The organism is Fibrobacter sp. UWB1 (genome assembly GCF_002210325.1).
Classification (GTDB): domain Bacteria; phylum Fibrobacterota; class Fibrobacteria; order Fibrobacterales; family Fibrobacteraceae; genus Fibrobacter.
On record NZ_MWQL01000009.1, the window covers coordinates 1 to 57,671 of the forward strand.

General features: G+C 51.8%; 43 protein-coding genes, 2 tRNA genes and 1 pseudogene (1 of these 46 running past the window's edge). 22 read left to right on the forward strand and 24 right to left on the reverse strand.

Translation table 11 applies throughout. From position 1 onward, the window contains the following. Nucleotides 1-186: hypothetical protein (locus tag B7988_RS15170; RefSeq protein WP_212668305.1), on the forward strand; the 186-nt coding region annotated here is incomplete at its 5' end. Between the two features lie 99 nt (nt 187-285). Here the strand turns inward: B7988_RS15170 and B7988_RS08300 are convergent. Then, the gene (locus B7988_RS08300) at nt 286-888 is read right to left on the reverse strand and encodes a 3-isopropylmalate dehydratase small subunit (RefSeq protein ID WP_088657546.1); all 603 of its coding nucleotides are present in this window, start codon (nt 886-888) and stop codon (nt 286-288) included. 19 nt (nt 889-907) lie between these two features. Continuing rightward, complete coding sequence (gene leuC, locus B7988_RS08305; protein WP_088657547.1) at nt 908-2,317, reverse strand: 3-isopropylmalate dehydratase large subunit; 1,410 nt, start codon at nt 2,315-2,317, stop codon at nt 908-910. 243 nt (nt 2,318-2,560) lie between these two features. Between leuC and B7988_RS08310 the strand changes: the two genes are divergently transcribed. Next, entirely contained in the window at nt 2,561-4,963 is a 2,403-nt protein-coding gene (locus tag B7988_RS08310) for a cellulase family glycosylhydrolase (protein WP_170930587.1), read from the forward strand. Nucleotides 4,964-5,055: 92 nt separating this feature from the next. Here B7988_RS08310 and B7988_RS08315 read toward each other — a convergent pair whose 3' ends face one another. From B7988_RS08315 to B7988_RS08325, 3 genes are all read right to left on the reverse strand, one after another. Then, complete coding sequence (locus B7988_RS08315) at nt 5,056-5,505, reverse strand: hypothetical protein (RefSeq protein ID WP_073322688.1); 450 nt, start codon at nt 5,503-5,505, stop codon at nt 5,056-5,058. Nucleotides 5,506-5,708: 203 nt separating this feature from the next. Then, complete coding sequence (locus B7988_RS08320; protein ID WP_088657549.1) at nt 5,709-7,241, reverse strand: M23 family metallopeptidase; 1,533 nt, start codon at nt 7,239-7,241, stop codon at nt 5,709-5,711. Nucleotides 7,242-7,251: 10 nt separating this feature from the next. Next, nucleotides 7,252-7,662, reverse strand: a complete 411-nt coding sequence (locus B7988_RS08325) for a hypothetical protein (protein WP_073322692.1) — start codon at nt 7,660-7,662, stop codon at nt 7,252-7,254. Between the two features lie 443 nt (nt 7,663-8,105). On the opposite strand from B7988_RS08325, the gene B7988_RS08330 reads away from it, so the two are divergent. Together B7988_RS08330 and B7988_RS08335 are read left to right on the forward strand one after the other, a co-directional pair. Beyond that, complete coding sequence (locus B7988_RS08330) at nt 8,106-15,386, forward strand: tandem-95 repeat protein (RefSeq protein ID WP_088657550.1); 7,281 nt, start codon at nt 8,106-8,108, stop codon at nt 15,384-15,386. 216 nt (nt 15,387-15,602) lie between these two features. Beyond that, nucleotides 15,603-18,476, forward strand: coding sequence for a T9SS type A sorting domain-containing protein (locus B7988_RS08335; RefSeq protein WP_088657551.1), 2,874 nt, complete (start codon nt 15,603-15,605; stop codon nt 18,474-18,476). A 116-nt stretch (nt 18,477-18,592) separates the two neighbouring features. On the opposite strand, the gene B7988_RS08340 is transcribed toward B7988_RS08335, so the two are convergent. Then, complete coding sequence (locus tag B7988_RS08340; protein WP_088657552.1) at nt 18,593-20,188, reverse strand: ATP-binding cassette domain-containing protein; 1,596 nt, start codon at nt 20,186-20,188, stop codon at nt 18,593-18,595. 111 nt (nt 20,189-20,299) lie between these two features. Further along, a complete protein-coding gene (locus B7988_RS08345) occupies nt 20,300-24,736 on the reverse strand; it encodes an acyl-CoA dehydratase activase (protein WP_088657553.1) in 4,437 nt (1,478 codons plus the stop codon). 159 nt (nt 24,737-24,895) lie between these two features. Here B7988_RS08345 and ruvX point away from each other — a divergent pair, with 159 nt between their 5' ends. Continuing rightward, a complete protein-coding gene (gene ruvX / locus B7988_RS08350) occupies nt 24,896-25,306 on the forward strand; it encodes a Holliday junction resolvase RuvX (protein ID WP_141225604.1) in 411 nt (136 codons plus the stop codon). Between the two features lie 175 nt (nt 25,307-25,481). Here the strand turns inward: ruvX and fabF are convergent, their stop codons facing one another. The 6 genes from fabF to B7988_RS08380 form a co-directional block, all read right to left on the reverse strand. Beyond that, the gene (gene fabF, locus B7988_RS08355; RefSeq protein ID WP_088657555.1) at nt 25,482-26,732 is read right to left on the reverse strand and encodes a beta-ketoacyl-ACP synthase II; all 1,251 of its coding nucleotides are present in this window, start codon (nt 26,730-26,732) and stop codon (nt 25,482-25,484) included. 21 nt (nt 26,733-26,753) lie between these two features. After that, the gene (locus B7988_RS08360) at nt 26,754-28,475 is read right to left on the reverse strand and encodes an AMP-binding protein (RefSeq protein WP_088657556.1); all 1,722 of its coding nucleotides are present in this window, start codon (nt 28,473-28,475) and stop codon (nt 26,754-26,756) included. Between the two features lie 18 nt (nt 28,476-28,493). After that, entirely contained in the window at nt 28,494-29,264 is a 771-nt protein-coding gene (locus B7988_RS08365) for a DUF2334 domain-containing protein (protein ID WP_088657557.1), read from the reverse strand. A gap of 52 nt (nt 29,265-29,316) precedes the next feature. Next, complete coding sequence (gene ligA, locus B7988_RS08370) at nt 29,317-31,500, reverse strand: NAD-dependent DNA ligase LigA (RefSeq protein ID WP_249268919.1); 2,184 nt, start codon at nt 31,498-31,500, stop codon at nt 29,317-29,319. A 95-nt stretch (nt 31,501-31,595) separates the two neighbouring features. After that, nucleotides 31,596-32,159, reverse strand: coding sequence for a manganese efflux pump (locus tag B7988_RS08375; protein WP_088657558.1), 564 nt, complete (start codon nt 32,157-32,159; stop codon nt 31,596-31,598). A gap of 1 nt (nt 32,160) precedes the next feature. Then, entirely contained in the window at nt 32,161-32,991 is an 831-nt protein-coding gene (locus tag B7988_RS08380; protein WP_141225605.1) for a hypothetical protein, read from the reverse strand. A 75-nt stretch (nt 32,992-33,066) separates the two neighbouring features. On the opposite strand from B7988_RS08380, the gene B7988_RS08385 reads away from it, so the two are divergent. From B7988_RS08385 to B7988_RS08405, 5 genes are read left to right on the forward strand one after another with little or no spacing between them, the layout of a single operon-like run. Then, the gene (locus B7988_RS08385; protein WP_141225606.1) at nt 33,067-33,444 is read left to right on the forward strand and encodes a c-type cytochrome; all 378 of its coding nucleotides are present in this window, start codon (nt 33,067-33,069) and stop codon (nt 33,442-33,444) included. A 36-nt stretch (nt 33,445-33,480) separates the two neighbouring features. Next, nucleotides 33,481-34,044, forward strand: a complete 564-nt coding sequence (locus B7988_RS08390; protein ID WP_141225607.1) for a cytochrome c3 family protein — start codon at nt 33,481-33,483, stop codon at nt 34,042-34,044. A 22-nt stretch (nt 34,045-34,066) separates the two neighbouring features. After that, the gene (locus tag B7988_RS08395) at nt 34,067-34,957 is read left to right on the forward strand and encodes a 4Fe-4S dicluster domain-containing protein (RefSeq protein WP_170930589.1); all 891 of its coding nucleotides are present in this window, start codon (nt 34,067-34,069) and stop codon (nt 34,955-34,957) included. Then, nucleotides 34,957-36,747 carry an NrfD/PsrC family molybdoenzyme membrane anchor subunit gene (gene nrfD / locus B7988_RS08400; RefSeq protein WP_170930591.1) on the forward strand — a complete coding sequence of 597 codons (1,791 nt, stop codon included), beginning with the start codon at nt 34,957-34,959 and terminating at the stop codon, nt 36,745-36,747. Before B7988_RS08395 ends, nrfD begins: the two co-directional genes overlap by 1 nt. Continuing rightward, nucleotides 36,747-37,193: a hypothetical protein gene (locus B7988_RS08405; protein ID WP_073054267.1), complete on the forward strand. Its 447-nt coding sequence runs from the start codon at nt 36,747-36,749 to the stop codon at nt 37,191-37,193. The genes nrfD and B7988_RS08405 overlap by 1 nt, the downstream gene beginning before the upstream one ends. Nucleotides 37,194-37,223: 30 nt before the next feature. Here the strand turns inward: B7988_RS08405 and B7988_RS08410 are convergent, their stop codons facing one another. After that, nucleotides 37,224-37,982, reverse strand: a complete 759-nt coding sequence (locus B7988_RS08410; protein ID WP_088657564.1) for a hypothetical protein — start codon at nt 37,980-37,982, stop codon at nt 37,224-37,226. Between the two features lie 12 nt (nt 37,983-37,994). Beyond that, complete coding sequence (locus B7988_RS08415) at nt 37,995-39,005, reverse strand: hypothetical protein (RefSeq protein WP_088657565.1); 1,011 nt, start codon at nt 39,003-39,005, stop codon at nt 37,995-37,997. Nucleotides 39,006-39,131: 126 nt separating this feature from the next. Here B7988_RS08415 and B7988_RS08420 point away from each other — a divergent pair. After that, nucleotides 39,132-39,204: transfer RNA gene (locus B7988_RS08420), tRNA-Lys, on the forward strand. Nucleotides 39,205-39,484: 280 nt separating this feature from the next. Beyond that, nucleotides 39,485-39,558: transfer RNA gene (locus B7988_RS08425), tRNA-Pro, on the forward strand. 351 nt (nt 39,559-39,909) lie between these two features. Here B7988_RS08425 and B7988_RS14890 read toward each other — a convergent pair. From B7988_RS14890 to B7988_RS08455, 5 genes and pseudogenes are all read right to left on the reverse strand, one after another. Continuing rightward, nucleotides 39,910-40,842 (reverse strand): hypothetical protein, encoded by a 933-nt coding sequence (locus B7988_RS14890; protein WP_141225608.1) that lies wholly within the window; start codon nt 40,840-40,842, stop codon nt 39,910-39,912. 99 nt (nt 40,843-40,941) lie between these two features. Further along, entirely contained in the window at nt 40,942-42,315 is a 1,374-nt protein-coding gene (trmFO, locus tag B7988_RS08440) for a methylenetetrahydrofolate--tRNA-(uracil(54)-C(5))-methyltransferase (FADH(2)-oxidizing) TrmFO (protein ID WP_088657568.1), read from the reverse strand. 157 nt (nt 42,316-42,472) lie between these two features. Beyond that, nucleotides 42,473-42,928, reverse strand: a complete 456-nt coding sequence (locus B7988_RS08445; RefSeq protein ID WP_073054274.1) for a hypothetical protein — start codon at nt 42,926-42,928, stop codon at nt 42,473-42,475. A 9-nt stretch (nt 42,929-42,937) separates the two neighbouring features. Further along, nucleotides 42,938-44,047, reverse strand: a pseudogene (locus B7988_RS08450) (bifunctional phosphoribosylaminoimidazolecarboxamide formyltransferase/IMP cyclohydrolase PurH); the annotation flags it as partial. 52 nt (nt 44,048-44,099) lie between these two features. Further along, entirely contained in the window at nt 44,100-44,915 is an 816-nt protein-coding gene (locus B7988_RS08455; protein WP_088657636.1) for a NifU family protein, read from the reverse strand. A gap of 217 nt (nt 44,916-45,132) precedes the next feature. Between B7988_RS08455 and B7988_RS08460 the strand changes: the two genes are divergently transcribed. After that, on the forward strand, nt 45,133-45,870 hold the full coding sequence (locus B7988_RS08460) for a hypothetical protein (RefSeq protein ID WP_141225609.1): 738 nt from the start codon (nt 45,133-45,135) through the stop codon (nt 45,868-45,870). A gap of 163 nt (nt 45,871-46,033) precedes the next feature. Next, a complete protein-coding gene (locus tag B7988_RS08470) occupies nt 46,034-46,996 on the forward strand; it encodes a hypothetical protein (RefSeq protein ID WP_170930592.1) in 963 nt (320 codons plus the stop codon). A gap of 71 nt (nt 46,997-47,067) precedes the next feature. On the opposite strand, the gene glgC is transcribed toward B7988_RS08470, so the two are convergent. Further along, nucleotides 47,068-48,318: a glucose-1-phosphate adenylyltransferase gene (gene glgC / locus B7988_RS08475; RefSeq protein ID WP_073054276.1), complete on the reverse strand. Its 1,251-nt coding sequence runs from the start codon at nt 48,316-48,318 to the stop codon at nt 47,068-47,070. A gap of 269 nt (nt 48,319-48,587) precedes the next feature. Between glgC and B7988_RS08480 the strand changes: the two genes are divergently transcribed. Continuing rightward, entirely contained in the window at nt 48,588-50,450 is a 1,863-nt protein-coding gene (locus B7988_RS08480; RefSeq protein ID WP_088657573.1) for a phosphoenolpyruvate carboxykinase (GTP), read from the forward strand. 120 nt (nt 50,451-50,570) lie between these two features. Here B7988_RS08480 and B7988_RS08485 read toward each other — a convergent pair whose 3' ends face one another. Beyond that, complete coding sequence (locus B7988_RS08485) at nt 50,571-51,230, reverse strand: DUF4143 domain-containing protein (protein ID WP_088657574.1); 660 nt, start codon at nt 51,228-51,230, stop codon at nt 50,571-50,573. A gap of 681 nt (nt 51,231-51,911) precedes the next feature. Here B7988_RS08485 and B7988_RS14895 point away from each other — a divergent pair. The 5 genes from B7988_RS14895 to B7988_RS08510 all read left to right on the forward strand — a co-directional run bounded on the left by B7988_RS14895 (nt 51,912) and on the right by B7988_RS08510 (nt 54,914). Beyond that, nucleotides 51,912-52,091: a hypothetical protein gene (locus B7988_RS14895; protein ID WP_073116648.1), complete on the forward strand. Its 180-nt coding sequence runs from the start codon at nt 51,912-51,914 to the stop codon at nt 52,089-52,091. A gap of 96 nt (nt 52,092-52,187) precedes the next feature. Next, nucleotides 52,188-52,637 carry an ATPase gene (locus B7988_RS08495; RefSeq protein ID WP_212668306.1) on the forward strand — a complete coding sequence of 150 codons (450 nt, stop codon included), beginning with the start codon at nt 52,188-52,190 and terminating at the stop codon, nt 52,635-52,637. Between the two features lie 32 nt (nt 52,638-52,669). Further along, complete coding sequence (locus B7988_RS08500; protein ID WP_088657577.1) at nt 52,670-53,890, forward strand: RHS repeat-associated core domain-containing protein; 1,221 nt, start codon at nt 52,670-52,672, stop codon at nt 53,888-53,890. Next, complete coding sequence (locus B7988_RS08505) at nt 53,887-54,294, forward strand: hypothetical protein (protein ID WP_088657578.1); 408 nt, start codon at nt 53,887-53,889, stop codon at nt 54,292-54,294. The genes B7988_RS08500 and B7988_RS08505 overlap by 4 nt, the downstream gene beginning before the upstream one ends. Nucleotides 54,295-54,431: 137 nt before the next feature. After that, complete coding sequence (locus tag B7988_RS08510; RefSeq protein ID WP_141225611.1) at nt 54,432-54,914, forward strand: hypothetical protein; 483 nt, start codon at nt 54,432-54,434, stop codon at nt 54,912-54,914. A gap of 139 nt (nt 54,915-55,053) precedes the next feature. On the opposite strand, the gene B7988_RS08515 is transcribed toward B7988_RS08510, so the two are convergent. Both B7988_RS08515 and B7988_RS08520 read right to left on the reverse strand, forming a co-directional pair. After that, nucleotides 55,054-55,395: a type II secretion system protein gene (locus B7988_RS08515; protein WP_088657580.1), complete on the reverse strand. Its 342-nt coding sequence runs from the start codon at nt 55,393-55,395 to the stop codon at nt 55,054-55,056. Next, on the reverse strand, nt 55,392-55,658 hold the full coding sequence (locus B7988_RS08520) for a hypothetical protein (protein WP_249268921.1): 267 nt from the start codon (nt 55,656-55,658) through the stop codon (nt 55,392-55,394). Before B7988_RS08520 ends, B7988_RS08515 begins: the two co-directional genes overlap by 4 nt. A gap of 494 nt (nt 55,659-56,152) precedes the next feature. On the opposite strand from B7988_RS08520, the gene B7988_RS08525 reads away from it, so the two are divergent. Both B7988_RS08525 and B7988_RS08530 read left to right on the forward strand, forming a co-directional pair. Continuing rightward, a complete protein-coding gene (locus B7988_RS08525) occupies nt 56,153-56,761 on the forward strand; it encodes a PadR family transcriptional regulator (protein ID WP_088657582.1) in 609 nt (202 codons plus the stop codon). 179 nt (nt 56,762-56,940) lie between these two features. Next, nucleotides 56,941-57,671: the beginning of a glycosyl transferase gene (locus tag B7988_RS08530; RefSeq protein WP_088657583.1), read on the forward strand. The gene runs 1,792 nt beyond the window's last position; only the first 731 of its 2,523 coding nucleotides appear in the window; its start codon is at nt 56,941-56,943; the stop codon falls past the right edge of the window.

Consider the following 57,671-nt stretch of genomic DNA (forward strand, 5'->3'; position numbering starts at 1 on the left):
CGGAAGCCCAGTAGGGCAAAAAACAGGTGGCTCCGTCAGGCCGGACTAGTGGCTCACACTTCTCCGGACTGGCGGCTCCGCCGCTCCGGAATAATCAATATAAACGAAAAAAATGGTTTTTTGTTGTTTGCTGAAAAAATGTCTCAAGATATTGAACTTTTATTTAATTCAAATGTAAACTTGTAACAGAAACAAAAACGCCCAGGGTTTTAACCTGGACGTTTTTGAATTCTTTATGGATCCTCTCCCGCGCTTCGCTTGGTCGAGGATGACTGCGGGTGAAGATTACTTCAGAAAGTTCATATACGGCAGCTTCTTGGCAAGTTCCTGCACCTTGTCGGCGTTGGCCATAAGGGCGGAACGTGCGTGCCAGGAGCCGTCGAGGAACTGACCGCGGGGGCCGTCGGCAAGCGTGAGCTCGATGGTTTCGTCACCCATCTTGAGCGTGCGGCTTTCGGTGCTGGTGACGAGTTCTTCGCTCGGGTGTGCTTCGATCCAAGCGAGAATCTTGTCGGCCACTTCGTGGCTCACCTTGTAGCAAGGCACGCCAATGGCCACGCAGTTACCGAAGAAGATTTCGGAGTAGCTTTCGGCGATGATGGCGCGGATGCCCCAGCGCTTGAGTGCCTGCGGAGCGTGTTCACGGCTGGAACCGCAACCGAAGTTCTGGTTCGAGACGAGGATGGAGCCATTCTTGTAGGCTGGATCGCGGAAGGGGTGGACCTTGCCTTGAGCGGCGAGGCCTGCGATATCGTCGGCAAAGGCGTTGTCGCCGAGGCCTTCGAACGTGACGCACTTGAGGAAGCGTGCCGGGATGATACGGTCAGTGTCGATGTCGTTGCCGCGTACAGGAACGCCGGAACCTTTAACAATGTCGATAGAATTCATTTTTTAAATCTCCTTAGCGTTACTTGATGTACTTGCGGACGTCGGTGACACAGCCTTCGATGGCGGCTGCGGCCACCATGGCGGGGCTCATGAGGATGGTGCGGCCCGTGGGGCTGCCCTGACGGCCCTTGAAGTTTCGGTTGCTGGAGCTTGCGCTCACCTGGCGGCCCTTGAGCTTGTCCGGGTTCATGGCGAGGCAGAGCGAGCAGCCCGCTTCGCGCCATTCGGCACCGGCTTCCTTAAAGATCTTGTCGAGACCGAGCTGTTCGGCTTCCACCTTGATCTTCATGGAACCGGGCACAACCCACATCTTGACGGTCGGAGCGACCTTGTGGCCCTTGATGATTTCGGCGGCGGCCTGCAAGTCGCTGAGGCGGCCGTTGGTGCAGCTACCCACGAAGGCGATGTCGATGGGGCGGCCAATCATCTTGGAACCTTCTTCCCAGCCCATGTATTCGTAGGCTTCGGAGATGACCTTCTTTTCGCTGCCGGTAAATTCGTCGATCTTCGGCATGTTGCCGTTCAGCGGGATGGCCTGGGCAGGCGTAATGCCCCAGGTGACCATCGGTTCGAGGTTGTCGCAGTTGATTTCGACTTCGTCGTCAAACTGGGCGTCGGCGTCGGTAGCCACGGACTTCCAGTAAGCAACGGCCTCGTCCCACTTGTCGGCCTTCGGGGCGTACGGACGGCCCTTGAGGTATTCGAAAGTCTTTTCGTCGGGGTTGCAGTAACCGACGCGGGCGCCGCCTTCGATAGCCATGTTGCAGACCGTCATACGGCCTTCCATGCCCATTTCTTCGATGACCGGGCCTGCAAATTCGTAAGCGTAGCCAACGCCACCGTTCACGCCGAGCTTCGCGATGTAGGCAAGGGCAACGTCCTTGGCGGTCACACCCGGCTTCAGCTTGCCGGTGAACTTGATGCGGCGAGTCTTGAGCGGGCTCATGGCGAGCGTCTGGGTGGCCAAAACGTCTGCCACCTGGCTTGTGCCGATACCGAAGGCGATTGCACCGAATGCGCCGTGCGTAGCCGTGTGGGAGTCACCGCAGGCAACAGTCATGCCCGGCTGGGTCACGCCTTCTTCGGGGCCCACGATGTGGATAACGCCCTGTTCGGCGGTAGCGGGGCCAAAGAACTTGATGCCGTTGTTTTTGGTGTTGTTTTCAATGTGGGAGAACATCTCTTCGGAAATGCCGTCCTTGAGCGGGCGGTTACGTTCCGGGAACGTGGTCGGAATAATGTGGTCCACCGTGGCGAACGTGCGTTCCGGGAACAGAACCTTCTGGCCTTCTTCGCGGAGCTGCGCAAAAGCCTGCGGGCTCGTGACTTCGTGGCAGAGGTGGAGCCCGATAAAGAGCTGGCACTGGCCGCTCGGGAGCTTTGCTACCGTGTGGCTTTCAAAAATCTTCTGATAGAGTGATTTTCCCATGATTTTGTCTCTTTTTATTCCCGTTGTCATTCTGGAGGGCCGAAGGCCCGATAGAATCCATCGGGATTGTTTTTGGCGATTTATTGCGGGCACAAATATAGAAAAATGTGTGATTCCTATCAATATGGATTTTGCTTTGGTGTCCACTGTAAACACTTATTGCTGTCTGGAGGATACCTAGAGAGGGACTTGCAATCTATTTTTCAAAATAGGGAAGTGTGTCGTTTTATTTTGAGGTTGGATATGAAAAAGAAATATTTAGGAGCACGCTTACTTGCGCCTACTCTTGCTTTAATCATGCTGGCATCTTGCTCGGATGACAACTCTTCGGGCTCTAACAATGGCGACGATGTTCTCCCGGTTCCGTCGACCGATATTCCGACAAATCCTGAAAATCCGGTAGGAAACGACTCTACTGTTGACTCCGGCAGTGAAGTCCTTACTCCGGAAGAGGTGGCGAATGAACCGATTACCGAAGAAGATTTGAAGGACGACGGTACGGCTTCTGTGACGACGCTCACAGTCGATGTGTCGGGTGTTGCTGAACTTGGCCTTTTTGCTGAAGGTGCAACTGTTTCTTTGAATGGAGTCGATGCTAAAACCATGGCTTTGTCGGGGGCTCCCTTGAGCGCGACAGTGTCTTCTAATTTGGGCGCTTACAAGGTTTCGGGCGATATCGGCACTGCTGTGGCAAGTGTCGAAGTCAAGGGCAAGTACCTGAATTATACTCTGGACGAACCTGCGGCAACATCTGGCATCAAGGCTCTTTCGGACCTTCGCGAACGTACCAAGCTCAATGTGAACGTCTTGACCCGCCTTGAATACGACCGCGTTCAGTACTTGGTCTCAGAAATGGGGCTCAGCTTTACGGCGGCCAAGACCCGTGCCGAAAAAGAAGTGCTTGCCGCTCTCGGTTTAAAGCAAGACTCCACCTTGTTCGAAGACATTTCGCTCTACGACCGCAACCAAGCTGCAGCCAACTTGCTTGCCGCAACGACAATCTTCCTTTCGGATCGCACCGCAGAAGAAATTGACGCTTCCTTGGCGGCTGTCGCTGCTGATATCGCTTCGGACGGAACATGGGATGACCTTACCATGAAGGCTACGTTAGGCGATATCGCCTATTCCATCAATGTGGCTTATGCGAATTCCGTTCTTTCCGAGAAGAATGGCAATGCCGATATCGAATACTATTCTGTCTGGGTAGACCGTTTCTGGGCAACTCAATATGGCCTTGGAAACTGTGGCAAGAGCAACCAGAACGAAATCAAGACAAATGCGAACCCCTCTAGCGACAAGGCAGCATCGAAATTCGTGTGCCAGGATTCCATGTGGGCCGTGGCAACCGATATTCTCTTGGCTCACATTGCCGCAACCGCTCTCTTCGGCGAATGCAACAGCGCAAACGAAGGTGCCGTGAAGGCAAATGCCGAAGGCCAGTATTTCACTTGTAGAAGGTCTGTTTGGAAGTCTTCTACCGAAGCCGATTTGCTTAACTTGAAGGTGGGCGAAGCAAAGGGTGCTTGCTCTTCTTCCAATCAAGGGTCCATTGAACAGTTTGAATCGAATTATTATATCTGCATGTCTAATTCCTGGCAAAAGACGAAGAACGTTCCTGTCGATTACTCCAAGGGCCGTGCCATGAACAAGCGCCTCGGTCGCGGAATCAACATGGGTAACGCTTGGGAATCTACGGGTAACGGCGCCACGGCTGATTGTGGTTGGAACAACTGCATTCAGGACAATTATTTCAAGGTTGTCAGGGAGGCGGGTTTCAACTCGGTACGAATTCCCGTGCGCTGGAATCAGGATGCTTCCAACAGTTCTCCGTACACGTTAAATTCTGGCCGCCTCTCCGGTGTCAAGGCCGACATCGATTTAGCTCTCGCTCAGGGTCTTGCTGTTATCGTGAACTTCCATCACTATACCACGCTCAACGATGCCGCAGCAAAGTATGCGTCGAACAAAAGCGCCTACGAAGAAGAAAAGAAGCGCTTTTTGGGCATGTGGGAACAGGTGGCCAAAGAAATGAACGCCTATCCCGACAGCTTGCTCGTACTCGAAATTTTCAACGAACCGCACGACATGAAACAAGACCAGGTAAACGACATCATGATGTCTGCCTACGAAGTTATCCGCAAGAATGCTCCGGGCAAGACAATCATGTTTGAATCTGCCGGTTATTCCAAGTTTGCCCAAATCAAGAACCTGGAACTGCCTGCAGACGGAAATATCATTGTGAGCGGGCACTACTACGAATCCTACGCATTTACGCACCAGGGCCATGGTTACGATTGCAATAATAATTTGTCCCAAAACGTCCTAAATGCGATTCCGAACGATTTCAAGAGTTATGTTGATTCGACCTCCGCTTACTTCCCGGATATCAATAATGGTCATGTGCCGATGAACATGGGTGAATTCGGCGTATCGGGCCAGCACGGATCTTCTTGCGGTGGCAGCGGCGTGTCGGACGAACTGCGAGCCAAGTGGACCGATGCCGCTATCGCTGCGGCCGAAAAGTATGACATGTCCTGGCACTACTGGGGCTTTGTGGGCGTAGGCGGTTTCGAAGCCTACGACAAGGGTGCCGGCCAGTGGTATCCGGAACTCCTCCAGGTGTTCAGCAAATACATTTCCAAATAGATTCTCGTTCAACAAACCATGCAAAAGTCCTGCGGAAAATTCCGCAGGACTTTTTTTCGTTACCGAGAAAACTGATAAATTCTATTTCGATATTAGTACTGTTCGACCTGGGTGTCAAACTGGTACTTTTCGTGGTAGTAGCTGAGCATTTCGCTTGTGCTTGTAAATGCTGCTGCGCGAATTGCATTGCGAACTTCAGGATCGTTGCGGGACATTTCGATAATCTTTGCATCTATGTCTTTGAACAGCAACTTGTTAGAGGCCATTGCAACGTGATTCTGGTTGTAGTCCAGGTGATAGCTGCGTTCCAACATCTGGAAGAGTTCGGACTGACACTGGTTTTCAGGCGGATGCTTCTTGGCGACCGGGATGTAGCATTTGTTGATGTAGTCCGTCTTGTAGGCGACGATCATTTCGTCAATGGCAGGGATGTTGTGGTCAGAATCGTGATTGGCGACTTCTACAGTGGGTTTAACGACACCGGAGCATCCGGTAAGGAGGGCGGCGGTCATGGTAGCGAATGCCAACACACGTAATTTCATTTTTTTATTCCTTTTTTCTTTGTTTGAACCTTATCCCTAATTCCAGAATAAAAGTTATTTAAAACGGGGTGTTTTGGCGACCCCCAATATGTAACAAATAGCTTACATCGGGGCTAAAAAAACGCTTAGAGAACACTTTTTGGAGTGCTTTGTGACCGCTATCACTTTTGCGGCTATGTTGTTTGTTTTACAACGAGTGAGTGTTAACGGTTTCTCACAGCATCGGCAGTCGGCTTGAACATGTAGAACCACTTGATCGGGTCTATTACTTTGTACCTAACATTGCCGATTCGCTTGTCGCCGTTCTTGTCGATGAGCCCAGTAACGACGTGGGCGTGCGGGCCGGTGGTGTGTCCCGTAAGACCGACTGTTGCGATGGGGTCGCCTGCCATAACTTCTTGTCCGTCAAGGTATAGCAACTGGTCGCAATGCATAAAGATGACGACATCTTTTTTGCGCACGAGCCCGATCACGATGCCGCCGCGTTCGTCGCGTGCGGTCCAGGCTTTTGCTGCGAACGGGGCGAGTATTCGGGCGCCCTGTCGGCTGGCCACGTCGATGCCGTTATGTTGCCTGAAAGAGGCGGTGGCTTGGGCGTGGTAAAATTCTGTCAAGTAGGCGACGCTATCCGATACAATCGATGTCCAGTATTTCCAGGCGGCGCCGATAGAATCCGAAGCCGACTTCGCGAAGAAATCGGGACGCGAGAACTTGATAACGGTTCCTGCCGGCGGAATATTCTTTCCGTTGTTCTCCCACGAATTGGTGGGGTAGCCGTTTTCTTCGAGAGTGACCTTGAGATACTGCTGGATCATCTTGTCGTTTGTAATCAAGGCGTTGAATCGGCCGATAGCGTAGCGCGAAATGCGCTGCATGTTTTCTTTGCCGTCGAAGGTGTATTCAAACGACGGCGCAATCGAAAGCTTGTCGCGTTCGTGAATGCGGTCGCGGGTGTTCGAAATGCCTGGTTCCGTTTTGGTCACAAAGAAGAACGGCAATGCAACCGCGAACAGAAACAACATCGGGAACAGTGTTCTGAATACTTTCGAAGAACCGTCTAGCGGGTTCTTTTCCAGAATCGAGAACTTGTGCAAGTACTCGATAATTTTTGCGAATTTTTCAGGATCCTTTTTCCAGTCGCAGGTGCGGATTTCCTTGTAAAAAGAATGGCTCCGGCGCACCGCCCTGTAGGCGTGGTAAAATTTCTTTTTGTCGGGCTTTTGCGGGAACAGCCAAAGTAGATTCGACTTGTTGAAGTGCGGCAAGTCTTCCAGATAGGCAGACGCTTCTGCGGCGCTTTCGCCGTCAATGACGATGAGCCTTGAAACCAGTTTTGCGTAATAGGCTTCTTGGTCGTTTATTTCCAACGGCAGGACAGCTACGATTTGCGCAATCGATTTCTTGATTTGTTGCAGGTTGTGGTACAGGCTCCTGAATTGGTCGTCGTCTTGCGGAAAGCACCTGGTTCCGGTAATGGTCCAGCTGTTTGTATCGGAACCGAGCTCGTTGAGAGTTTCTTGCGTAAGTCGCTTTTCGATCAAGTCGCTTGCCGAAATAGGGGCATTCCCTTTCAGGCTGTTTTTTCCCGAAAAGTCAATAACCAAAAAACGAGCGCCGGCGTTTAGCGCCAGCGCAAGGTTCTGTAAGGGTTCAAGCGGAATTTCGGTTTCGCCCGGAAAAGCAAAAAAGGTGATTCCGCCTTGCCTGTACAGGTCATTTAAGACCTTGTGCTGCATTGTCCCCTAATTAGGCCTTCTGTGTGCCACGCGGGTAGGTGAAACCTGCAGGCGGCGCGGCCACGAACTTGTCGACCTGAAGATAGAGTTCTTCGGCAGAGGCGCTTGGGTTAAAATAGATTTCCTGGTTACGGTTCTGGGTGCGGCCCTTCAGAGGTTCGCTGCGGCGAGAACGGCTTACGATACCGAGCGGAAGCACTTCCAGAAGCGGGAGCAGGCCAAAGTAGCGGAACAGGCTGAAGTTCTTCTGCCAAGTGGTACGTTCGGCGAGCACGGCGAAGGTGCCTTCGAAAATGGACTTGGTCTGGAGCAGTTCGTCGCTCGTCATGGTTACCAGTTCATGGTTGGTGGGGAAGTTGTTTACGAAGTTGACCATGTCGCCCTTGAGGTAGTTGGCGTCGCAAAGGAATACGAATTTCATTGTTTTACCTGTTTTTGATTGTTGTTTGCAGCAAAAATACTTTTTTGGTAATACACTGTCAGCCGACAAAGGCGTGAAAACAGCTGCTTTCGGAACTTTTTGTTCCGTTTGAATGTAAATTCTTTGTAAAATCGTGAAAATTCGTATAAACTGCGAAAAAAAGTTTTTTCGGCCCGTTCGATGTTTTTTTTGAGGGGGCTTTTCGTAAGTCGTTGAGTATCAATGAGTTACGAAGCATAAACCCTTAAATTTGCTCAAAAAAAAGCAATTTAATGGTTATTCAAAATTTACTTTTTAGCGTTTTTTTTTGAAAATGTGCGTTTTATCACGTTTAAAAACGTTATATTTGACCTCGTAAAATCGCGCTCGGACTAGCGGGGGCGGTACGTTTTTTGTGAAAGCAAAAGGTGTAATTGGAAGAAGAAATTTATGGGAGATCATAAATGAAACGAAAAAATTGGTCTGTAGCAGCCCTATTGGCGTCAGTCAGTATTTTGGCTTCTGTAGGTATTGCACAGGAGGAAAATAGTGCTCCTTCTGTTATGGGGATTCCTGGGGAATCGATCAACGAAGGTGGCAAGTTCGCCCCGATTAAGTTGGATAAGTATGTATCCGATGATATGGACAAACCCGAAAAGCTGAAATGGTCGGTTTCCGGCAACAAGCAGCTCAAGGTTTCTATCTCTCCCGAACGTGTTGCAACGATTGAAATTCCGAGCAAGTATTGGAACGGTTCCGAAGACATCACCTTCATGGCTACCGACACCAAGGGTGCCGTCGGTTCTGAAACGGTGAACTTCAACGTTGAATCCGTGAACAACCCGCCCGAAGTTAAGCAGATTCCGGACCAAACCATCGATGAAGGTAAGACCTTTACCAAGATCAAGCTCGATGATTTCGTGTCTGACCCGGACCACCCGAAGAACCAGATTTTGTGGGAATTCGACATCCAACCGGTGGGCAAGGATCAAGCTGATGGCGACCTGAATGTGGAAATCGATCCGAACCGCGTCGCCTCCGTGATTATCCCGGACCAGAACTGGTACGGCTCTGCAAAGATCAAGTTTACGGCTACCGACGGCGAATACGCTAGCGCCTCTACGACCGCAAACTTCGTGGTCAAGCCGATCAACGACGCTCCGGTCATCAAGAAGATTCCTGACCAGACCATCGAAGAAAAGAACGAATTCGAATCCATTAGCCTTTCTGACTTCGTGACCGACGTCGATGACGATGTCATGAAGCTCAAGTGGACTATTTCGGGCAACAAGGACCTCAAGTTCGATATCGACAAGTACGGTTCTGCCAATATCAAGATCCCGAATGAATTCTGGAACGGCACTGAAACCGTGACCTTCACGGTGACCGACCCTGCCGGTGCGTCTGCCAAGACGACCGCCAAGTTCACGGTCAAGTCGGTGAACGATCCTCCTGAATTTGTTCAGGAAGTCCAGGACCAGACCATCGATGAAAAGCAGGACTTCAAGCCTATCGAACTGGATAAGCTGGTTAAGGATCCTGACCACTCTTTCGAACAACTTAAGTGGACCGTTTCGGGCAACAAGGATCTCGCCGTTAATATCGCCGGCAAGACCGCTACCATTAAGATTCCGAACAAACTCTGGAACGGTTCTGAATCGATCAAGTTCAAGGTCTGTGACCCGGCCGGTGCCTGCGCCGAATCCGAGAACAGCTTTACGGTGAACTCCGTGAACGATGTGCCTCAGTTCGTGAAGCAGATTCCGAACCAGACCATCGACGAAAAGAAGACCTTCGCGAAGATCAAGCTCGACGAATACGTGAAGGACGCCGACCACAAGAATTCCGAACTCTCCTGGGAAGCCGACGTGAAGCACCAGGGCAAGGAACCGCAGTCCGGTACTTTGTCTGTAAATATCGGTGACGACCACGTGGCATCCGTTGAAATTCCGGATCCCTACTGGAACGGCTCCGCTGTCGTGACATTTACGGTCTCTGACCCGGAAGGCGCAACCGCAAAGCAGCAGGTCACTTACACCGTCAAGTCTATCAACGATATTCCTGTGTTCAAGAAGATCCCGGACCAGACTATCGAAGAAAAGAACGAATTTGCTTCCGTGATGCTCGACGATTACCTCTCCGATGCCGATCACGATCTCTCCCAGTTGAAGATCGACATCGCAGGTAACAAGGACATCAAGGTTAACCTGAATAACAAGACTCGCGAAATTTCTTTCAAGACTCCGTCCGAACTCTGGAACGGTTCCGAAACCATTACCCTGACTGCTACCGACCCTGAAGGCGGCAAGGCTTCTACTCAGTTCAAGCTCACTATCAAGTCTATCAACGACCCGCCGGTCATGAAGGATATCGCTGAACAGACCATCAAGGAAAAGGGTTCCTTCAAGCCGGTTGAACTCGACAAGTATGTTGAAGACCTCGACCACGCCAAGGATAAGCTCAAGTGGACTGTTACGGGTAACCGCGAACTCAAGGTGTCCCTTGAAGGCCGCGTGATGAAGGTGACGCCGCCCAGCCCGCAGTGGAACGGTTCTGAAACTCTTACCATTAAGGTGACTGACCCAGAAGGCGCTACTGACGAACGTTCTGTTGCCTACACCGTTGAATCTGTGAACGATGTTCCTGAATTTGTGAAGCAGGTCGCTCCGCAGACCATCAAGGAAAAGGAACAGTTCAAGCCTATCAAGCTTGGCGAAATGGTCCGCGATCTCGACAACAAGCTTTCTGACCTCCAGTTCACGGTTGACGTGAAGCCGGTATCCAAGGGCAACAAGGATGGCGAACTCTCTGTAGAAATCGATGCCCAGCATGTGGCTAACATCAAGATTCCGAGCAAGTATTGGAACGGTGCTGCCGAAATTACCTTCACGGTGACAGACCCCGAAGGAGCGAAGGCTTCTTCCAAGGCTCTCTTCACCGTGCAGTCCGTGAACGACGTGCCGGTGCTCAAGAAGATTCCGGACCAGATGATCGAAGAAAAGCATGAATTTGCTCCGATTAACCTCGCCGAACTCGCTTCTGACCCCGACCACGCCTTCAAGGATCTCAAGTGGACGGTGACGGGCAACAAGCAGCTCAAGATTGACATTGACAAGAATGGTGTCGCAACGATTAAGATGCCTTCCAAGAACTGGAACGGTTCTGAAAAGGTGACTTTCACGGTGACAGACCCCGAGGGCGCTTCTGCCAAGTCTGATGCTGTGTTCACGGTCAAGTCCATCAACGACCCGCCGGTCATGAAGGATATTGCTAACCAGACCATCAAGGAAAAGGGCGAATTCAAGCCAGTCGAACTTGACAAGTTTGTGAGCGACGAAGACCATGACAATTCCAAGCTCAAGTGGACTGTGTCCGGCAACAAGGACCTGAAGGTCGTGATTGACCCGAAGCATGTCGCTACGGTTACTGCTCCGAACAAGTACTGGAATGGTTCCGAAGACATTACCTTCACGGTGACGGACCCGGAAGGTGCCTCTGACAAGCGCACGGTGAAGTTTACTGTGGAATCCGTGAACGACCTGCCCGAATTCGTGAAGCCCATCAAGGACCAGGCGATTCCGGAAAAGCGTGAATTTGCGATTATCAACCTGAACGACATCGTGAAGGATGCAGACCACAAGCCTGAACAGCTCTCATGGAGCTTTGACGTGAAGCCGGCGAAGGGCGCCCCGAAGGGTTACACTCCGCAGCTTAAGGTTTCTGTCGATGCCCAGCGTATGGCAAAGATTGTGATTCCGAACAAGTACTGGAATGGCTCCGAAGAAATCACCTTCAAGGTGGAAGACCCCGAAGGTGGCAAGGCCAGCTGCACGGCTCTCTTCACTGTGACTTCTGTGAACGACGCCCCGACCATCGGCAAGATTGAAGACCAGACCATCGAAGAAAAGCAGGAATTCAAGCCGATTGACCTCGCTTCCATTATCAAGGATCCGGACCATCCGTTCGAGAAACTGAAAATTGAAGTCAACGGCAACAAGGACCTCAAGGTCGATATCAGCAAGGACGGCAAGGCCACCATCAAGACCCCGAACAAGTTGTGGAACGGCTCCGAGAAGCTCACGTTCACCGTGACCGACCCGGAAGGCGCTTCTGCCAAGGCTACGGCTTCCTTCACCGTGAAGTCCATCAACGACCCGCCGGTCATGAAGGACATTGCCGACCAGACCATCAAGGAAAAGGGCAGCTTCAAGTCTATCGCTCTCGACAACTTTGTTGAAGACCTTGACCACCCGAAGAACAAGCTCAAGTGGAAGATTGAAGGTGCCAAGGAACTCAAGGTTGCCATGGATGCAAGTCACAATGTGTCCGTGATGACTCCGAACCCGTATTGGCATGGTGCCGAAACCATCAAGTTCACAGTGACCGACCCGGAAGGCGCTTCTGATAGCCGCTCCGTGACCTTCACTGTTGAATCGGTGAACGATGCTCCGCAGTTCGTGCGCGAACTCAAGGACCAGTCCATCGACGAGAAGAAACAGTTCCAGCAGATCAAGCTTGACGATCTCGTGAAGGACCCGGATCACAAGAACAGCGAACTCAAGTGGAGCTTCGATGTGAAGCCTGCCAAGGTTGGGGCTGCTGCTCCTGCCAAGGGCAAGAAGGGTAAGGCCGAAGAAAAGGCTCCGGCTGGCGAAACGCTCAGCGTGAAGGTTGACAACAACCATGTTGCTACGATCGTGATTCCGAACAAGTACTGGAACGGTGCCGCCGACATTACCTTTACGGTAACCGACCCCGAAGGCGCCAAGGTCTCCAAGACCGCCCATTACGAAGTTCGTTCTATTAACGACCCGCCGGTTATCGCTGCTAACGCCCCGAAGGGTGAAACCATCCGTGAAAACGGCGTGTTCAAGACCATCGATCTTTCTAACCTCGCTTCTGACCCGGATCACAAGACCGCTCAGCTGAAGTGGACTGTCTCTGGCAACAAGTTCCTCAAGGTGAATATGCGTAAGGACAACACTGTCCAGATCGCAGTGCCGGATCCGCAGTGGAACGGCAAGGAAACCGTGACCTTCACGGTGACCGACCCCGAAGGCGCTTCTGCTCACCACAAGATGATTTTCGAAGTGACTCGCGTGAACGATCCTCCGGTGCTCACCAAGAAGATTCCTGACCAGAAGATTAAGGAAAAGGAACTCTTCAAGCAGATTAAGCTTGATGAATACGTGAAGGACCCGGATAACAAGCCGAGTGAACTCAAGTGGACCGTTTCTGGCAACAAGCTCTTGAAGGCTGAAATCTCTCCGAGCCGCGTGTTGACCGTGACTGCCCCGGACAAGTATTTCTGGTGCGCTCCGGAAACCATGGTTCTCGAAGTGAAGGACCCGGAAGGCGCTTCGACTTCTCAGACGGTGACCTTCGAAATCACCTCTGTGAACGATGCTCCGGTGCTCAAGAACATTCCTGACCAGAAGATCAAGGAAAAGGGTACGTTCAAGGAAATCGACCTGAACAAGTTCGTGCACGATCCTGACCACAAGCTCTCTGAACTGGTGTGGTCTGTGAAGGTTGACAAGGTGAATGCCGCTCCGGCTGCAAAGCCTGCCAAGAAGCCCGCAAAGAAGCCTGCCAAGAAGGGCAAGAAGGGCGCCAAGGAAGAAGCTGCCGAAGAGAGCGCCCCGGCTCCGGTTGACGACTTCCAGGTTGAAATCGACAGCAGGAACATTGCCCGCGTGAAGATTGCTAACAAGTACTGGAATGGTGAACGCAACGTGACCTTCACGGTGAAGGACCCCGAAGGCGCCTCTGACTCCAAGACGGTGAACTTCAAGGTTGAATCCGTGAACGACGCTCCGGAAATCAAGCCGATTCCTATCCAGAGCATCCAGGAAAAGGAACACTTCAAGCCGCTCGACCTCGCTCAGTTCATCTCTGATCCTGATCATCCGCTTTCTGCTTTGAAGATTGAAGTGGCTCCGACTCGCGCTCTTAAGGCTTCTATCAATTCTAAGAAGGAACTCGTTGTTTCCACTCCGGACAAGTTCTGGAACGGCTCCGAGAAGATCAAGCTTGACGTGACCGACCCCGAAGGTGCTCGCGCAACCCAGCAGATTACCTACGAAGTGGTGCCTGTGAACGATCCTCCGGTCATCAAGCACATTGCTGGCCAGAAGATCAAGGAAAAAGAAAAGTTCGAAATCGTCGACCTCTCCAAGGCTGCCGAGGACCCGGATAACAAGCCCAATGAACTCCACTGGACTGTGACCGGCAATAAGGACTTGAAGGTTGATATCAAGGGTAGCCGTGCGCAGATCCTGACTCCGAACCCGTACTGGTTCGGTAAGGAAACCCTCACCTTTACGGTGAAGGATATTGCCGGTGCCTCTGCTTCCGCTAAGGCGACCTTCGAAGTGACTCCGGTGAACGACCCGCCGACCCTCAAGCCGGTGCAGCCGTTCGTGATTGACGAAAAGAAGGCCTTCGCTCCGGTTGACTTCGGTAAGATGGTCTCTGATCCGGACAACAAGCTCGAAGAATTGACCTGGACGCTCGACAACGATGTGCCGAACGTGAAGGGCAAGAAGGGCAAGGGTGGCCCGGCTGTGAAGCACGAAATCAACTTCACGATCAACGAGAAGGGTGTGCTCCAGGCTGAAACTCCGAGCCCGTACTGGAACGGTACTGAAGTTGTGACGGTGAACGTGTTCGACCCGGCTGGTGAAAAGGCTTCTGTGCCTGTGAAGTTCACGGTGAAGCCGGTGAACGACCCGCCGGTCGTGAAGAAGATTCCTGACCAGGAAACGTTGCAGGGTTCTACCTTCAAGCCGATCAAACTTGATAACTATGTGTCTGACCCTGACCACAAGAATTCTGAAATCCGTTGGGGCGTGACTGGCGCCAAGAACCTTGCCGTGCAGATTAACGGTAACCGCGAAGCTATCGTGAAGCCGAAGAAACCGGATTGGTTCGGTGAAGAAACTCTGATCTTTACCGCTAAGGACCCGGCCGGTGCTTCTGACAAGGCTATGGTGAAGTTCACCGTCAAGCATGTGAATGCTGCTCCGATTATGCGCGATATTCCTGACTTTACCATCAAGGAAGACGACAACAATGGTGTAGTGGCTGTCATTAAGCTTGACCAGTATGCTCGCGATAAGGATCACCGTTTCGATGAACTCAAGTGGAGCTTTACCGGTAACAAGTTCCTTGAAGTGAAGTACGACAAGTACAAGAAGACTGCAACGGTTGCTCAGCCGCACCCGAACTGGAACGGCAAGCCGGAACGTATTACCTTTACGGTGACCGACCCGGATGGCGCCAAGGCCTCCAAGTCTGCTCTCTTCACTGTGATTGCCGTGAACGATCCGCCGGTTGCTACCGCACAGACCTACATGACCCAGGAAGGCGAAGAACTCAAGGTGAGCGCCTCTGAAGGTCTGATGGCCGGTGTGACGGATGCCGATGGTGAAAAGCCGGTGTCTGTGCAGCTGGTGCAGAAGCCGCGCAACGGTAAGATCAACTTGAACGAACGTGATGGTTCCTTCACTTACATGCCGAACAAGGGCTTCAGTGGCCTCGATGAATTCAGCTTCAAGGTGAAGGATCCGGGTGGACTCGCCTCTCAGGTGACGACTGCCGAAATCAACGTTTCCTTCAAGATGAAGGATCTCCGCGGTGGCGACACCAAGAAGAAGGCTGAACCGAGGGAAGAGGCCAATGAACCGAAGGAAGACGCTGCCCCGGCTAAGGGAAAGCGTAAGAAAAGAGCAAAAAGAAGATAATTAGCTCGATTCTTTCGAAATTTCGATTCATTCTCGAAATCTGAGTATAAAATCCCGCCTAAAAGGGCGGGATTTTTTGTTGTAAAAGAAGGGTGTTGAAACGTTAAAAACGAAATTTTACCGTAACGAGTCGTTTTTTAGCTTTTTTTACCCCTGAATTATATTTTTGAATTGGATGCAATGGCCTGTTGCCTATTGTAGTTTAGGGATGAATTTATGAAAAAAGGATTGTTTGGTGCTTTTGGACTTAGCCTGGCCGCTGTCGTCGGCATGCAGGCGACTGCCGCATACTCTGCCGAAAAGGCGGCAGATTTCAGCTGGAGCAACGTGAGCATGGGCGGGGGCGGATTCGTCTCCGCCGTGATAGCCTCTCCGGTAGACAAGGGGCTGTTCTATGCCCGCACGGACGTGGGCGGCGCGTACCGCTGGAACGAATCGACGGCCCGCTGGGAATCGATGATGGACTGGGTCGATGTTTCCGAGCGCGGCCTTTTGGGCATTGAAGCCATTGCCGTTGACCCGCAGGAATCGGGCGTTGTGTATATGGTGGCGGGAACCAGTTACTGGAACAACGGCCGTACGGCGTTCCTCCGCAGTAGCGACAAGGGCGAATCCTGGGAAGTGATTTACACCTGGGACGAAGACGGTACCAAGGGCGCGAAAGTGGCGCGCTTCGGTGCACACGGTAACGGCATGGGCCGCGGAAACGGCGAAGCCTTGGCGGTCGACCCGAACGATTCCAAGATTATGTTCTATGGCTCCAAGAACAAGGGCCTCTGGAAATCGACGGATAACGGAACGAGCTGGAGCCATGTGGATGCTTGGACCAAGGCGGCTGGGAGCGATACGACCTGGAATGGTTCGGGATTCAGCTTTGTGCAGTATGCGCCGGGCAGCTCCAAGGTGCTTTACGCCGGATTCCTGCGCGAAGGGACGACGGCCAAGGGCTCGTTCGAAAACGTGTTCACCTCGACCGACGGCGGTGCAAGCTGGCAGGCGCTCCCGATTCCGGATTCATTGCGCAGCACGGCCGGCGGAAGCATTGTGCGCCTGATGCCGCAGCGTGCGGTGATTTCGGGCGACGGAAAAACGATGACGGTGACCTTTGCCGATGGCGCAGGCCCGCATTCCATGATGTGGGACGAAGGCTGGGGCATGATATACGACGGCTTTGGTCGCGGTGCGGTGCTGCAGCTTGATGTGGCTTCGGCGACTTGGTCCGACGTTTCTCCGGAAAACTTCCTGGACGAAGGCGGTGACGCCAAGTACGACAAGGTGGACGTGAAAGGCATGGTCGACTGCGAAGCCGCTGGCGGCACCGGCAAGACTTGCGAAGAATATTACCCCTACATTGCCCCTTATGGTGGCATAGCCATCAATCCGAAAAATGCAAACGAAATGGTGGTGACCACTGAAGGTTACCGCGGTCCGCAGTTCTGGTACACGGCCACGAGCGATACCAGCGGCAAGTGGAGCGACCAGTGGGGTACTAACATTTACCACACGACCGATGGCGGCAAAACCTGGATTGCAAGCTTCAAGTATTACTGGATGGAAGGCGGTGTGTATCCGACGACCAAGCAGATGGATGCCAATGGAATTGGCTGGATGCATAACGGTTCTATTCACTGGTCCGGTAGCGTTGCCATGGATCCGTTCGACAACAACCGCGTCTTTGTGACTTCGGGTAACGGCATTTTCCGCTGCGACAACCTGAGCGATTATGTGTACAAGGAAGCGGAGAATTCTTGGGAAGAACCGCAACTCACCATGAACCAGGTGTGGCATTTCTCGGCACATGGTGTTGAAGAAACGGTGCCCTTTGAAGTGGTGAGCATTCCGGGGGGCCCGATGATTTCAATCATTGGAGACTACGACGGATTCCGTCACGATGACATCGCAAAATATCCCGCCTTTAGGCACAAGACGAATGTTGGCGGCGAATATGTTTCGTTGGGCACGACGCAGGGCCTTGCTTATGCTCCCAAGAGCGGTAAATTGGCCAAGGTGGCTGACAAGCGTGCCTACGAAGGCCTGTACAATGACATACCCATTGCTCCGGTGCAGTATTCCCTTGACTCGGGTAAGACTTGGACGGTGGAAACTTATACAGGACCTGACAAGAACGCAGCCAAGGGTACTGTGGCTCTTTCGGCAAAAGGTACGTACACCATTTGGGTTCCGATGGAAGGAACGACCGATGTCTACCGCAATTATAACGGCACGACTTGGGAAAAGGTGACGGGAATCGATAACACCGCGTATGTGGTGGGCGATCCTGAAAATGACGATGTGTTCTATGCCTATACCAAGGCGGACGGCAAGTTCTATAAGAGCTCCGATGCGGGCGCAAGTTTCAAGGCCGTGAGTACGCCTGGTGAAAGTGCGTTCAAGAAGTTCCGTGCCATTCCGGGCTTTGAGGGCGATTTGTGGCTGCCTGTCGCTATTCAGGATTCGTCGAATGGTACGCCCGCTAGAGGAAAGCTGTTGCATTCAACCGATGGCGGTGCCACTTGGGCTGCGGTTGAAGGTGTCGGTTACTGCGAAGCGGTGGGCTTTGGCGCTCCCAAGGAAAAGGGCGGTTATCCGGCAATTTATGTCTTTGCAACGGTCGGTAAGGTAACGGGCGTGTTCGGCTCCGATGACAAGGGTGAAACCTGGACTCGCGTGAATGACGATGGTCACGAATACGGCGGCCTTGCCAACGGTGAATTCGTGATGGGCGACATGAATACCTACGGTGTGGTGTACATGAGTACGGCGGGCCGCGGCATTGCTGCCCGCGTGCCGAGCAATTGGGAAATGGGGACATCCAATTCCGATGGCACGACAAAGGTTGCTCCGTCTGCAAAGGTCATGGCTTCCGCTTCAGTAACTTATGCAAACGGCAATCTGGAGCTTCGCCTGAATGCAACCGTTGCTCGCGTGAGCGTGTTCGACATGCGTGGCAAGAAGATTTCTAGCCGCTATTACAGCAGCTCTGCCTCGGTGCCGCTCAAGGAACTGGTGCGCGCCAAGGGTAACTACTTTGTACGTGTCGATAACGGCAAGAAGGTGCTGTTTGCAAACCGCGTGATTGTGACGCGATAATGAATTTCAGAATGAAAATGAAAGAAACCCTGCCGACGGCAGGGTTTCTTGTTTAAAGTTGTAAATCTTCGTATCTTGTAGAATAGCAGATTCTATAACTGTCTACTTCCTACTGTCTACTTCTTACTCTTCTTCTTGCTTTCAAGCCATTCGTCGAAGGTAATGCTACGGTCGAGAACGCCGTTCGGTGTGAGTTCCAAGACTCGGTTCGCGATCGTCTGTACGAATTCGTGGTCCTGAGAGCAGAAGATAATCGGGCCCTGGAAGGCGGTGAGGCCGTTGTTGAGGGCGGTGATGGCTTCCAAGTCCAGGTGAGCGGTCGGTTCGTCGAGAAGCAGGCAGTTGGCGTTTGCAAGCATCATCTTGGAGAGCATGCAGCGCACCTTTTCACCACCGGAAAGAACGTTGGCACTCTTGAGGGCTTCTTCGCCGGTAAAGAGCATTCGGCCGAGGAATCCGCGGATGAAAGTTTCGTCCTGTTCCTTGCTGTACTGGCGCAGCCAATCCACGAGGGAGAGGTCCGTGCCGAAGTAGGCATCGTTGTTCTTGGGGAAGTAGCTGTAGCTGATGGTGTTGCCCCACTTGAGTACGCCATCGGGTGCCTTGGTTTCTTCGGCGATGAGCTGGAAGAAGGCGGTCTTGAGCGTGTCGTATTCACCGACGAGGGCGACCTTGTCGCCGCTGTTCAGGCTAAAGTCGACGCCCTTGCAGATGATGCCGTCGCCGCCGTCAATCGTCGCGTTCTTGACTTCGAGCACGATCTTGCCCGGTTCGCGGTCCATCTTGAAGTTGACCCACGGGAATTTACGGCTGGAGGCCGGCATTTCTTCGACGGTCATCTTATCCAAAAGCTTCTTACGGCTGGTGGCCTGCTTGGCCTTGGCGGCGTTAGAGGCGAAACGGCGGATGAACGCCTTGAGTTCTTCGATCTTTTCTTCGGCGCGGCGGTTCTGGTCCTTGCGCTGCTTCTGGGCGAGCTGGCTTGCTGCGTACCAGAATTCGTAGTTACCGCCGTAGATATTGATCTTGCCGTAGTCGATGTCGCAAGTGTGAGTGCAGACTGCGTTAAGGAAGTGACGGTCATGGCTCACGACGATGACGATGTTTTCGAAGCGTTCCAGGTAGTCTTCGAGCCAGCCGACGGTTTCCAAATCCAAGTGGTTCGTCGGTTCGTCGAGCAGCAGAATGTCCGGGTTGCCGAACAATGCCTGGGCGAGGAGCACGCGCACCTTGAGGCCGGCGTCCAAGTCGGCCATGAGGCTGTGGTGGAATTCTTCGGGAATGCCGAGGCCCTTGAGGAGCACAGCTGCGTTGGAGTCGGCTTCGTAGCCGCCGATTTCGCCAAAGCGGGTCTCGATTTCCATGGCCTGCATGCCCTGTTCTTCCGTCATTTCGGGGAGCGCATAGAGTTCGTCGCGCTTCTTGCCCAGCTCGTAGAGTTCGGGGAAGCCCATCATGACGGTTTCGAGAACGGTGTTCTGTTCGTAGGCGAAGTGGTCCTGCTTGAGGACGGCGATACGTTCGCCCGGGTCCTTGGTGACCTCGCCGGTGTTGGGTTCGAGTTCGCCCGAAAGGATTTTCAGGAAGGTAGATTTTCCGGCGCCGTTCGCACCGATGACTCCGTAGCAGTTGCCGCGCTTGAAGGAAAGGTTCACTTCCTTGAAGAGGACGCGGCTACCGTATTGAAGACTGACATTAGAAACGTTGAGCATGTTTAGTAGGAAGTTTGAAGTAGGAAGTAGACAGGTTTGTTGGAAGTAGGTAGTAGGAAGTTAGAAGTTACTGTCTACTGTCTACTTCCTACTGTCTACTCTCCGCCGAAGCTATGCTTCGGCGTTCGCTTTTTCTAGTTCGCGGGCGTTGATGATGAGCATCTGCAGGCGGTTTTCGATGTTCGCGAAGCTCGTATCCGGGTCGTAGTCGAGGCTCAAAACCTGGATATGCGGGCAACGTTCCTTCACAGCCTTGGTGAGGCCGCGGCCAGAGATGTGGTTGGCAAGGCATGCGAACGGCTGCAAAATGATGTAGCTGTTGATGCCGTGCTTTGCGTTGTACAGGATTTCGCCCGGAATCATCCAACCTTCACCCGTGTTGTAGGTGGGGTCGATAATGTCGGACACGTAATCCTTGAGTTCCACACAGTCTGCATGATGTTCGTACAGCTTGAACTTGTGCATGGACTTGCGAGCGGTCTCTACAGCGTGGGTATAGACCTTGCTGGTCACGCCGCCTTCGAGACGGTCCATCATCGGGTTTGCGGAGAATCCGCGCTTGATCTTTTCTTCGCGAACCACTTCGTCGACGCGGAAGAAGTCTGTCATGCCCGGCAGGTAGACTTCCATACCGTTGTTCATCAGGTAGTTTTCCACAAATCCGTTTGCACTCGGGTGGTAGTTCATCAAGATTTCGCCAAGCACGGCAACGCGCGGCTTGCGGATGCCCTTCTTGCGTTCTTCGGTGATTTCGATACCGTTGAATGCTTCGATGCACTGTTCAAAGACTTCGATCAGCTTGGAGGGGCGCACGAGTTGCATGGTGGAGAGGTGACCTGCAACGCCAATCACCTTCGGCATCCATTCGTCGTAAACCTTCTGGGTGTCGCCGGCGTTCACTTCGTACGGGCGAACGGCGCGGTACATGGTTTCGATAGCGTCCATGGTCACGAGGCCCCACAGCATGTGGAGTCTAAAGTCCAGACCCAGCTGGAAGCCCGGGTGCATGCCCTTGTAGTCGACACCGGTCGTAATGATGGTCACGTCCTTGAAACCGGCTTCGTCGAGCGCCTTACGGGCGAGTACCGCGTACTGCACGGCGCGGCAGTTTTCGCAGTTCTTCGCCAAGCACATGGAAACTTGGTTCTGCGGAACTTCGGGGTGATCGACGAGCCAGTGGAGCGCTTCGCCGATGTTCACCTGGCAGGGGAAGCAGATATCGTTATGCACGTACTTCTTGCCGAGTTCGATTGCCTTCTTGTCTGCCACGGGCAGGTATTCGGCGATGAATCCTTCGCGCTTCATGTATTCGCTGGCGAGCACGGAGAAGGCGGGGGAGAGGTTCGGCGTCAGAATGCGACGGCGCTTCTTGTCTTCGGGCAAGAACGGCGTATGGAACAGCGGTTCGTTGCTTTCTGGCTTGTCGGGCAGGTTCGCTGCGCGGCGGGCCTTTACGGTTTCGATAAAGCTCTTGACGCGGATTCCCACGGGGCCGCGGGCATCGCCTTCGTCGAGCTTGAGCATGAGCATTTCCTTATTGGAATCAAGGTGCAGCATGCGCATCATTTCGTCGGTCAAAATCGAGTCGTGTCCGCAACCGAAGCTTACAATCTGGGCAAGTTCGATGTTCGGGTCCTTCGCTGCAATCATGGTGGCACCAATCATGCGCAAGTGGAAGGTGTTCTTGATTTCGATACGGGTGTGGCTCGGCACATCTTGGTCGAAAACGCCGGGGAGCGATTCGGTGGTGAGCACCGGAATGCCCATGGCGGTAAAGTGGCTTGCGATGTTGTGGTTGATGAGCGTGTCCGCATGGTAGGGGCGGCCTGCAATCACCACGGCAAAGGAGTTCTTCGCGCGTACATCGTCGAGGATCTTCTGGCCTTCTTCCAAAAGCGTGGTGCGGTAGTTGTTGAGTGCCTTCTCGCCTTCGGTAACGGCCTTGTCCAAAAGTTTCTTGTCGAGCTTCCAGTTTTCGTGGAACCAGTCGATGGTCTGGCTTCTGCGGAGCTTGGCGTTGAACCAGTGGAATATGGGCTGGTCCATGGGCACGCCGTAATTCTTTTCGGGCTCGTCGGTGTTCTTGCACACGTTCGGGTAGGCCTGCACCACCGGGCAAACAGATGTTGCCGTGAACTTGGTGTGGTCGCTGGGGACTGCAACCATCATGGGGAAGAAGATACGGTCCACCTTCTTTTCAATGAGGCTGAGCACGTGGCCATGTACAAGCTTTGCTGGGAAGCACACGGTGTCGGAGGGCACGCTGTGGAGACCCGCTTCGAACATCTTGTAGTCGCTCTGGCGGCTTACCACGACGGTGTAGCCGAGGCTCGTAAAGAAGGCCTTCCAGAACGGGAGCGATGCCCAGAATTCGAGCACGCGCGGAATACCGATGGTCTTGCCGTTGTTTTCGACGAGCTTTGCCGGAGCGTAGTCCTTGACCAACAGCTGGTTCGTGCGCTTGATCATGTCGGGCACGGATTGCATCTTCTTGTTGATTTCGGCGATGAGTGCCTTGGTCTTCGGATCGTTCGGGTCGGCGGTGACTTCGCCGCGTTCGCAGCGGTTACCCGTCACGAAGCTTTGGCCGTCGCTGAAGGTCACGATGGTACGCGAGCAATGGTTGGTGCAGTACTGGCAGAGCTGACCCGGCTGGTTGTGCCAGCTGAAGGTCTTCATGGCGTCAAGCCCGATAAAGCGGCTCTTGAGTTCCGGTTCGGTCTTGCGCTTTTCTTCCATGAATTTCTTGGTGAGGAGAGCGATACCGATAGCACCCATTTCGCCCGGACGTTCCGGACGGATCGGCTTTAAGCCGGTGTACTGTTCGAAGGCGCGGAGAACGGCGTTGTTCTTGAACGTACCGCCCTGCACCACGACCTTCTTGCCGAGCGTGTTCAGGTTGCGGATACGGATGACCTTCGTAAACACGTTGTTGATGATGGAGCGGCAGATGCCCGCGATAATGTCTTCGGGCTGCTTGCCGTCGCGCTGTTCCGTGATGATGGAACTGTTCATGAACACGGTGCAGCGGCTGCCTAACTGGGAAGGACTCTTTGCGTTGAACGCGAGTTCTGCAATCTTTTCCATCGGAATGCCGAGGCTGCGGGCATAGGTTTCGATAAACGAACCGCAGCCGGAAGAGCAGGCTTCGTTCAGAATGATCCCCGTGACCACGCCGTCCTGCACGGAGATGGCCTTCATGTCCTGGCCACCGATGTCGAGGATAAAGCTTACGTCGGGGCAAATCTTCTGGGCGGCGTTGGCGTGGGCGACCGTTTCCACCGTGTGAAAGTCGGCATGCACGGCCTTCGCAAAGAGCTGTTCGCCGTAACCCGTGGTACCGACACCCAAGATGTTGAGCTTGCAGCCGTATTCTTCGTAACGGTCGCTGAGTTCGTTCAAGGCGTTCTTGAGCACCTGCAGCGGTTCGCCGTTGTTGCTCGCGTAGAAACCATCCACGATGTTTTCTTGTTCGTCCATGAGCACGAACTTCGTGGTGGTAGAACCTGCGTCGATACCCAGGTAAACGTTGAGCGTAGAGCCCGATACGGGCTGCGGGTAGTGGTTGCCGGCCATCTTGTGTTCTTCGAGGAACATCTTGTATTCGGCTTCGTTCTTGAAGAACAAGTCGGCGGCAGCCTTGGCCTTGTTTTCGGCCTGGCGCGTTTCGTTAAAGTGGATGAGCGCGTCCAGGGAGCCTTCCTTGCGGTAGAAGCATTCCTGGTCGGCAAACATGGAACCCAAGGAAAGGGCTGCACCCATGGCCACGAGCACTTCGGAGTGTTCCGGCACAATGGCCTGTTCGTCGTTAATGCCCAGACGTTCCTTGAAGGCGCGGACAAGCGTCGGGTTAAAGGTGAGTGGGCCACCTTCGAAGATCACGGGCGGCTTGATTTCCATACCCTGGGCAAGGCCACCGATGGTCTGCTTCGCGATGGCATGGAAGCTGGAAAGGGCGATGTCTTCCTTGGCGATACCGTTGTTCAGCATCGGCTGGATGTCGGTCTTGGCGAATACGCCGCAACGGCCCGAAATTTCGTAGACCTTCTGGCCGCGCTTGGCAAAGCCTTCGAAGGCTTCGGTCTTGATGCGCAGAAGTTCGGCCACCTGGTCGATAAATGCACCCGTACCGCCGGCGCACACGCCGTTCATACGCATGTCAGAGGCAATGAGCTTGCCGGTGGTCTTGTCTTTTTCGAAGAATACCACTTTTGCATCTTGACCGCCGAGTTCAATAGCGACTCGGGATTCGGGATAGGTGGCGCGCACCGCAAGGGCGTTTGCCACGACTTCTTGTACAAAGAAGGCGTGGGTGGCTTCGGCGAAGGGCTGACCGCCACTTCCGCAGAAGGCGACTCTAAAATTCTTATCGGGGAAAAGTCCATGCGCCTCGCGCAGCACTTCGAAAACCTTCTGTGCCTGCATGGCATTGTGGCGCTGGTAAGTATAGTGCAAAAGCTTGTTGGTCTCTGGATCGACAACCGCGATCTTCACGGTGGTGGAACCAACGTCCACGCCGACCCATAAATCGTTCTTCAAATTGCTCATAGTGGGCACAAAGATAGAAAAATGTAAACTTTTTAAACTGCTTTTTATCGGCTGAAATTGCCGAAAATCAAGAAAATGTAAAAAGGGAAAAATTTCCCGCGCTTGGCGACCATTTTTTCGCCGAGTCTACCGCTATTCTTTATTGCTATATTTCGCTCTATGAACTACCTTGCGCTTGATTATGGTGAACACCGCGTCGGGGTCGCCTTTGCCGACTCCGAGTTCCGTATGGCTTTTTCGCGAGAAACGATTGACCAGAAGACGACAAACCTGTTTGTTCGCCTAGATGAGTTGGTGAAAATCAATAAGGTAGACGCTTTTGTGGTGGGGATGCCGTATCACCCTGATGGCCGTAAAGACGGCAAGAATGTGGTGGTGGAGAAGTTCATCGAAGACTTGAAAACGCGTTTCCCGGGCATGCCTGTGTACACGCAGGATGAATCGTATTCCAGCGTGCAGGCGCAAGAAAAGACTTCTTACTTTAGCAAGAAGAAAAAGCAAAAAAATAAGGCGGTCATCGATCAACTCGCTGCCGCCATAATTCTACAAAGATGGCTTGATGAACAATAGCAGCGAGGTATGAGGTCGCTCGTTACACTCGCTTTGAGGACGGTTCAAGGAACCTTTGAAATGTAAAGCTCCATTGGCGAAAAATTAAGCGCCCCTTTATTGGGGCGCCTTGTCATATCTCTAAGTGACCGTAGGGAACGTCCTCATGGCTCAAAGGGCCGTAGGCCCGAGCTCATTAGCCGTTATATTTCTTGATAATCACGACACCATTGTGACCGCCAAACCCAAGTGAGGCGGACGCGGCGACGTCGATGTTGCCTTCGACACCCTTGTTTGGGACATAATCCAGGTCGCATTCCGGATCCGGAGTCTCGTAGTTGATGGTGGCGGGGTAGAACGAGTCGCGAATCGCAAGAGTCGAGACGATGGCCTCGCACACACCGGCGGCACCCACGCAGTGGCCTGTCATGCTCTTGGTGCTCGACACCTTGATCTTGTAGGCGTGTTCGCCGAGGGCGACCTTGAGCATGGCGGTTTCGGTCGCGTCGTTCAGGTGCGTCGAGGTTCCGTGGGCATTGTAGTAGTCGATGTCGGTCGGGGCAATGCCTGCATCCTTGATGGCGCGGGTGAGTGCCTTTGCGCAAGTTTCTCCACCCGGGCGAGGGCTCGTGATGTGGTAAGCGTCGGCAGAAGCTCCGTAGCCAGCGAGTTCGGCGTAAATCTTTGCGCCGCGGGCCTTGGCGTGTTCCAGTTCTTCGAGAATGAGCACGGCACCGCCTTCACCCATCACGAATCCGGAGCGGTTCAAGTCGAACGGGCGGCTGGCCTTTTCCGGGCAGTCGTTGAATTTGTCTGTAAGGGCGTGCATGCCGGCAAAGCTCTTGATGCTGTAATCGGTAATGCCACTTTCGGAACCACCGGCAAGGCAGATGTCCAAGCGACCCGAGCGGATTGCGTCGAGGGCGACACCGATAGCATCGGTGCCCGAAGCGCAGGCGGTGCAGACCGTGTGGGCCTGGCCTGTAATGCCGAGGGCGATAGACACATTTGCGCCCGCTTCGTTCGGAATCAGCTGCGGCATGGCCAAGGGCGATACCTTGCGCTTGCCGCCATTCATGTACTGCGTGTAGGTGGAATCGATAATGTCCATGCCACCGAGGCCTGTACCAGCGACAATGCCCGTGGTATCCTGGGCTAAGTCTTCGGGCGTAAGGCTTGCGTCTTTGACTGCTTCTTTGGAGGCGGCGAGCAGGAACTGCGTGAAGCGGGCCATGCGGCGGGCTTCCTTCGGGTCGATATCGTGTTCTTCGGGCTTAAAGTCCTTGACTTCGGCCGCAATCTTTACCGGACAGCTGCTTGCGTCAAAAAGCGTGATGGGACCGACACCGCACTTGCCTTCGCGAATGGCTGCCCAAAAATCGTTGATGTTCTTGCCAACGGGAGTCACGGCTCCCATACCAGTGATTACTACGCGTCTTTTTGTCATGAATTATAAATGGTTTTGTGGTTAATTTTCTTTTTTCTCGGTTTCCTGAGAGGCGGCATCCTTAGCTGCGGTGGCCGCGTTGGCATCTTCCTTATCCTTGTCGCGGATTGAGGCGCGGCGGATTTTCCCGCTGATGGTCTTCGGCAGTTCCGACACGAAGTCGATGATACGCGGGCTCTTGTAAGAGGCAGCCACGTTCTTTGCGAACAGCTGGATTTCTTTGGCGAGTTCCTTCGAGGCTTCGTAGCCCTTCTGGAGCACAACGGTTGCCTTCACGGCCTGTCCGCGGGACTTGTCTTCGACGCCAGTCACAGCTACTTCGAGCACGGCCGGGTGCTTGTGGAGCACTTCTTCGACTTCGAAGGGGCTGATGCGGTAGCCGGAACTCTTGATCAAGTCGTCGGTACGGCCCACGAACCAGAAGAATCCATCCTTGTCGCGGGTAGCGGTGTCGCCGGTGTGGTAGACTCCGCCCTCGAATACTTTCTGGGTGCGTTCTTCGTCGCGGTAGTAGCCGCCGAACATGCCGAAGGGCTTGCCTTCGTCAATCTTGATGATGATTTCGCCGACTTCATCGGGGCCGCAGCTGTTGCCATCGGCATCCACGATATCCATGCGGTAGCCGGGGGAGGGCTTGCCCATGGAACCGGGGCGGGCTTCCATCCATTCGAAATTGCCCGTGGTAAGCGTGAGTTCGGTTTGGCCGTAGCCTTCGTGCAGGCGGAGTCCCGTCTTTTCGAAGAACTTCTTGTAAATGTCGAGGTTCAACGCCTCGCCTGCGGTGGTGCAGTACTTGAGGCTAGAAAGATCGTACTTTTCGACACCGTGCTGCAAAATATAGCGGTAAACGGTCGGCGGCGCACAGAAGGTGGTCACCTTGTATTCCTGCATCTTTTCGAGCAACTTGCCCGGAATGAACACGTTCATGTCGTAGGTGAATACGGCAGAACCTGCAATCCACTGGCCGTAAATTTTGCCCCAGAGCGCCTTGGCCCAGCCGGTTTCGGCAACGGTTAAGTGGCGGCCTCCGTCAATCACGTTCTGCCAGTACTTGGCGGTCACGATGTGACCGAGCGGGTAGCTGAAGGTGTGGGCGACCATTTTGGGGTTGCTGCTGGTGCCGCTGGTAAAGTAGACAATCATGATGTCGTCGTTGTGCGTGGCTGCATCGCCTGTGGGGCGCGGGAAACTTGGCGGGCAGATTTCGTAGTCGTCGTAGAAGCTAATCCAGTTTTGACGGGACTGTCCGATGGTCACGAGCGTTTCGACAATGTGCGTGTGTTCGCAGGCGGTGTCAATTTCCTTTTGGAGTGCCGGATCGTCGTAAGAGACGACCATCTTGATGTCGGCGGCCTTAAAGCGGTATTCCAGGTCTTCTGCGGCGAGCATGTTCGTTGCCGGAATGGCAATTGCACCAATGCGGTGGAGCGCCAAGAGGAAAAACCAGAATTCGTAGCGGCGGCGCAAAATCAGCATCACGCGGTCGCCTTTCTTGATTCCCTTTTCTACCAAAAAGTTCGCGGTACGCTGCGAGGCAATCGAAAGGTCCTTGAAGGTAAAGATGTGGTTTTCGTCGTTGTCATCGCACCAGACTAATGCTTCGCGCTTGGGTTCGGTCTTCGCGTATTCGTCGACCACGTCGTAGGCGAAGTTAAAGTCTTCGGGAATATTGAGCTTAAAGTTTTCGTAGAGATCCTCGTAAGAGGAGTACTCGGTTCGTGTTAGGAATCTATTGAGTATCATTTGTGTCTCTCCGGTCTCTTATAGATCCTGGTACATAATTTTTTCGCGGTGCTTGGAAGCGAACTTCACAAGCGAAAGCAGGTTTTCTTCACCCATGGCCTTCATGTCGCCGGCGTGAATCACTAGGCGAGGGGTCCCCCTGTAAATAAGGAGGGCGAGGCGCGAGAAAACCTGCATGGCTCCGAGGAGGGCCTGCGGGAAAATTGAGAAGGTCAAAATCTGCGAGAAAGACTGCTTTACTTTCTTACCGACTTTACGGTAAATGTAGAGCATGTCTTCGTAGAAGTTGAATTCTTCGAGCACCTGCTTCTTGAGGTGCTTGTTGTCGAGCCAGACCGGGGCAATGAATCCGGATGGACGGCCAAAGCCGTGTGCCTTCCAGAGGGCGATGCTTCGGTTTAAAAGCATCTGCGAAAGTTTCTTGTTCAGGCCTGCAAATTCGGCCCCGTTGTGCGAAATGGCGAGCGCGAGCTTGCCGATGGGATTACGCTTGATGAACAGGTCTGCGTTGTGGCGCACACCGTGGAGCAAGATTTCGTAGCCTTCCTGCACGAATTTTCCGATTTCTTCACGGAAGGCGTCGGCTTCGGATTCTGGGACGCCCCCGATAGAGGGTACGACGGCAATCGAGATGGGCGAACCTGCGGCTGCGGCAATCTTTCGGATTTCTTCGGCAGATTTCTTGCAGTTTTTCACGTTAAAATTATGATAGCACAGCAGGTACTTCTTCTTTTTATGAAGAATTTCTTCGGCGGCGCGGATGTCGGCAATGTCCTTATTGATTTCCATAGGGGTAACCTAATTGAGGTTGTTTTTTACGCCATATATATAGAAAATGTGGCTAGAAAAGACTTAATTGTTCGTTCGGGTTTTGAACGTCATTGCGAGCCCTGGAGGGACTTGGCAATCCATTTTCGGAGTTGTTTTCAGCGTTGTTTACAGAATCTGTAACGGATTCGTCTGCGCTGGAGGCGATTTGCTGTAAAAGCCAGGCTTCGTCGTGCACGGGAATCCCGAGCTCGTTCGCCTTCGTGAGCTTGGAGCCCGCCGCTTCGCCTGCCAAGACCCAGCTGGTCTTCTTGCTCACGGAGCCCGATACCTTGCCGCCGTTTTCTTCGATGAGTTTGCGGGCTTCGTCGCGGTCCATGCTCGGAAGCGTTCCGGTAATGACTGCTGTCTGTCCCTGGAATAGCGTCTTTACGACGCCCTTGAATTCAGTGGGGCAACCGAGTGCGATAAGTTCGTCGATTTCTTGCGTGTAGCGTTCGGTGTGGAAGAAGTCGTAGACGGATTTCCCGATGCGTTCGCCGACGTCGGTGACGTTTTGCAAGTCTTCGACGGTGGCGGTACGGATCGCTTCGAGGGTGCGGAAATGCTTGGCGAGGTTTCGGGCACTGGTGCGGCCTACGAATCGAATTCCGAGACCGTGCAGCAGGTTTTCGAGGCTACGCTCCTTGGAGGCGGCAATAGCGTCGAAGACGTTCTTGGCGCTCTTCTTGGCCATGCGCTCCTGCGATTCCAGGTCTTCGAGTGTGAGGCGGTACAAGTCCGGAATGCGCTTGATTTTGCCCGTGGCAATCAGGCTTGCGATAAGGGCGGGGCCCAAGTTCTCGATGTTCATGGCCTCGCGGCTCACGAAATGCTCGAAGAGGCATTGGACTTGCGCCGGGCAGTGCATGTTTTCGCAGCGGAGAATCACTTCGTCGTCGATGTGGGTGAGCGGTTCTCCGCAGACGGGACATTTTTCGGGGGCGGTCACGGGGACGGCCCCCGCCGGGCGGAGTTCCTTCTTGACATCGGTAATCTTCGGGATGATTTCGCCGCCCTTCTCGACGCCGACGGTGTCGCCGTAATGCAGGTCCAAGCGCGAGACTTCGTCGAAGTTGTGGAGGGTGGCGCGCTTGACGGTAGTGCCCGCGAGGCGCACGGGGGCGAGGTTTGCCACGGGCGTCACGGCCCCGGTGCGCCCCACCTGGAATTCAACAGAAAGGAGCGGCGTGTAGGCGCGCTCGGCCTTGAACTTGTAGGCGATGGCCCAACGCGGGCTCTTGCTCGTGGTGCCCAGCGCGCGCTGCATGGCGAGGTCGTTCAGCTTCACGACCATGCCGTCGATTTCGAAGGGGAGGCTGTCGCGGCTCGCGCCAATCTGCTCCGAAATCTTCATGATTTCGTCGGTGGTATCGGCTGTCCAGTAGTCGTTCGTGTGGAACCCGAGCTTCTTGAGCTGCAGCAGGTTTTCTTCGTGCGTCTTGTTGTTGCTCTGCGGAATGTGGTAAGCGAAGAATCGCATCGGGCGAGTCTTGCATTCGGCCACGCTCTTGAGCTTGAGCGAACCCGAAACGGTATTGCGCGGGTTCTGGAAAATCTTCTTGCCTTCTAGAATGAACTGCTCGTTCAGGCGTTCGAAGGCTTCGCGTTCCATGTAGACTTCGCCGCGTACCTCGAATGTGCCCTGCGGGATTTCGCTCGGGTCAATTTTCAGCTTCTTCGCGTCAAAATATTCGGGAATGTCCGCAATCGTGAGTGCGTTCAGGGTCACGTCGTCGCCCTGGGCTCCGTCGCCGCGGGTGGCCGCCTGCTTCAAGCGTCCATTCTCGTAGACAATCGAAAGCGAAACGCCGTCGATTTTCCGCTCGCAGATCCATGTATGAGGTGTGAGGTCGCGACCTTCGGTCGCTTTGGGGTTTGAGGTTTGGGGTTCAAGGGCTGAAATTCCTTCTTCCGCGGCTTTCACGAACTCTGCCATTTCTTCGGCGCTGTACACGTTCGCGATACTGAGCATCGGAACCGCATGTGCGACTTTCGCAAAGTCATTCGTCAGGTCACTGCCGACCCGCTGCGTCAGGGAATCCTTGCCGCGCAGCTCCGGGTACTTGGCTTCAAGAGCTTCCATCTCCTTGAGCCCGAAGTCGAAATCTTGGTCGCTCATGGGGGAGAAGCCATCCTTGTAATAAAGGCGGCTCGCTTCTTCCAGCTGTTTCTTTAGCTCAAAATACCGGGTGCGGTCAATGTCTTTCTGGTCCATACCTGCTAATATAGAAAGAGTTTAAGGTAGTGAGGTGTGGGCTCGTGCCTGCGGCACTTTGAGGTATGGGCTATATTATCGGCGTGCCGAAGGCGTTATACAAACATTTTGATTCCGATTGAAATCAAAATAATTCCTGCGATGATTTCGGGAATTTTTGTCTTGAACCGTTTGGCGGCGTGACGGCCGATTTCGTACCCGAGGACGCCCATGATAAAGCTTGCGCATGCGATGGCGCTGGTGGCAAGAACCATGTTCGCGTTCAGAAATGCAAACGAAATCCCGACAGCGAATGCGTCAATACTTGTCGCGACCGAAAGCAACAAAATGTTTGCGATCGTCAAGTTTTTCGCGGCAATCTGTTCGCCTTCCGCTTCGCCTGCGTCACCACGGACAGCGCCCCAAATCATGCGCCCGCCCAGAATGCAAAGGATGGTGCAGGCGATAGGAGTGCCGACGGAATTGAACCAGCGCTCGGCGAAACTCCCGAGGAAATACCCGAGCAGCGTCATGCCGCCCTGGAATACTCCGAAGCTAACCGCCTGGAGCATGGCGCGGCTGTACTTGATTCCTTTCTTTGAAAGTCCCGTGGCGATTGCGACGGCGAAGCAGTCCATTGCCTCTACAATCGCGATAATGATGATTTCACTAATGCCCATTTTACTTACTGAATTTATACCTACCCAGCAAATCGAAGTACCTAGCCTTCGGCGAAATCTTTACCGTCGGACGCTGCTTGCGAATGGCGGTGATTGCGTCTGGGATGACCATGAAATATTCTTGAAAGATATCTTGATTAAAATACTTCAAAGAATAACCGCGTTTTTTTTTTTGATAGGTTAAGGTTCCTGTTAAAGAGTCATTTTTGTATTCATAGCATTTATAGTCGTCTTCAGGATCTTCTACATAATAGGTGATTTGATTTGTTGGGGAACCGTCTGGAGAAAAATTTGAGGTGTCTATCTTAATTAGAGAGTCATTTCTAAAGAAAAATTCGGTGAGTTCTTCCCATGAAAAACTTTCCATTGTGCCATTAGAACCTTTCCTATAGGAGTCTTCTGTACTAAAACTTGATGCGTAGGAGTTGGTTGTTTTATGAAAAATTTTTTGACTAATTTTTCCGTTATAATAACACATTCTTTCCAAATAAGTTGTGTCTCCAAATGTCGAATCAGAAAGTAGAACTTCAGAATCTTTTTTAGATAGAACGCTTTCGTCTCTAGAAACGTAATATTGGTCAATATCTGTGATTCCGCTTCCGTAGTTTTCCCAAATAAGCCCTTGATATGTTTTATCAATGTGACCATCTCTATAAGATGCTTTGAAAAATGTTACTTCGGTTCCTTCTTTGAAATAGGCAGAATCAATATATGGAGCGTTCTGGGGAATAAGCAAAAATACAGGATTTCGAATGTAAAACCACGCTTCGGTACATGTATTCGCTGCGGCAAAACCCGCCAAAAGCATTAAGCAAAAAAGTATTTTTTTCATTTGTGTCTCCTATGTGTAAAAATAAAAACATATATTTGACACGTGGAGCTCTCGCTCCTGAAGGATGGTGTTTTAGTGAAATTGCGCGTCGCAGCATTTGTATTTGGAGTGGCATGTACGCTTTTTGCGGTAGATGCAGTCTCGAATTTGTCTGTGCTTCCGCCGGTTACGCCTGAACTCAAAACGCAAGCCCAGGAATACTATAACTACGAATGTAAGGCCTGCCACCGCTGGGCGCGCAAGTTTGCGGCACCTCCGATGCGCGACAATGTAGCGCAGTATGCCGAAAAGCCGGAAGAAATGGTCAAGTACCTGATGCATCCGACTCCGCAGCACCCTGATGAATGGCCGGCCATGGAAATCACTCCGCTGACCGAAGAACAGGCGAAAATGATGACGGCATGGCTCCTGTACATTCTCAAGAATCCGGATGATCCGGGAAGGCCGAAGTAAAGTGTGTAATGTGGGATGTGGAATGTGTAATTAAAAATGCAAAAAACAACTCGGCATAACATTTTATTCCGGAATCGTTCGTTCAGAATAGCGGCGCTGGCGTTCGGTGTGGTCTTTGCGTTCTTTTTGGCGGATTTCTTGATGGGGGAGTCGCGCGTTCCTGAACATGCTCCGGGGCCGATTCCTTTTGACCACGCGTTGCACGGCGATTCCATCGGTTTGGATTGCGCCGCCTGCCATACGGGCGCTCGCGCCTCGGCGAATGCCTACATGCCCTCCAAGGCGGACTGCATGGACTGCCACAGGCTTCCGCTGACAGAAAATCCGGGAATCGAGACGCTGGATTCCGTCTTGGCCAAGGCCGATGACCGCCCCTGGTCGCACAAGCGGATTTTGCCGGAACATGTGGTGTTCCATCACGGCGTGCATGCGGCTGCAGGCGTTGCTTGCAGCGACTGCCATGGTTCAAACCATATGCAAAACCGCTACGGCGGCGAAAAATTCGACATGCAGAGTTGTTTAAAGTGCCATCGCGGCGAAACTTTCAAAGAAAAAGGCTTTAAACCGGCGGCCACGTACTGCGCCGCTTGCCATCGCTAGCGCGGTAAGGTATCTTATGGGAATGGATCGTCGCGAATTCATCAAGAGTTGCTCGCTGGTGGCTGTCATGGGGCTCCTTTTCGGTTGCCGTAAGTCGGCGGTCCTCGGCGATATCGCGTCGCAGCTCTCGGTGCCCGAACTCAAGCGTTTTGAAGACGAAGTCAAGCTCGCCATGTCTCAGGCGAAAAAAACGCTTGACCTCGTGAAAGTCCCGACTCCGGGTGCCCTCAAGATTCCGGGGGCCTCGACTCTCAACCGTTTCGGCATGGCGATAGATCTGGATGCCTGCGATGGTTGCGGCAAGTGCATCCTGGCCTGCAACCTTGAAAACAATGTGCCGCTCGTTCCCGAAGAAGATGCCGCCTGCGGGCGTTTTATGCACTGGGTCGACATGCGCGGCGGCGCCCCCTTCATGTGCGCGCACTGCGGGAATGCCCCGTGCGAGCGCGTCTGCCCGACCGGGGCCGCCAATCACACGCCCGATGGCCTAAGCGCCATGATGTACAAGCGTTGTACGGGAAGCCGTTTCTGCGGCGCGAATTGCCCCGTTCAGGCCCGAAAGTTCAATTTCAACGACGCCCAAAAACTCGGGCTTGCCCGCCAGTTCAATCGCGAAGTCCCGCTCCGCGACAAGGGCGTTATGGAAAAATGCAGCCTTTGCCTGCACCGCCTGCAGAACGACCGCCTTGAATTCAAAACCTCGCTCACCGTGGGCACCGCCGCCGAAGAATGGCGTGGCCGCGGCGTCAAAACCGCCTGCGCCGAAGCCTGCCCCAAGAACGCCATCATCTTTGGCAACTGGCTCGACGAAAAGTCACCGCTAGTCAAGCTCACCAAGAACCGCGTTCTGTATGCGCCGCGAGAACTGGCCAATCTGGATCCTTCCGTGGTATTTATGCGGGGGAGGCGCTAATGTTTCGCTACCTGATGATTTTGGGGCTCACGTTGTTCTTGCCGGGGCTTTACGCTCTGGGTTACTCTGTTTATCAGGGGCCTTCGGCTTGGATGGTGGACTCCCAGACTTTCTGGGGCACGCCCATTAGCCTGTTCGTGTTTTGGATTGGGCTTGCCCATGCCGGCACGCTCCTGTCGGCGATTTTCCTTGCGCTCGATATCAAGCTGGACCGCCGCACCGCCTTGATTGCAGAACTTTCGACACTCGTAAGCCTTGTGTTTGCAGGAATTTTCCCGCTCATGCACTTGGGCGTTATCGATAACTTTTACATGGTGGCCCCCTTCCTCGATGCCCGCGGCAACTTTGCCAACGTGCGCTCGCCCCTGGTGTGGGACTTCTGCTGCATTGCCGTGTATGCGCTTCTGTCGCTCTTGTTCTTTGGAGTGCATTTAAAGTCCCGCGAAATTCCGGCTCTCGATAAATACCGTAAGCCCTTGGCGTGGCTCCTGTTCCCGTTGGTGCTTTGGGTACATACGATAGTGAGCCTGGATTTTGCAACCACGTTCGTGCCGGAGTGGCGCGGCGCATTCTTCCCGGTCTACTTTATCGCAGGGGCGATTCTTTCGGGCCTTGCGCTTGTGAACCTCTTGATTTGTGCCGAAGGCTACCGCGTGCGCCTCTTGGAACGCCTGCAGCTCATTTGCACTTGGATCCTTTGCGCCATCTGGATTTGGGATCTCATTCTCAAAGGCTATTTCTGCACTTCGGCGTTTATCTTTGCCGGAGTCCTTCCGCAACTTCGAATGGTGTCGGTGATTCGCGAACACCGTCTTGGCCGAATCTTTTTCTCTGTCTCGATTCTCGTCGGCTTGTTCCTGGAACGCTACTATCTCGTTTCGCCCACGGCGGCCTCGGCAACTTTTGGACGGATTGACTTGGGACTTGTCGCCTTCTCGGTGGGCGGTTTCATGCTACTGTTCTTTGGAATTCGTCGCTACTTGAACAGGAAAATGGAAGGCGCGGGCTCTTATTTTGGCGAAGTCGACGGCACCGATCTGGCCGAAGCCGAACAAGAAGAATTCGAAAGAGAAAACTTCACGGGCGTGCGCGGCATCCAGAAACTCAGAAAGGGCTTTTACATGCAGCCCTGGTCTTCCGAAGAATACCGCATCCTGCGATTCCCCTTGCTGGTGGGCTTTGCCGCTGCCATTCTCTTCTCTGTGTGGGTGTGGGGCCAGAGCGTGTTTGCGAATGTTGAACTTTCGATTACGAACGTGATTCCGCTCCTGTATCCGATTGTTGCTGTCGTGACAGCCTTTACGCTGTGTGTTCGCGCTTACTTTGTTGAAAAATCCTTCGGCATGACTCGCCGTGAAAAAACTCTGTGCGTAGTTTTGCTCGTTTTGGCGGCAGTTTGCCTTGGGGCGTTCTTTGCGGGTGGTTCTTCTGAAAAATCATCGAATGTACTTGATTCGCAACCGATAGGTGTCGATACTCCGGTTTCTCAAAATCATGCCCGTTTGCTATGGAATGCCCGCTGTGCCACATGCCACGGAACAGACGGCCGCTTCAACGAAAAATTCGTGCGCGAATTTTACCCTGTGCCGCAAAAACTGAGTGTGCAGCGAATCGATAGTCTTGGCGTCGATTCTCTTGTCAAGGTCGTTTTGAATGGTCGCGTGAACATGAACCCTTACGCGGGCCGCTTGACGTCAGAAGAAGCGCTTGGGTTAGTGAATTACATGCGCGTGCTTGCCGAAACGCTTGCCGAAAACGCCGTACCCGAATCGGTAAAGGAGGATCAGTAATGACTCCTCTTGCCAATTCGCTCTCTTGCCTCATCGCTCTCGGTTGCGCCTCGTTCCTGTGGCGCAAGGGCTCGTCGCCATACCGCAATGGAGGCCTGCTTGCCGGCTTCTTGGTCCTGTTCGGAGTGTTCTGCTATTTTGCCGGCGACATCAACGACCCGACTCTGGAACATTACCCGTTCCGCATGTTGGCCCTCTGCCTCTGCCTTTCGACCACCTCCCTTCCGCTTTATCGCAGGCGTTATCTGGTGCTTGCGCAATCGCTCTGGTGTTGGATTGAACTTTTTGGTGGCATCGCCCTTTATTACCGCGGCATCGACATTGCCTGGACCCGAATTGCGGCCCTACTCTGCATGACCCTTTGCAGCACGTTCCTTTCTAAAATTTCAAAGGAAATGGAATTCTGCCTGATGGTCTTCTGGCTTGCCGTCTGGGTGTTCTTTTAGAATGTGAAATGTGAGATGTGAAATGTTTAATTACACATTGCACATTATATCTTTCAGGTATTCTGCAGAAAGTTTCGACAGCGAAGTGGCCTTGTCGCGCTTGAACTGACGGCGTTTTTTACCTTTGTCGAGCCCCAAGAATTTTGGGAGCATGGTCAGATGGCGGAACGTGAAGGCAGATAGCTGGGCTACGGGGAGGCTCTTGTAATAGATTTCCCACAGCGGAGCGATAGCCTGCTTTTCGTGCAAGAATTGCCCTGTTAAGTGTCTGGCATAATTGCCTTCGTTCAATGAGGCTACCAGGTACGGCACGTTGAACATCTTGCCGCCGGCGTGCGCCATACGGAGGGCGTAATCCAGCAGTCTGAATTCGGGCGGCAGGTCCAAATCGAACAGCCCCGTGCGCTGGATGATCCGGCTCGAAAATACCGCAATCAGCGGGCTCGGTGCCGCGACAAATCGCATCTTCTCGTTTTCAGAAATCGGGGCGAAACCCTTCGCGCCGTTCAAGAGCAAACCGCCGTAAAAGTGACTTTCAAACTTAACCCTCGGCGCAAAGGCATCCACCATCGGGAATCCTTCGATGCATTCGGCCAAACTATTCAGAAAGTCGCGGTCAATTTTCACGGCGGGGTTGGCAAAAACCACCCATTCGGCATCAATGCTTTGTAACGGGCGGTTCCAGTCGCTGTCGTGCAACCAGCCGAGGGCTGGGTCTTCAAAAGGGAGAATCCAATTATTGAATAGCGGGGAGTTTTCTTCGAGAACGATAACGTCAAACTGCCGCATTGCAAGCCCGAATTAGAAATTCACTCGCACGCCAAGCCTGTGTTCGTGACCCATACCTTGGGCAAGGTACGAGAAACTGTAATCAAGGGCAAGCAAGTCCATGGCGTAGCCAAGGCCTGCGCTCAACATGTGGGCGTTGTTCGTTTCATCCGGGCGATCTTCAGAGGCCATCAGTTCCTTGGCGTCGCGGATCAAGTCTAGCCACGTGCGCTGAAAGCCCGCGCGAACAAAGAGATGTTGGCCGAGTGCGTATTCGCCACCCAAGCTCAAGAAGGCTTCCTGGTAACGCGGAAAATCGTTGTCGACATAAACCGTGAGGCGGGGGAGAACCTTGGGCCTGAAGTAGCCTGCAATGGCAAAGGTTTGGGACATGGGGTAAAATTCGTCATCGCCATCATCTACGTAGTCGCGCAACAGGCAACCGAAGTCGCGTGCCATAACGGCCAGACCGTAGCGTTTGCTTTCGGACTGCCAGGTGAGACCCCAGTCGAATGCGGCTCCCAGGGCCGTGCGGTCTCCGGCGTCGTCCGTGAGCTTGTCGGCTGCAAATTTAAGAGTTGCACCGAAACGGATATGCTTGAGCGGGAAGGCTACCGAAGCTGTAGCCAGCTGGCTGAACGGTTCGTAGTCGTTGCCCGTGGCATTGCCATATTCATCGTAACCTTCAATGCTGCCGTAAGAAAGCCAGTTGTACGAAACCTGGAAGATGTACTTGCCGTAATGCCCGGTATAGCTGATACTACCCTGGTTGTCAGCCATGTCGCCCGTTTGCCAGTGAACCGATGCAATGTGGTTCTTGCCTTCGGGCAAAATGACTGCAGCCGGGTTCAGCTGGACAATCGTCGGGTCGGTAGATACGCCTGCACCGGCCGATTTTTCGAGAGCTGCATTACGCGGGCTATCAAAGGTGTTGATGAACGAAAACACCTCTTGTCCGGCATCGCCTTGAGTGAAATAGGCTTGGCTTGCTACGGGAATTACGAGTAGTGCCGAGACCGCTGTCAGAAGGTGTTTGAAATTCATGGTTGAAATTTACAAATATTGTTGCAATGCGAGTGGGAAAATCCTCAAAAAAGCGTTAATTTTTACGAATAAATGCAAGATTCGCCTTTACAAAAGGCGAAACGTTTAATATATTTGGGTGCGTTCGGGCTACTAGCTCAGTTGGTAGAGCAACGCCCTTTTAAGGCGTGGGTCGAAGGTTCGAGCCCTTCGTAGCTCAGGAAACCGGTTCTAGATTTTCTAGAATCGGTTTTTCTTTTTAAGACTTTGCAGTCTTATAGGGGAGCAGAATGTCGTCAGTTCGACTAGAATCGTCGAGAGCGAAGCGAACATGACGATTCTAGGCCTTAACTTGAACGAAGTTCAAGTAAGCCCGAAGGGCAAAATGTGAAACGAAGTGAACATTTTGGCAATCTGGTTACCCCGGTCCGTCAGGACCGAATAAAAACTATAAATAACTTTCCAAAATGTTGAAATAATTTGCTATATTTGCACACACTCGGGGTGTAGCTCAGCCTGGTAGAGCGTCTGCTTTGGGAGCAGAATGTCATCAGTTCGAATCTGGTTACCCCGATACAAGAATAGCCCCCTTTTGGGGGCTTTTCTTGTATCATAGGTAACCAGATTAGCTTCACCGAAGGTGAAGCCCGAAGGGCAAGCCGGGAAGTGAGCGAAGCGAAACCGAAGCCGGCGCAGCAATCTGGTTACCCCGATATGAAAGTCGCACCCCAACGGGGTGCGATTTTCATATTTGTATAGTCATTCGAACTGATCAGTTCGACTAAAACCATCGAGAGCGAAGCGAACTCAGATGGTTTTAGGCCTTAACTTGAACGAAGTTCAAGTAAGCCCGAAGGGCAAAATACGAAACAAAGTGAGTATTTTGGCACTCTGGCTACCCCGATAATGCGGCGATGCCTCTCTCCTAATCTAAAATATCAGGCAACAGAACATCTAGCTCCTCGGGTCTGTTAATCCCGAGGATAATTCCTCTCATTTGCATTTTCTGGGTCGTCTCCAAATCGCAAACTGCCAGGACTTCGGAATGGTCTATATAGGCTTCCTTGCAACCGAGTTCCAAAGCCATGCTTTTACAACCAAAGACCTTGTCATCGCAGTACATTATCAAATCAAGAGTGTGGTCCTCGTTCAGGTCTGATTCAAATACAATCGTTCTTTCATGGCCTGCCGTATCCGGATAGAAAGCGTTAAAGAAGTCAGGCACGTTGGCCTTGAGCTGAGCCTTGGTGATAGGGACTGTTGCATGCACGGATTCAGCATCTATATCGCCATGTCTGCCTACAAATTCGCGGTTGTATATGCTTAAGGATGCCAGTAAGTTAGTGTATGTCATGGTGAGTCCGCCCGGGTTGCGTAACAAATAGAAATCCCCGTAAAAAGATTCCGTAGAATCGCTTCCGTCGTAGGCCCCGATAATCTGGCAACCGCCATACACATTGAAACGGTAGTAATGCGCCGAATCCGTAGTTCTTTCGTTTATGTCTACAGGGCATTCCTCTTCAACAAAGTTGGCGCATCTTCCTGTTTCGGGATTGCAGGCTTCGGCAATGTCGCAGAGTTCAGACCGGCAAATGCAGGCGCCATACAGGAACTGCCCTCCAGACGCGGTGCAGGAATCTTCAAAGAATTCAGGAATAGCGGGAAATTCGCTGCTGGATGACTGGTCCACGGGTAATTCGCTGGAGGAACTAGTCTGTAAATCACTTGAAGAACTTATTAACGAATTGGAGGAAGATTCTGGTGATGGATCGTCTGTAGCTTTGCTTACGTCGTCGCTGGAACAGGCGACAATGCAAATAAATGCGAAGGGTAGAACAATTCCGTATTTGTATTTCATATTTCCTCCATTATTAATGGAATATACCTTTTTAGGGGAGAATATGAAGAAAAAATGAAAATCAGACAATTTTTTGTGATTTGTCTGCTGTATCCAAGACTAGACAATCTTCCTATCAGCAATCCATTTCCGCACGGCTTCTTCGGCGCGAGCCGCAAGAATCTCTTTTTTATTCTTTTTCTTGAGGCCTTCGTGGTGGGGAAGCAGCCCGAAGTTGAAATTCATGGGCTGGAAGTCTTCGTTTTCTTCGACCAGGCGGTTCATCAAGGACCCGATGCAGCTTTCGTCGGGGAGCGGGTCGGCATGCCCGTGCAAAAGGGTCTGTGCCATATTCCAGGCGGCGTACCAGCCGGTGGCGACTGCTTCGGTGTAGCCTTCGCTGCCGGTAATTTGCCCCGCAAACCATGTGGGCGGAATGCCCTTGGCGCATTCAAGGTCCGGACGCAGGCGAAGCGTCTTGTCCAGGAACTTGGGTGATTCGATGAAGGTATTACGGTGCATGCAGCCGAGGCGTGCAAACTTCGCATTGCGCAAGGCCGGCACCATGGTGAAGATTTCTTTTTGCGTGCCCCACTTGAGGCGCGTTTGGAAACCCACCATGTTGAACAAAGTCTTCTGCTTGTTTTCGGCGCGGAGCTGAATCACGGCATACCACAAATGACCGTCGTTTCCAAGCCCAAGCCCTATCGGGCGCATGGGCCCGTGGCGTAACGTTTCGTAGCCACGACGCGCCATTTCTTCGACTGGCAAGCAGCCTTCGAACAGTTCGTTCTTTTCAAACGGACGCGGCTCGGTGCTTTCGGCTTCGCAGAGCTTGCGAACAAATTCTGCGTAGGTTTCTTTGTCCAAGGGGCAGTTGATAAAGTCTGCCGTTTCGCCCTTTTCCCAGCGGTTGCGGTAAAAGGCGTGGTCAAAGTCGATGCTGTCCGTTTCGACAACCGGGGCGATGGCGTCAAAGAAATGCAGGCGGTTGCTGCCGAGGCGCTTGAATATGTCATCGGCGAGCGCATCGCTTGCCAAGGGGCCCGCGGCGACAAGAGTGGGGCAGTCTCCTTCGAGGCTTGTGACTTCTTCGCGGTGGAGTGTAATGTTCGACGATTCAGCAATTTTACGTTCAACCGATTCGCTGAAGATATCGCGGTTCACGGTGAGCGAGTCGCCTGCAGGAACGGCAGCTTCTCGGGCGGAATCCAGCAAAAAACTCCCGAGCATCGTGAGTTCCTGCTTTAAAAGTCCGTGGGCAGATGTAATGCCCAATGCCTTAAAGCTGTTGGAACAAACTAATTGCGCGAGGTGTCCGTCCTTGTGGGCGGGAGTATTCTTGACCGGGCGCATTTCATATAGGTCAACCTTAAAACCGCGGCTCGCCAGTTGCAAAGCCGCTTCGCAGCCAGCAAGGCCGCCTCCAATTACACGTACGCGTTGAGGCTTTGAGGTCGGGGCTTCGCCCCTTTGAGTAATGAGGTCGCTCATTTCATTCGCTTTCAGGTTTTGTGTTGCTAGATTCGGGGTTTTAGGGGTGTCCCCTAGGAGAAGGGGTAGCGAGCTACGAAGTGCGAGCGAGGGGAAAACTTGCCCCTCTTTACTCAGACCTCAGAGGGAGCATCGCGACCGAGCTCAAACCTCACACCTAGTTCGCCACCATCTTGCGGTAGCTTTTGGCGTTCCCAATCCAGAGCTTTACGAGAAGTTCCTCGAGCGAGGCCGAAGTCACGTATTCCGGATCGGCGTCCTGAATCTCGTCGGAAATCATGTTCGCCTGGGTCGGGTTAAGCATGCCGTAATAGAGCGCTTCCATGAGCTGCGACAAGAATTCCGGTGACACGCGTGCCACGTATTCCATGTCGTTGAGCGGCGGGAGCTGGCTTTTGTCGGGGCTGAATTGGTCCAAGTTGTCCATGGTCCACAGGTCAGCGGCCTTCCCCATATCGGCGGTCATGGCTACACTCTTGATAGCGGAACGGTATTCGTCCCACTCTTTCGCGGTAGTCTTGCCTGCCTTGCGAATTTTTTTCAGGAAGGAAAGGACCGTATAGTACAGGTCCTTTTCCCGCTGATTGATTTCCTTTTGGGAGGTTGGAACCATAGGCGACCCTTAGTGGCGGAAGTGCCTCATGCCGGTGAATACCATGGCGATGCCGAATTCGTCGCACTTCTCGATAGAGAGGTCGTCCTTCTTGGAACCACCCGGCTGCACGATGTAGCGCACGCCTGCATCGTGGGCGGCTTCGACGTTGTCCGGGAACGGGAAGAAGGCGTCGGAACCCATCACGACTTCGCCGAAGACCTTCTTTTCGAGGGCCTTGAGGCCGGCTTGGTTAATGCACTTGCCGTTTTCGTCGAAGAAGGGCTTGGCTTCTTCCATGCGGGCGACGTTGTCGCGAACGCGCGGCTGGCAAAGACGGAGGTTGGAGTCAATGCGGTTCGGCTGGCCGGGGCCAAGACCCATCACCTGGAAGTAGCCGGGCTTATATTCGTAGCCCATCACGATGGCGTTGGACTTGGTGTGCTTGGTCACGAGCCAGGTAAAGCGGGCGAGGTCTTCCTTGTTCTTCGGGAACTGGGCCTTGGTCACGCATTCAAACTTTTCGTAGGTGTCCACGTCGCGGTCCTGAACGAGCATGCCGCCGATCACGTGCTTGTACACCTTGCAGTGCGTAGCCTTCTTGATTTCGCCGACTTCCAACAGGCGAATGTCCTTGGACTTGTTCTTAAGGAACTCGAGAGCGTCGTCGTCGAAGGCCGGAGCGAGGAGGATTTCCACGAACTTGCCCTTGAGGAACTCGGCCGTGTTGAGGTCCACCTTGCGGGTCACAGCAATCACGGAACCGAAGGCCGACACCGGGTCACCTGCCCAAGCGGCTTCCATAGCTTCGCGGAGAGATTCACCCGTTGCAAGTCCGCACGGGTTCATGTGCTTCACGATAACGACGGCATTGCCTTCGCTGAATTCGCGGGCCATTTCGAGGGCTGCGTCAGCGTCCACGATGTTGTTGTAAGAAAGTTCCTTACCCCAGAGTTGCTTGGCGGTAGCGAGGCTTGCTTCGGTGCAGGTCGGATCGCGGTAGAACACAGCGGACTGGTGGGAATTTTCACCGTAGCGCATCGGCTTCGGGTCAACGAATTTCAAAACGAGTTCTTCGGACATAGAGTTTCCTTTGATGTTTTTACTCACTACAATATAAAAAACAATGTGTAATGTGTAGTGTGTAGTGTGAGATTAATCATTTCACATCCCACATTCCACATCTCACATCTTAAAATAGGCTCGGGGGAGGATTGTTGTCGTCCAGTCCAGCCAAATTGCGGTCGGCATCGGACATTTCGTTAGGCGTAAAGTTGTCGAGCGGGTCTTCCGGTTCAACAATCAGGTTGTAATAAACATTGTTCTTCAGTTCGTCTTCAATGTAGAAGAGCGTTCCGCCCATGGCAGAACCGCAACCGGCACATGCGCCCTGGTAGCGGATTTTTAGGCGGTTATCTTCGGTCAAGTCGAGAATTTCAACGTCGCCGCCATCGCCCTGAAGCATGCCGCGTACGGACTGGTGCAGCCAGGCTTCGATTTTTTCAATCTTCTGAACCTTGGTGAGGGCATTCCATTCGGCGTCCGCTTCGGCGCGGCCTTCGGCGGTTTGCGTGCGGTACTTGATGCGCTCCATCTTTTCGCGCACCAGAATGGCGGTCGCTTTCTTTTCGGGGTACACATCGTAAACGCGCTTGATCAGCGTGTTCATCTGCTTGATCTCGGGTGCGTTTGCGGCAATGGCCGGCACGTCCGGCGCGTCGCGGAGTTCGAGTTCCAGGCTTTCGGCGGTAATGGCGCAGGCGTCGTCGATGGTCGCCATCTGGATTTTTTTGCAGAAGGTGTCTGCGAGTGCGGTAAAAATCGGGCCGCCGTAGGTAAAGAACCTGGTTTCCAGAATCTTGTCGCATTCCGGGTCTATCATCAAATAAACTTTAAGGCTAGCCTCTTTGACATCGACCAGGGCGAGGCCTTTTTCGTCGGCTTCAATCTGGAAAATGGCGCCACGGTATTTGGGGGCCTTGGCAATTTCTTGCAATTTTTGGGACATTTCGTTACACGGCGCTTGGCTCAGGTTTTCTTCACTCATGGGCACAAATTTAGAAATTTTGGGCTGTTTTGTGTGAAAAAGCGAAGAATGCAATGTTTTTATAAGTGTGTAAAAATTATTTCAAGACTATTCGAAATATTGTTTAAAATTGTTTAAACAGCGTATTTCTGAGTAAGAAATGCTTATATTGAAGATATCTTTTTCAAGGAGTGACAATATGAATCTAAAAAAGTTGGGCTTTGCAGTAGTTGCTGCATCCATGTTCACTTTCATGGCTTGCGACGATTCCTCATCGGCTAGTTCCGAAACGCCTGCAGGCGGTGAAGATCAGCCGACTCTTTCGAGTGAATCTAATGCCGGTGGAGATGAAGCCCCTGCAAGTTCTTCAAGTGTAGAGAGTTCTACAAAAGAATCGACAGACCCTGCAAAAGAAGGCTCTGAAGGCAAGACAGATGAACCTCCGGCAGCAAGTTCTGCAAGCGAGGAACCCGCAAACGAAGAACCCAATACGGACGCCCCGGTAGATACATCTGCCAATGTTGGCCCAGGTTCGTTTGATTTCGATACTACGGGCTTTACTTTTGATTCCACGGCTTTCGCCGACATGATGAAGTGTGACGAAGAAGGCGCTACCCAGAATATGATGGGTGCTGCCGTGTTAGTTTGCACGGACGGTCAGTGGGTGTATGATTCCACAGCGACTGCTGCAGCCAACAAGTGCGACGAAGAAGGTGCCACGAAGACTGAATCCATGGGAATGGGTGACGCCTTTAGCATGGACATGACCTATATCTGCAAGGATGGTCAGTGGGAAATGCAGATGCCCGACTTCGGTGGAATGTTCGGTGGCGACAGCACCGGTGGATTCCCGGGTGGCATGGGCAACTGGGGCGATTCCAGCTTTACGATGCCAGGTGGCGGCGAAATTCCTGAAGAAACTCCTGGCTTAAAGTAGTTTTCTCTCCCAAAATACCTAAAAAGCCTCGACTATGTCGGGGCTTTTTTTGTGAATAAACACATATTTTATGCTTGGGTAAATTTTTTTTTGAAAAAACTGTTGTTTTTTTGTAATAAAAAGATATCTTTCTTGCAAAACATACAAGGAGACGATGATGAATATGAAAAAACTTGGATTTGCCCTTTCTTTGACTGCTGCATTTGGCCTCATGGCTTGCGGAGACTCTTCGAGTAGCGCTAGTGGCGGCACGCCGAGTTGTAACGTGAGTTCAGACGCTAATTCCGTAACAAGGTCCATGAGCTATGGCGGTGAAACCGTTGAAGTCAAGCAAACTATCGAGGGCGATTATCTTATTACCGCTTCGACCTACAAGGGTATGCCGAAGGAGGCTGTCGAAGAGGAATGCCAGGAAGCCAAGTACGACAGAAATGCCGAAGTCACTTGCGAAGGCAATACGGTAACGACTAAAGTTGAGGCTGCGGGGGTGACTGTTGCCAAACTCAAATCCCTAGCTGAAGGTATGTGTAAGGATATCTCTTCTGGCGTTAATATGGATGACGAAGAGGAAGAGGATGATTATCCGAGTAAGAAAGACAGTCTCGACAACGACACCCCTGTTTATGAGGGGTCTGATGGCGGCAACAGTGATCCTATTGATGACCCTATAGATAATCCTATAGATGATCCTGTAACGGATCCTGATCCGAAAACGGATGTGAATAACCCTATGGGTAGTTACAATCAGCCTTGTTCCGTCGAAGGTGAAAAAAAGATAGACGTTGTCTTCGGCATGGAAGCACCCTTGATTTGCAAAGATGGCTTTTGGGATGCCGATGAAGAAGCCATGGAGGCAGGCCTCGTGTGCAGTACTGAAGGCGCAACGAAGGACACGGTCATTGCCGGTCTTTCTATGACGTTGACTTGCGACGAAGGTGAATGGACCTTGGATGAGGACGCTGCGCAGGATATGCTGAAGTGCAATCAGGAAGGTGCAAAGAGCACTATGATGGGCATGCCCGTGATCTGCCAGGATGGCGAATGGGAACTTGACGAAGAATCCATGGACATGGGTGATTACGGCGATTGGGGTGATTGGGATGATGAAGAAATCATCGTTGATTAACTAAACCATCCGTTTGAATATGGAAAAACCCCGACTTTGTCGGGGTTTTTTAGTCGCAAAAAGCTAATAGATTAAGCCTTAATGATTGTATCCTTCGCGAGCACGACGATGCCGGATTCGGTCACATGGAACAGCTTCTTGTCGCGTTCTAGGTCGTAGCCAATCTGGAAGCCGGCCGGAATGTGCAGGCCCTTCTCGATGATAGCTCGGCGGACCTTGGCACCCGGGCCAATCGTCACGTTCGGGAACAGTATCGATTCTTCGACCAGGGCGTCCTTTTGAATAGATACGCCGGGGGAGAGAATGCTCTTGACCACCGTACCGCCGCCAATGATACAGCCCGAAGACACGATGGAGTCGATGGCTGCACCCTGGTGGGCGTTGCCTTCGCCGGCAAAGAACCTTGCAGGTGGCTGGTTCCAGTTGAACGTACGGATGGGCCAGTAGTTGTTGTAAAGATCAAACGGCGGGTTTTCGGAACAGAGGTCCATGTTCGCTTCGAAGAAGGCGTCGAGCGTACCCACATCGCGCCAGTAACCCTTGGTGCTGGCCTGTTCGCCGCGCACGATATTGGTGTTGAAGTCATACACGTAAACGGGGTAGTCCTTGTACAGGCTCGGAATAATGTGCTTGCCGAAGTCGGTAGCGCCGTTTTGAGCGCCCTTCAAGAGTTCGCGCACCAGGAACTTGCTCGTAAAGATGTAGTTGCCCATACTGGCCAAACAGTAGCCGGGGTTGCCGGGCATTTCTTTGGGGTTCTTGGGCTTTTCTTCGAAACCGATCATGCGGTTGTCGGCGTCCACTTCGATAATGCCGAATTCGCGTGCTTCGGAGACCGGCACCGGAATGGCGGCAATGGTCAAAAGGGCGGCGCGGCTCAGGTGGAAATCAATCATCTGGTTGATGTCCATCTTGTAAATATGGTCGCCACCGAAGATTGCCACGAGGTCCGGGCGTTCGTCCGTAATCAAGTTGATGTTCTGGAAGATGGCGTCGGCAGTGCCCTTGTACCAGTCATCACCGGTGCGCATCTGTGCAGGTACCAGGTCCACGTACTGGTCAAGACTTGCGTTCAGGTTCCAGGCGGCAGAAATGTGCTTGTTCAAGGAATCGCTCTTGAACTGGGTCAAGACCTTGATTTTAAAGATGCCGGAGTTGATAAAGTTGTTCAGTACAAAGTCGATAATGCGGTAAGTTCCGCCAAAATGGACGGCAGGCTTCGCGCGGTCGCGGGTGAGGGGCTGTAAACGGCTGCCTTGACCGCCGGCCATGATCATGCAAAGGATGTTTTTCTGGTGTTCTCTAGAATAAGACCAACTCATATAGTAATAACCTTATAATGAGGGCTAAAACGCCCTTTTCGTGTATACAAGCCTAATTTATGTAATTTTAGGCTAAATGAAAAGATTTTTACAAAAAAAAACGATTTTTTTTGTGCTCGCCAGTATAGGGCGGACTGCGTGTGGCGGACGGATGGGGTGATTTAGTTCAAAAAATTGCCAATGCCCCTGCAATTTGGACATTGTTTTTTGTAAATTTTACCGCGTTCGAAATTATCGAAACTTAACGTTAAACCAAACAGGAGCTCATAATGAGTCTTACCCTTAACGATATCAAGCACCCGAAGATCAGTACTTGGGTGAATGAAATGATTGCCATGTGCGAACCGGACAACGTCGTTGTCGTTGACGGCTCCAAGGAAGAATACGATGCCCTTATGCAGAAGTGCGTCAAGGCTGGCCTCGCCACGAAGCTCGCCAAGAAGGAAAACTGCTACCTGTTCCGTTCTCTCCCGTCTGATGTGGCCCGCGTCGAATCCCGTACCTTCATTTCCTCTGTGAAGGAAGAAGATGCAGGTCCGACCAACCACTGGATCGACCCGTCTGAACTCAAGCAGACGATGCGTAAGCTCTATAAGGGTTGTATGCACGGCCGTACCATGTACGTGATTCCGTTCTGCATGGGCCCGCTCGGCTCCCCGATTTCCAAGAACGGTATCGAAGTCACGGACTCCGAATACGTTGTTCTCAACATGGACATCATGACTCGCGCCGGTAAGAAGGTTCTCGACATCTTCAATGCAGACGTGAACGCTGACTTCGTTCCGTGCCTCCACTCCGTTGGTAAGCCGCTCCGCGAATGCGAAAGCGACAACGGCATCTGGCCCTGCGCTGACGTTGAATACAAGTACATCACTCAGTTCCCCGAAGAACGCCTCATTTGGTCCTACGGTTCGGGCTACGGTGGAAACGCTCTTCTCGGTAAGAAGTGCTTCGCTCTCCGTATCGCTACCGTTCTCGCTCGCGACGAAGGCTGGCTCGCTGAACACATGCTCATCCTCAAGCTCACCAACCCGAAGGGCGAAGTCAAGTACGTGACTGGCGCATTCCCGTCTGCTTGCGGTAAGACGAACCTCGCCATGCTCATCCCGACTATCCCGGGCTGGAAGGTCGAAACCATCGGTGACGACATTGCATGGATGAAGTTTGGTAAGGATGGCCGTCTCTACGCTATCAACCCGGAAGCTGGCTTCTTCGGCGTTGCCCCGGGTACTTCTGCAGAATCCAACAAGAACGCTCTTATCTCTGCTGAAAAGAACACGATCTACACGAACTGCGCTCTCACTGAAGACGGCGACGTGTGGTGGGAAGGCATCGGCTACCCGGCCAAGGGCAAGCTCGTTGACTGGAAGGGCAAGACCCGTGACGCTCTCCCGAAGGACAAGGCTCCTAAGGGCGAAGAAATGGCTCACCCGAACGCTCGCTTCACCGCTCCGGCTAAGCAGTGCCCGTGCATTGCTAAGGAATGGGAAGATCCGGCAGGCGTGCCTATCTCTGCAATCCTCTTCGGTGGCCGTCGTCCGTCCACCATTCCTCTGGTCCACCAGTCCCTCAGCTGGAACCACGGCGTGTTCCTCGGCTCCATCGTGGGTTCCGAAATCACGGCTGCCTCTACGATTGACGCCTCTCAGGTCGGTAAGATCCGTCGCGACCCGTTCGCCATCCTCCCGTTCTGCGGCTACAACATGGGTGACTACTTCAAGCACTGGATCGAAATCGGTAAGAAGTCTACCGAAGACAAGCTCCCGAAGATCTTCTACGTGAACTGGTTCCGTAAGGATGCCAACAACGAAAAGCTTCCGGGTGGCTTCATGTGGCCGGGTTACGGCGACAACAGCCGCGTGCTCGCTTGGATCTTCGACCGCTGCAACGGTGTTGACAACGCTGTCGAAACTCCGATCGGTTACATGCCGAAGGAAGGCGCCATCAATACTGATGGTCTCGCTGACTACTATAAGGAAACTCTCCCGGAAATCACGAAGGTTGACGTGGAAGGCTGGAAGAAGGAACTCGCCGACGTTAAGGAAAATCACTATCCGAAGTTCGGCAAGCACCTCCCGAAGGAACTCTCCGACATCATCGACATGATCCAGGATCGCCTCAACAAGGCTTAATCAACCTTATATTCCTAACGGAAAACCTTAAAGAAACCGCGACTGGCAATTTGCCGGCCGCGGTTCTTTTTTGGACCATACTGGGGTTAAATAAGATGGTCGCATAAGCTGCTATATTTCCTATGAGAGCAACTCTTTTTCTAAATACCAATCAATCAGATATAGGGGAATGTTTTTCATCCTCGCCTCTTCACGATAATCCGCCATGGAAAAACGAAGTCCGTTCAGCTGGTTGTTTGCTTTAAGTACATAGGCAAGGGATTTCGCCTTCAGATTCTCCTCCGCCTTAACCTCTACAGGATACACCCTTTCTGCCTGCAAGACAAAATCTATTTCGGAAGTCGAATTCTCGTTGGTGTAGTAATAGAGCGGCATATCGGTGGAACATCGAATTTGCTGTTCAACGTACTGTTCCGTAAATGACCCCTTGTATTCTGTCAACAGTCGGGACTCGGCCAGGATTTCCTTGGCTGGAACGTTCGCGAGTGCGCCCAACAAGCCAAGGTCATTCAGGAATACCTTGAACGTATTTGAATCTTCATAAAACTTGAGCGGAATATCGAATTTTTTCACCCGGTGAACCTTATGAATGAGGCCGGCATCCATGAGCCACTGTATGGCATTTTCGTAGTCCTTGGCACGGGCCCCTTTCCGGAGGTATCCCCAAATGAACTTCTTGTTTTCTTTTGCAAGCTGACCGGGGACAGAATTCCATATCGCCCGAACTTTAGGCAGATCGTTTGACGGGATATGCTTTGAAAAGTCGTCATTATAGTCCATCAGTATTTTATTCTGGATTTCGGGGAGTCCTTCCAGGCTTGCAATTTTGTAAATAGGGATCGTTCCATGTTACGAAATATACACTTTTCTAGGGGATATTTTAACAAAGTTGTACATTTTTCTATGGGAAATCTGCTGCTTATTACTCATTTTTCTGCTGGAGTTCTCTTGAGAATCTGAAGTTTTTGACGAATTTTAAACGAAATTATTGTGAATTTGACGAAAAATATTGATTTTTGACGAATTTTTAATTGAATTTAACGAAAATGGGATTCGTAGCTAACGGCCACCCAAGTTCGAAAGCACCTACGGAGTGTTCCGCGTTACGTTGTACAACACTATCGCGAAAAAAGAAGAACCCTTGACCCCGTTCCAGCAGAGTATCCTTGATTTTTGCACAAGGCCAAGGACACGCGGCGAATGTCCATACCGGACAAGCCCAAGAGCAAGAAACAGCAATTCGTGACGGTGAAGCCCTGATGCTGGCGTGTTGATTGTCTGAAAATTTCCTATGATTGGAGAGGTATGCCAATCGAATTTAGACTAGAACCTACGGGAGTACCTAGTTATTTTGTATTGTGCGTAGTACAATCATCAAAGGTCGCCCCAGCGGCCTTTTTCCGTGTAAACATGTCCCTATTCCTGAAAAAAATGTATATTCTTCTCAGAAAAGGAGCTGCCATGTCGAATAAAGAAGCCTTGCATCAGTTGTATGCTCAGTGCAAGAACATCAATTTTGATGAGTCTTATGACCTTATTGCGTCTGCCGAAGATTCGGACGAGGCCGATTTTTTCCGCATGGCGACAGACCTTGTTCTTAAGCAGAAACAAAGAAAAGCTGTTGAAGAGAACAGGTTCTAGATGAAGCGGTATATCCTTTTTGCCGGGTGCAATGGTGTAGGTAAATCCACCTTATACCAGACTAATGACTTGTTTCGAAATATGCCCCGGGTGAACATGGACGAAATTGTTCGCGAATTCGGTTCTTGGCAAAACGAGGCAGACGCATTTAAAGCCGGAAAAATCGCAATCGGAAAAATCAGGAAATATTTTGAGGATGGAGAATCCTTCAACCAAGAAGTCACGCTTTGCGGCAATTCGGTTTGGAGCAACATCGTTAGGGCTCGAGAACTGGGATATCAGATTGAAATGTACTATGTGGGCGTCGATTCTGTCGATATAGCCAAGGTAAGGATTGCATCGCGTGTTCTGAAAGGTGGCCACGGGATTCCCGATGCTGATGTGGAACGACGTTTTTCAGAATCCATCAAAAACTTGCCAAGAGCAATAGAACTTTGCGATATTGTTGAAATTTTCGACAACACAGACTCCTTTCAGCGCATAGCCCGATATGAACAAGGTAAATGTGTACTGAAGGTTGATTCTTGCCCTTTGTGGGTTCCTTGATTGGCGCGAAAATTTCCTATAATTAAAGAAGTATGCCCGTAGAATTCCTACAGCAGGAACCTTCCGGAGGTTCCAGCCATGCAACCTGCCTCGTGATGATGTACGACGGGTCGGGCAGACGCATCTCCAAGACTCTCCTTACGAGGGCGAGCGACTCGCAGGGCTGGGACACGACCCTCGTGACGCACTACACGGGCATAGGCACGGAGATACGCGAGAACTACGTCGGACCGACAAAACAGACGAAAGTTGTCGTGAACATGCCGGTCTTCTTTCGTGTAACATTGACGCGGCTGAAGCCGCGAAGTTACATCGAAAAAGACATCCTTCGGCTATCAAATGGCGGAGCCATTCTCCCGAAGCGAAGCTTCGGAGCCTCAAGACAGGGCCTGGGACGCTACGGTATCGAAAACGCCGATGGTATGGCCAAGGGGGATGAATTCTATCTCAAGAATCACCTTGGTTCCACTATGATGGTGGCTCAGGTCAGCAGTACCAACGCAAGCGAGCCTGCAGAGATTACCGCTGCTTATGACTATCGCGCCTTCGGTGAACAGGTGACACTCAAGAAATCCGCTGATAAGGTGACTGAGAACTTCACCGGCAAGGAGAAGGACGACGAGACCGAGCTGAACTACTTCGGAGCCCGTTATCTTGACCCCATGTTAGGCGTGTGGACATCCATTGACCCGAAGAGACAATTTGCAAGTCCGTATCTGTATACAGGAAATGGCGTGAATCCGGTGGGGGCTGTTGATCCTGATGGAGAGGCGTTATTACGCTTAGCTGTATATTATAATGCGACGCCAATTAAATCTACACAATCAAACAAATCTTATAATGCAAATGAATCTGTTCGTCGATTGCAAACGTACGTAAGTAATCGTGTAAATTCTGATGTTGATCAAGTGGAGGTAAAAGCTTTTGCGCCTGGAGAACATATGGAAATGCAGGCTTGGCTGAATGAAGGTGATGTTCGAGCAATTATGACTCATGGAGGCCTTGGCCGAATGTATATAACAGATGTGCCATATACAGATGGTTTAACATACGAAGAACAAAGTCAACATCGCTTTGATTATTCTGATATGAATCGTTTGTTAAAACCGACTTTTATTGGGCAATGTTATGGAAATGAAAATATTGATACAGAAAGATACCCTAATTTAATTCCTCCAAGTTCATTGGGTGAAGTTGAAGTGGAAAAAGCAACTGCTAAATATCTAATAGATAATTCTACAAAGGAGGAATGATGAGAAATTGCTTGTTAGTACTCTTTTTTATTACTTCATTAATGTATGCTAATCCGGAATTGTATATTGGTGGAAAAAAAATCGACATGTCAAAAGATCTGGATTTAAAAAAAGTTGTTTTAGCGATTGATGATTCCTTGCACAAAAGATGGATTGGGGGACAATTTGTTTTCCCAGAATTAATTGGATTGTGCGGGTGCGCTTGTGATGATGGTATAAGTGTAAAATCTGGATATGATATTGGTGATAGTGTTTGGCTTTTTAATCCGTGTGGAAATCAGGATTCATCAGTAACCATAGCTGATAATGATGCCTATGGGCCGGCATATACGTTACTTCAAGAAAACTCTAAACTTTGGTTGATGGTAAAAGATTTTAAAAACCGTGTAAGGACTTTGAAATAAAGATGATGATTTGAAAGTCCCAACAATGTTTATAGAGAATATGAATAGGTTCCTATTGAAGCCTTTGGGAAAGAGTATGACCCCATTTATGGAAGAGATTATGATGCTTTTATGCAATTGGATTTGGAATAGTGATTATGAACATTTATATGCCTATTTTATTGATATTTTTGATTGTGTTTGTTTCGTGTAATCAAAAAAATGATGAAGAACGTATGAGATGCGAAGCATCGACTTGTGTGATTCAAAAAAAAACTTTAGAGGAATTAGATGATTTTAGCAACTATCGAATTAACGAGTCTACTTTGCCCAAGGGGATAAAGATTCTCTATAAAAATGAGAATCGAGACGATGTTGATTGCATTATGATTTTTAATAATCCTTTTGTAACAACGATTTGTTTTGATTCTCTTGGTAAGGTTGAGAGTATGGATTCAAATATTCCTGAGGTGACAAGTAGTACGGTGAGAGATATTTCGGGTTATCAAATTCACTTGAAATTTGACTCTTTGGGTGAAGCTAAGAAAAATTATAACCCTATCATGCCCCCTGAAAACGCCTCTATTAAATCTATTATAGAGGGAATAAAAGCGGTGGAAAAGGGCTTTGGCGCTCCTTAGAAAAATATACTCATCTTGACTTCTGTTTGTCTAACGGAGTTCGTTAATATGCGTTACCGAAGTCACCAAAATCTCTATAATGCAGAAGTCCAATAATTAGGACTGTTCATAACTAGGCAAAATGGCAATCCAGCCATTGTCAAAATGCTACTGGGTAGTTGACAACCCAGCTTCCCAGATTCCCATACACTACAATTCGTTCTCTTTTCAGCTTTTTGCATTGCAGGTTGTGAAAGAGACGTGGATCTTCGGTATCGGAATCTAGGATATACTTTCCTTCGACACATTTACCAGGATGTTCTTGGAGCATCTTTTTTGTTAGGGCTATGTCAACGGTGCGTTGCATATAGGAGGCATCTTTCTTTGTGAAGGCAAGTTGGCCTTTGACTGCCTGGACGTATAGGTTCATGGCTAGGGTGAAGAATATTCCCGAGACAGCTATGGTGACGACTAATTCAATGAGCGTAAAACCGTGCTTCATTTACGCCTCTTGTATTCGCATTTATAGAGGGTGCGGGTGGTATCGACTTTGTTGCGGATTGAGACGGCCTTATAGCAGGTTTCGTCACCGGAGTTTTGTGCGGTAATCAAGGTTTCCCATTCCACGCCGATGGAATCCCGGTGTACAATGGTGGTGTCCTTTTCTAGACCTTCGTTCAGGTAAAGATTCAGCTTGCTTAGGTTATGACCATAATCGTCAACCCATGCTTTTTGTGTCATCTTGTTGGGATACAGGTAACTCATTAGCATGACTCCGGAAGTGGTGAGTATGGCGAAACTGAGTAGCACTTCGATTAAAGTCACTCCCTTTTTGTACTTGTTAGAAGGCAATTGTGGCCTCCTTTCCGATTTGCACTATATCAGGAGTGATGACATGTAATGAGGTGTCGTTCGTAATCTTTGCGTTGCGCAAGAAATCGTTCCAGAGGGTATTGTCGTCATAGAAGGCGAAGGACCAAACGACAAGATAGCCTTGCAGTTTCCCCTGCATATCCAGTGAAGAAAATTGATGCCTCAAGCGTCACCCTGGTGTATGAAAATGGCGAATTCACGTTGAAAGAGAACTAAGCCTCGTAAAACAGCGTTTAAAGCTGTTTTTGAGGTGAATTTATGGCCGGGTCATATACCTTTCTTTACATTTTTTAGAAAAAACTGTCGCAACACGGCAATTTTTAGTTATATTCCAAGTTGGAATAATCTAACAGATGAAATTCTGTGGAATAAGAAGAAGGTAAAATATGAATCGTTATGACTTGGTTCTTCTGGGCTTGATCCTCGAGAAGCAACGTAGTGGTTACGACATCATTACCGAGGTTCGTAATCGCGAACTGGACCGCTGGGCAAACCTCAGCACCTCGACTGTTTACAACAGGCTTTCGACACTCGAAAAGCATGGCGATATTGAAGGTCGTGCCGAACGCGATGGCAACCGCCCCGAACGTGTGGTTTTCACGATTACCGAAAAGGGTCGAGAAACCTTGCGCAAGGAGGTGCTTAAGCATTTGACCGGCTTTAACGATGACCCGAGAACGCTCGGATTCGCCTTCTTGTTCGGTGCCGAACAAAAGGAATTGATTCGCACACTGGAAGCGCATGAACGCCGTCTGGTGAAAGAGGTAGAACGTTTGGAACAGATGATTGCCGAAGAACCGCGCCCGACTTTGTATGCCGAAGGCCCGTTCCTGAACTGCATGAGCCGCGACCACATTCTGGTGGAACTCAAGTACGTGCGCGCCGCTATCGGAATCTTGCGCGATCCGGTTCGCAACAAGAAACTCGACGGCTACTTCTACATCAACTTTGGAAACCGAGACTTTGAGAATTTCAACCAGAAGAAAGAGGTGTGAGGTCGCTCCCGATGGTCGCTTTGAGCGATGAGGTCGGCACTTCGTGCCTTTGAGCTTTATAGGACTTTACTAAATTTGCATCAAAAGTTGTATTAGGTGACGGTGTATTTTTGCAATAGCTCATACCTCATCACCTCATACCCCAAAACCTTTTAACAACCCCCTCTTACGGAGAAACAATGGCTACAAAACAGACCAAGAAGAGCGCCCCGAAGGCCGCCAAGAAGGTTACAGCTAAGGCTGCAGCTAAGTACGGCTACTTTGATGACGCCAAGAAAGAATACGTGCTCACCACGCCGGCAACCCCGATCAAGTGGTGCAACTATGTTGGTACTTTGAACTTTGGTGGTATCGTCGATACGACTGGTGGTACCCTCATTTGCAAGGGCGACCCGGCCCTGAACCGTATCACCAAGTACATCGCCCAGATGCCTTGCTCTGACTTTAAGGCCAGCACCATCTATATCCGCGTGAAGAACGCCAAGGGGTACACCGTGTTCTCTCCGTTCGTGGTTCCGACTCTCACCAAGATGAAGAAGTGGGAATGCCACGTGGGTCTGTCCTATATGCGCTGGATTGCCGAATGCGAAGGCCTCCGTACGCAGGTGACGATCTTCGTTCCGACTGGCTCCAACACACTCCTCCAGGACATCCAGGTCACGAACCTCGACAAGGCTTCCAAGGAAGTGGACATTATCCCGGTTTATGAATTCAGCCACTTCGAAGCTGAAAAGCAGCTCACCAACGCCGACTGGGTTCCGCAGACCATGACCCTCAAGGGCCACTGGGAAAAGGACGGCCACGTGGTACTCGAACAGTACGCTTACATGAAGCGTGACTTCGCTGTGAACTACGTGACTGCTAACTGCAAGGTCGGTAGCTTCGATGGCGACCGCCGCGTGTTCCTCGG

Coding starts and splice junctions, on each gene's coding strand:
- B7988_RS08300 (WP_088657546.1), bottom strand. CDS start 888: ATGAATTCTATCGACATTGTTAAAGGTTCCGGCGTTCCTGTACGCGGC.
- leuC (WP_088657547.1), bottom strand. CDS start 2,317: ATGGGAAAATCACTCTATCAGAAGATTTTTGAAAGCCACACGGTAGCA.
- B7988_RS08310 (WP_170930587.1), top strand. CDS start 2,561: ATGAAAAAGAAATATTTAGGAGCACGCTTACTTGCGCCTACTCTTGCT.
- B7988_RS08315 (WP_073322688.1), bottom strand. CDS start 5,505: ATGAAATTACGTGTGTTGGCATTCGCTACCATGACCGCCGCCCTCCTT.
- B7988_RS08320 (WP_088657549.1), bottom strand. CDS start 7,241: ATGCAGCACAAGGTCTTAAATGACCTGTACAGGCAAGGCGGAATCACC.
- B7988_RS08325 (WP_073322692.1), bottom strand. CDS start 7,662: ATGAAATTCGTATTCCTTTGCGACGCCAACTACCTCAAGGGCGACATG.
- B7988_RS08330 (WP_088657550.1), top strand. CDS start 8,106: ATGAAACGAAAAAATTGGTCTGTAGCAGCCCTATTGGCGTCAGTCAGT.
- B7988_RS08335 (WP_088657551.1), top strand. CDS start 15,603: ATGAAAAAAGGATTGTTTGGTGCTTTTGGACTTAGCCTGGCCGCTGTC.
- B7988_RS08340 (WP_088657552.1), bottom strand. CDS start 20,188: ATGCTCAACGTTTCTAATGTCAGTCTTCAATACGGTAGCCGCGTCCTC.
- B7988_RS08345 (WP_088657553.1), bottom strand. CDS start 24,736: ATGAGCAATTTGAAGAACGATTTATGGGTCGGCGTGGACGTTGGTTCC.
- ruvX (WP_141225604.1), top strand. CDS start 24,896: ATGAACTACCTTGCGCTTGATTATGGTGAACACCGCGTCGGGGTCGCC.
- fabF (WP_088657555.1), bottom strand. CDS start 26,732: ATGACAAAAAGACGCGTAGTAATCACTGGTATGGGAGCCGTGACTCCC.
- B7988_RS08360 (WP_088657556.1), bottom strand. CDS start 28,475: ATGATACTCAATAGATTCCTAACACGAACCGAGTACTCCTCTTACGAG.
- B7988_RS08365 (WP_088657557.1), bottom strand. CDS start 29,264: ATGGAAATCAATAAGGACATTGCCGACATCCGCGCCGCCGAAGAAATT.
- ligA (WP_249268919.1), bottom strand. CDS start 31,500: ATGGACCAGAAAGACATTGACCGCACCCGGTATTTTGAGCTAAAGAAA.
- B7988_RS08375 (WP_088657558.1), bottom strand. CDS start 32,159: ATGGGCATTAGTGAAATCATCATTATCGCGATTGTAGAGGCAATGGAC.
- B7988_RS08380 (WP_141225605.1), bottom strand. CDS start 32,991: ATGAAAAAAATACTTTTTTGCTTAATGCTTTTGGCGGGTTTTGCCGCA.
- B7988_RS08390 (WP_141225607.1), top strand. CDS start 33,481: ATGCAAAAAACAACTCGGCATAACATTTTATTCCGGAATCGTTCGTTC.
- B7988_RS08395 (WP_170930589.1), top strand. CDS start 34,067: ATGGATCGTCGCGAATTCATCAAGAGTTGCTCGCTGGTGGCTGTCATG.
- nrfD (WP_170930591.1), top strand. CDS start 34,957: ATGTTTCGCTACCTGATGATTTTGGGGCTCACGTTGTTCTTGCCGGGG.
- B7988_RS08405 (WP_073054267.1), top strand. CDS start 36,747: ATGACTCCTCTTGCCAATTCGCTCTCTTGCCTCATCGCTCTCGGTTGC.
- B7988_RS08410 (WP_088657564.1), bottom strand. CDS start 37,982: ATGCGGCAGTTTGACGTTATCGTTCTCGAAGAAAACTCCCCGCTATTC.
- B7988_RS08415 (WP_088657565.1), bottom strand. CDS start 39,005: ATGAATTTCAAACACCTTCTGACAGCGGTCTCGGCACTACTCGTAATT.
- B7988_RS14890 (WP_141225608.1), bottom strand. CDS start 40,842: ATGAAATACAAATACGGAATTGTTCTACCCTTCGCATTTATTTGCATT.
- trmFO (WP_088657568.1), bottom strand. CDS start 42,315: ATGAGCGACCTCATTACTCAAAGGGGCGAAGCCCCGACCTCAAAGCCT.
- B7988_RS08445 (WP_073054274.1), bottom strand. CDS start 42,928: ATGGTTCCAACCTCCCAAAAGGAAATCAATCAGCGGGAAAAGGACCTG.
- B7988_RS08455 (WP_088657636.1), bottom strand. CDS start 44,915: ATGTCCCAAAAATTGCAAGAAATTGCCAAGGCCCCCAAATACCGTGGC.
- B7988_RS08460 (WP_141225609.1), top strand. CDS start 45,133: ATGAATCTAAAAAAGTTGGGCTTTGCAGTAGTTGCTGCATCCATGTTC.
- B7988_RS08470 (WP_170930592.1), top strand. CDS start 46,034: ATGAAAAAACTTGGATTTGCCCTTTCTTTGACTGCTGCATTTGGCCTC.
- glgC (WP_073054276.1), bottom strand. CDS start 48,318: ATGAGTTGGTCTTATTCTAGAGAACACCAGAAAAACATCCTTTGCATG.
- B7988_RS08480 (WP_088657573.1), top strand. CDS start 48,588: ATGAGTCTTACCCTTAACGATATCAAGCACCCGAAGATCAGTACTTGG.
- B7988_RS08485 (WP_088657574.1), bottom strand. CDS start 51,230: ATGGACTATAATGACGACTTTTCAAAGCATATCCCGTCAAACGATCTG.
- B7988_RS14895 (WP_073116648.1), top strand. CDS start 51,912: ATGTCGAATAAAGAAGCCTTGCATCAGTTGTATGCTCAGTGCAAGAAC.
- B7988_RS08495 (WP_212668306.1), top strand. CDS start 52,188: ATGGACGAAATTGTTCGCGAATTCGGTTCTTGGCAAAACGAGGCAGAC.
- B7988_RS08500 (WP_088657577.1), top strand. CDS start 52,670: ATGCCCGTAGAATTCCTACAGCAGGAACCTTCCGGAGGTTCCAGCCAT.
- B7988_RS08505 (WP_088657578.1), top strand. CDS start 53,887: ATGATGAGAAATTGCTTGTTAGTACTCTTTTTTATTACTTCATTAATG.
- B7988_RS08510 (WP_141225611.1), top strand. CDS start 54,432: ATGAACATTTATATGCCTATTTTATTGATATTTTTGATTGTGTTTGTT.
- B7988_RS08515 (WP_088657580.1), bottom strand. CDS start 55,395: ATGAAGCACGGTTTTACGCTCATTGAATTAGTCGTCACCATAGCTGTC.
- B7988_RS08520 (WP_249268921.1), bottom strand. CDS start 55,658: ATGAGTTACCTGTATCCCAACAAGATGACACAAAAAGCATGGGTTGAC.
- B7988_RS08525 (WP_088657582.1), top strand. CDS start 56,153: ATGAATCGTTATGACTTGGTTCTTCTGGGCTTGATCCTCGAGAAGCAA.